This is a genomic window from Croceicoccus hydrothermalis (assembly GCF_022378335.1).
GTDB classification, from domain to species: Bacteria; Pseudomonadota; Alphaproteobacteria; order Sphingomonadales; family Sphingomonadaceae; genus Croceicoccus; species Croceicoccus hydrothermalis.
The window spans coordinates 1-57671 of sequence record NZ_JAIQCI010000032.1 but is presented as its reverse complement, the minus strand read 5'-3'; the positions used below and the strand labels follow the sequence as shown (position 1 = coordinate 57671).

Annotated in this window: 49 protein-coding genes (1 of these 49 running past the window's edge); 22 read left to right on the top strand and 27 right to left on the bottom strand. The window is 65.1% G+C overall.

The features are described 5' to 3' along the window. From K4G67_RS14850 to K4G67_RS14835, 4 genes are all read right to left on the bottom strand, one after another. A protein-coding gene (locus tag K4G67_RS14850; protein WP_239807107.1) for an alpha-N-arabinofuranosidase crosses the window boundary here: on the bottom strand, positions 1–794 show its 5' portion. It extends 775 nt beyond the left edge of the window; only the first 794 of its 1569 coding nucleotides appear in the window; its start codon is at positions 792–794; the stop codon falls past the left edge of the window. A 26-nt stretch (positions 795–820) separates the two neighbouring features. Then, a complete protein-coding gene (locus K4G67_RS14845) occupies positions 821–1747 on the bottom strand; it encodes a Gfo/Idh/MocA family protein (RefSeq protein WP_239807106.1) in 927 nt (308 codons plus the stop codon). A gap of 3 nt (positions 1748–1750) precedes the next feature. Continuing rightward, positions 1751–2746, bottom strand: a complete 996-nt coding sequence (gene araD1, locus K4G67_RS14840; RefSeq protein ID WP_239807105.1) for an AraD1 family protein — start codon at positions 2744–2746, stop codon at positions 1751–1753. A gap of 77 nt (positions 2747–2823) precedes the next feature. Continuing rightward, positions 2824–4347: an aldehyde dehydrogenase (NADP(+)) gene (locus K4G67_RS14835; RefSeq protein WP_239807104.1), complete on the bottom strand. Its 1524-nt coding sequence runs from the start codon at positions 4345–4347 to the stop codon at positions 2824–2826. A gap of 114 nt (positions 4348–4461) precedes the next feature. On the opposite strand from K4G67_RS14835, the gene K4G67_RS14830 reads away from it, so the two are divergent. Beyond that, positions 4462–5220: a FadR/GntR family transcriptional regulator gene (locus K4G67_RS14830; protein ID WP_239807113.1), complete on the top strand. Its 759-nt coding sequence runs from the start codon at positions 4462–4464 to the stop codon at positions 5218–5220. 73 nt (positions 5221–5293) lie between these two features. Here the strand turns inward: K4G67_RS14830 and K4G67_RS14825 are convergent, their stop codons facing one another. Continuing rightward, positions 5294–6613 (bottom strand): sugar MFS transporter, encoded by a 1320-nt coding sequence (locus K4G67_RS14825; RefSeq protein WP_239807103.1) that lies wholly within the window; start codon positions 6611–6613, stop codon positions 5294–5296. Positions 6614–6768: 155 nt separating this feature from the next. Between K4G67_RS14825 and K4G67_RS14820 the strand changes: the two genes are divergently transcribed. The 3 genes from K4G67_RS14820 to K4G67_RS14810 all read left to right on the top strand — a co-directional run bounded on the left by K4G67_RS14820 (position 6769) and on the right by K4G67_RS14810 (position 10864). After that, complete coding sequence (locus tag K4G67_RS14820) at positions 6769–7896, top strand: aldose epimerase family protein (protein ID WP_239807102.1); 1128 nt, start codon at positions 6769–6771, stop codon at positions 7894–7896. A 46-nt stretch (positions 7897–7942) separates the two neighbouring features. Further along, complete coding sequence (locus K4G67_RS14815; RefSeq protein ID WP_239807101.1) at positions 7943–9739, top strand: IlvD/Edd family dehydratase; 1797 nt, start codon at positions 7943–7945, stop codon at positions 9737–9739. 483 nt (positions 9740–10222) lie between these two features. Further along, complete coding sequence (locus K4G67_RS14810) at positions 10223–10864, top strand: exopolysaccharide biosynthesis protein (RefSeq protein WP_239807100.1); 642 nt, start codon at positions 10223–10225, stop codon at positions 10862–10864. A gap of 4 nt (positions 10865–10868) precedes the next feature. On the opposite strand, the gene K4G67_RS14805 is transcribed toward K4G67_RS14810, so the two are convergent. From K4G67_RS14805 to K4G67_RS14790, 4 genes are read right to left on the bottom strand one after another with little or no spacing between them, the layout of a single operon-like run. Further along, positions 10869–11147: a hypothetical protein gene (locus K4G67_RS14805; RefSeq protein ID WP_239807099.1), complete on the bottom strand. Its 279-nt coding sequence runs from the start codon at positions 11145–11147 to the stop codon at positions 10869–10871. A gap of 4 nt (positions 11148–11151) precedes the next feature. Next, complete coding sequence (locus tag K4G67_RS14800; RefSeq protein ID WP_239807098.1) at positions 11152–13740, bottom strand: cbb3-type cytochrome c oxidase subunit I; 2589 nt, start codon at positions 13738–13740, stop codon at positions 11152–11154. Beyond that, positions 13737–14759 (bottom strand): cytochrome c oxidase subunit II, encoded by a 1023-nt coding sequence (locus K4G67_RS14795; RefSeq protein WP_338026443.1) that lies wholly within the window; start codon positions 14757–14759, stop codon positions 13737–13739. The genes K4G67_RS14800 and K4G67_RS14795 overlap by 4 nt, the downstream gene beginning before the upstream one ends. A 4-nt stretch (positions 14760–14763) precedes the next feature. After that, a complete protein-coding gene (locus tag K4G67_RS14790) occupies positions 14764–15147 on the bottom strand; it encodes a c-type cytochrome (RefSeq protein ID WP_239807096.1) in 384 nt (127 codons plus the stop codon). A gap of 57 nt (positions 15148–15204) precedes the next feature. Between K4G67_RS14790 and K4G67_RS14785 the strand changes: the two genes are divergently transcribed. After that, a complete protein-coding gene (locus K4G67_RS14785; RefSeq protein WP_239807095.1) occupies positions 15205–15894 on the top strand; it encodes a c-type cytochrome in 690 nt (229 codons plus the stop codon). Here K4G67_RS14785 and K4G67_RS14780 read toward each other — a convergent pair. Both K4G67_RS14780 and K4G67_RS14775 read right to left on the bottom strand, forming a co-directional pair. Next, a complete protein-coding gene (locus K4G67_RS14780; protein WP_239807094.1) occupies positions 15791–16471 on the bottom strand; it encodes a cytochrome b in 681 nt (226 codons plus the stop codon). The two genes, K4G67_RS14785 and K4G67_RS14780, sit on opposite strands and share 104 nt — an antisense overlap. Further along, positions 16468–17196 (bottom strand): cytochrome c oxidase assembly protein, encoded by a 729-nt coding sequence (locus K4G67_RS14775; RefSeq protein WP_239807093.1) that lies wholly within the window; start codon positions 17194–17196, stop codon positions 16468–16470. Before K4G67_RS14775 ends, K4G67_RS14780 begins: the two co-directional genes overlap by 4 nt. Before the next feature lie 434 nt (positions 17197–17630). Here K4G67_RS14775 and K4G67_RS14770 point away from each other — a divergent pair, with 434 nt between their 5' ends. Further along, positions 17631–18923, top strand: coding sequence for a sugar MFS transporter (locus K4G67_RS14770; RefSeq protein WP_239807092.1), 1293 nt, complete (start codon positions 17631–17633; stop codon positions 18921–18923). Positions 18924–18956: 33 nt separating this feature from the next. On the opposite strand, the gene K4G67_RS14765 is transcribed toward K4G67_RS14770, so the two are convergent. The 3 genes from K4G67_RS14765 to K4G67_RS14755 are packed head-to-tail and all read right to left on the bottom strand — an operon-like array spanning position 18957 to position 23134. Beyond that, positions 18957–20432 (bottom strand): PepSY-associated TM helix domain-containing protein, encoded by a 1476-nt coding sequence (locus K4G67_RS14765; RefSeq protein WP_239807091.1) that lies wholly within the window; start codon positions 20430–20432, stop codon positions 18957–18959. Further along, positions 20429–21001 carry a hypothetical protein gene (locus K4G67_RS14760; RefSeq protein ID WP_239807090.1) on the bottom strand — a complete coding sequence of 191 codons (573 nt, stop codon included), beginning with the start codon at positions 20999–21001 and terminating at the stop codon, positions 20429–20431. The genes K4G67_RS14765 and K4G67_RS14760 overlap by 4 nt, the downstream gene beginning before the upstream one ends. 3 nt (positions 21002–21004) lie before the next feature. Next, positions 21005–23134, bottom strand: a complete 2130-nt coding sequence (locus K4G67_RS14755; RefSeq protein WP_239807089.1) for a TonB-dependent siderophore receptor — start codon at positions 23132–23134, stop codon at positions 21005–21007. A gap of 159 nt (positions 23135–23293) precedes the next feature. On the opposite strand from K4G67_RS14755, the gene K4G67_RS14750 reads away from it, so the two are divergent. From K4G67_RS14750 to K4G67_RS14735, 4 genes are read left to right on the top strand one after another with little or no spacing between them, the layout of a single operon-like run. After that, positions 23294–24382: an efflux RND transporter periplasmic adaptor subunit gene (locus tag K4G67_RS14750; RefSeq protein ID WP_239807088.1), complete on the top strand. Its 1089-nt coding sequence runs from the start codon at positions 23294–23296 to the stop codon at positions 24380–24382. Continuing rightward, complete coding sequence (locus K4G67_RS14745; protein WP_239807087.1) at positions 24372–27473, top strand: efflux RND transporter permease subunit; 3102 nt, start codon at positions 24372–24374, stop codon at positions 27471–27473. The genes K4G67_RS14750 and K4G67_RS14745 overlap by 11 nt, the downstream gene beginning before the upstream one ends. Beyond that, on the top strand, positions 27470–28882 hold the full coding sequence (locus K4G67_RS14740; RefSeq protein WP_239807086.1) for an efflux transporter outer membrane subunit: 1413 nt from the start codon (positions 27470–27472) through the stop codon (positions 28880–28882). The genes K4G67_RS14745 and K4G67_RS14740 overlap by 4 nt, the downstream gene beginning before the upstream one ends. Before the next feature lie 30 nt (positions 28883–28912). Further along, complete coding sequence (locus K4G67_RS14735; RefSeq protein ID WP_239807085.1) at positions 28913–29659, top strand: siderophore-interacting protein; 747 nt, start codon at positions 28913–28915, stop codon at positions 29657–29659. A 10-nt stretch (positions 29660–29669) separates the two neighbouring features. Here K4G67_RS14735 and K4G67_RS14730 read toward each other — a convergent pair whose 3' ends face one another. Continuing rightward, positions 29670–30422 carry an SDR family NAD(P)-dependent oxidoreductase gene (locus K4G67_RS14730; protein WP_239807084.1) on the bottom strand — a complete coding sequence of 251 codons (753 nt, stop codon included), beginning with the start codon at positions 30420–30422 and terminating at the stop codon, positions 29670–29672. Next, positions 30419–31306 carry an aldose 1-epimerase family protein gene (locus tag K4G67_RS14725; protein ID WP_239807083.1) on the bottom strand — a complete coding sequence of 296 codons (888 nt, stop codon included), beginning with the start codon at positions 31304–31306 and terminating at the stop codon, positions 30419–30421. The genes K4G67_RS14730 and K4G67_RS14725 overlap by 4 nt, the downstream gene beginning before the upstream one ends. Positions 31307–31452: 146 nt before the next feature. On the opposite strand from K4G67_RS14725, the gene K4G67_RS14720 reads away from it, so the two are divergent. Further along, positions 31453–32316, top strand: a complete 864-nt coding sequence (locus K4G67_RS14720; protein WP_239807082.1) for a TetR/AcrR family transcriptional regulator — start codon at positions 31453–31455, stop codon at positions 32314–32316. Here the strand turns inward: K4G67_RS14720 and K4G67_RS14715 are convergent. Next, the gene (locus K4G67_RS14715; protein ID WP_239807081.1) at positions 32288–32896 is read right to left on the bottom strand and encodes a TetR/AcrR family transcriptional regulator; all 609 of its coding nucleotides are present in this window, start codon (positions 32894–32896) and stop codon (positions 32288–32290) included. The two genes, K4G67_RS14720 and K4G67_RS14715, sit on opposite strands and share 29 nt — an antisense overlap. A 78-nt stretch (positions 32897–32974) precedes the next feature. Here K4G67_RS14715 and K4G67_RS14710 point away from each other — a divergent pair, with 78 nt between their 5' ends. Beyond that, complete coding sequence (locus K4G67_RS14710) at positions 32975–34183, top strand: amidohydrolase family protein (RefSeq protein WP_239807080.1); 1209 nt, start codon at positions 32975–32977, stop codon at positions 34181–34183. Positions 34184–34262: 79 nt separating this feature from the next. Here K4G67_RS14710 and K4G67_RS14705 read toward each other — a convergent pair whose 3' ends face one another. Genes K4G67_RS14705 through K4G67_RS14695 form a run of 3 tightly spaced genes read right to left on the bottom strand, consistent with a single transcriptional unit; the run spans position 34263 to position 36522 of the window. Then, entirely contained in the window at positions 34263–35261 is a 999-nt protein-coding gene (locus tag K4G67_RS14705; protein ID WP_239807079.1) for an NADPH:quinone oxidoreductase family protein, read from the bottom strand. After that, the gene (locus K4G67_RS14700; RefSeq protein ID WP_239807078.1) at positions 35258–36064 is read right to left on the bottom strand and encodes a tyrosine-protein phosphatase; all 807 of its coding nucleotides are present in this window, start codon (positions 36062–36064) and stop codon (positions 35258–35260) included. The genes K4G67_RS14705 and K4G67_RS14700 overlap by 4 nt, the downstream gene beginning before the upstream one ends. Continuing rightward, the gene (locus tag K4G67_RS14695) at positions 36061–36522 is read right to left on the bottom strand and encodes a MaoC family dehydratase (RefSeq protein ID WP_239807077.1); all 462 of its coding nucleotides are present in this window, start codon (positions 36520–36522) and stop codon (positions 36061–36063) included. Before K4G67_RS14695 ends, K4G67_RS14700 begins: the two co-directional genes overlap by 4 nt. Positions 36523–36771: 249 nt before the next feature. Here K4G67_RS14695 and K4G67_RS14690 point away from each other — a divergent pair, with 249 nt between their 5' ends. From K4G67_RS14690 to K4G67_RS14675, 4 genes are read left to right on the top strand one after another with little or no spacing between them, the layout of a single operon-like run. After that, entirely contained in the window at positions 36772–37851 is a 1080-nt protein-coding gene (locus K4G67_RS14690) for a phosphotransferase family protein (protein ID WP_239807112.1), read from the top strand. Between the two features lie 33 nt (positions 37852–37884). After that, positions 37885–38649, top strand: a complete 765-nt coding sequence (locus K4G67_RS14685; protein ID WP_239807076.1) for an SDR family NAD(P)-dependent oxidoreductase — start codon at positions 37885–37887, stop codon at positions 38647–38649. After that, entirely contained in the window at positions 38646–39461 is an 816-nt protein-coding gene (locus tag K4G67_RS14680) for an SDR family NAD(P)-dependent oxidoreductase (protein ID WP_239807075.1), read from the top strand. Before K4G67_RS14685 ends, K4G67_RS14680 begins: the two co-directional genes overlap by 4 nt. A gap of 33 nt (positions 39462–39494) precedes the next feature. Continuing rightward, on the top strand, positions 39495–40277 hold the full coding sequence (locus K4G67_RS14675) for a thioesterase family protein (RefSeq protein WP_239807074.1): 783 nt from the start codon (positions 39495–39497) through the stop codon (positions 40275–40277). A 25-nt stretch (positions 40278–40302) separates the two neighbouring features. Here K4G67_RS14675 and K4G67_RS14670 read toward each other — a convergent pair whose 3' ends face one another. Beyond that, positions 40303–42051 carry a class I adenylate-forming enzyme family protein gene (locus K4G67_RS14670; RefSeq protein ID WP_239807073.1) on the bottom strand — a complete coding sequence of 583 codons (1749 nt, stop codon included), beginning with the start codon at positions 42049–42051 and terminating at the stop codon, positions 40303–40305. 206 nt (positions 42052–42257) lie between these two features. On the opposite strand from K4G67_RS14670, the gene K4G67_RS14665 reads away from it, so the two are divergent. The 3 genes from K4G67_RS14665 to K4G67_RS14655 are packed head-to-tail and all read left to right on the top strand — an operon-like array spanning position 42258 to position 46629. After that, entirely contained in the window at positions 42258–44309 is a 2052-nt protein-coding gene (locus K4G67_RS14665; RefSeq protein WP_239807072.1) for a 3-hydroxyacyl-CoA dehydrogenase NAD-binding domain-containing protein, read from the top strand. Beyond that, a complete protein-coding gene (locus tag K4G67_RS14660) occupies positions 44302–45489 on the top strand; it encodes an acyl-CoA dehydrogenase family protein (RefSeq protein ID WP_239807071.1) in 1188 nt (395 codons plus the stop codon). The genes K4G67_RS14665 and K4G67_RS14660 overlap by 8 nt, the downstream gene beginning before the upstream one ends. A gap of 3 nt (positions 45490–45492) precedes the next feature. Further along, positions 45493–46629 (top strand): acyl-CoA dehydrogenase family protein, encoded by a 1137-nt coding sequence (locus K4G67_RS14655; protein ID WP_239807070.1) that lies wholly within the window; start codon positions 45493–45495, stop codon positions 46627–46629. A 103-nt stretch (positions 46630–46732) separates the two neighbouring features. On the opposite strand, the gene K4G67_RS14650 is transcribed toward K4G67_RS14655, so the two are convergent. Genes K4G67_RS14650 through K4G67_RS14635 form a run of 4 tightly spaced genes read right to left on the bottom strand, consistent with a single transcriptional unit; the run spans position 46733 to position 51541 of the window. Further along, the gene (locus tag K4G67_RS14650; RefSeq protein WP_239807069.1) at positions 46733–47833 is read right to left on the bottom strand and encodes an acyl-CoA dehydrogenase family protein; all 1101 of its coding nucleotides are present in this window, start codon (positions 47831–47833) and stop codon (positions 46733–46735) included. Between the two features lie 3 nt (positions 47834–47836). Further along, a complete protein-coding gene (locus K4G67_RS14645; protein WP_239807068.1) occupies positions 47837–49033 on the bottom strand; it encodes an acyl-CoA dehydrogenase family protein in 1197 nt (398 codons plus the stop codon). Between the two features lie 20 nt (positions 49034–49053). Then, entirely contained in the window at positions 49054–50256 is a 1203-nt protein-coding gene (locus K4G67_RS14640) for a thiolase family protein (protein ID WP_239807111.1), read from the bottom strand. Between the two features lie 25 nt (positions 50257–50281). Then, positions 50282–51541 carry an acyl-CoA dehydrogenase family protein gene (locus K4G67_RS14635; protein WP_239807067.1) on the bottom strand — a complete coding sequence of 420 codons (1260 nt, stop codon included), beginning with the start codon at positions 51539–51541 and terminating at the stop codon, positions 50282–50284. A 151-nt stretch (positions 51542–51692) separates the two neighbouring features. Between K4G67_RS14635 and K4G67_RS14630 the strand changes: the two genes are divergently transcribed. Together K4G67_RS14630 and K4G67_RS14625 are read left to right on the top strand one after the other, a co-directional pair. Continuing rightward, positions 51693–52775: a Zn-dependent alcohol dehydrogenase gene (locus K4G67_RS14630; RefSeq protein ID WP_239807066.1), complete on the top strand. Its 1083-nt coding sequence runs from the start codon at positions 51693–51695 to the stop codon at positions 52773–52775. 17 nt (positions 52776–52792) lie between these two features. Then, positions 52793–54196, top strand: coding sequence for an aldehyde dehydrogenase family protein (locus K4G67_RS14625; RefSeq protein WP_239807065.1), 1404 nt, complete (start codon positions 52793–52795; stop codon positions 54194–54196). Between the two features lie 18 nt (positions 54197–54214). Here the strand turns inward: K4G67_RS14625 and K4G67_RS14620 are convergent, their stop codons facing one another. Then, positions 54215–55303 carry a glutathione S-transferase family protein gene (locus tag K4G67_RS14620; protein ID WP_239807064.1) on the bottom strand — a complete coding sequence of 363 codons (1089 nt, stop codon included), beginning with the start codon at positions 55301–55303 and terminating at the stop codon, positions 54215–54217. Next, entirely contained in the window at positions 55300–56193 is an 894-nt protein-coding gene (locus K4G67_RS14615; RefSeq protein WP_239807063.1) for an acyl-CoA thioesterase, read from the bottom strand. Before K4G67_RS14615 ends, K4G67_RS14620 begins: the two co-directional genes overlap by 4 nt. A 351-nt stretch (positions 56194–56544) precedes the next feature. Here K4G67_RS14615 and K4G67_RS14610 point away from each other — a divergent pair, with 351 nt between their 5' ends. Next, positions 56545–57621 carry a TonB-dependent receptor plug domain-containing protein gene (locus tag K4G67_RS14610; protein ID WP_239807062.1) on the top strand — a complete coding sequence of 359 codons (1077 nt, stop codon included), beginning with the start codon at positions 56545–56547 and terminating at the stop codon, positions 57619–57621. Positions 57622–57671 lie beyond the last annotated feature (50 nt).

Sequence of the window (57671 nt, the reverse complement as noted above, 5' to 3'; positions counted from 1 at the left end):
GACACGCCGTCGAGCATGGGCGCCGCGACCTTCATCATGGTCTCGGTCCAGTTGTAATCGTCGACATTGGCGCCGGCGGCGATCTTCATCACCTTCGTACCCTCGGGCACCTTGACGAAGGTGGAATAGCGGCGCGTCAGATCCGCCGCATATTCGGGCCGCATGTTCCCGCCGCACCCCCAAAGTTCGTTGCCGACCCCGAAATAGGCCATATCCCAGGGCTCGGGATGGCCGTTCGCGGCGCGCTCTTCCGCCAGCGTTCCGGCGGGCGAGGTGATATATTCGACCCACTCGGCCATTTCCGCAGGCGATCCATTGCCGACATTGCCGGCGACATAGGCCTCCGCCCCGACCTGACGGGTCAGTTCGAAGAATTCGTGCGTCCCGACCGTGTTGGGTTCGGTCACGCCGCCCCAATGGGTATTGATCCGGGTCGGGCGTTCCGATTGCGGTCCGATGCCGTCGCGCCAGTGATATTCGTCGGCAAAGCACCCGCCCGGCCAGCGGATGACCGGCACGGAAAGATCGCGCAGCGCGCCCACGACATCGTTGCGAAAACCGTTGGTGTTGGGAATGGTGCTGTCCGGCCCGACCCAGAGGCCGCCATATATCCCGTTGCCAAGATGTTCGGCAAACTGCGTGAACATCTCCTTGTGATAGACGGGGCCTGGCGTGTCGGCGGCGATGGCGGCGCGCGTGGGTTGCCCGTTGGTGTCGGCAAAGGCGGCGTTCGACAGCATGGTCGCCGCCATCAGGATGGCTACGCCCCCCCGGCGGGCGGTTCGTTTCAGCATTGATACTCTCCCACAATATTCATTCTTCAATCGTAGAAAGGTTCGACCGCGTCCCTCCGGCCCCGCAGGAACGCGTCGGCAACCAGCCGGAGCGGGTCGATATCGACATCGCTGCGGCCGCCGCGGATAAGATTGGCGAAACGCGAATAGAGACCCGGATATTCCAGATCCTCGTTATGCTCAGTGCCGCTGGGCAGGGTGAGCACGGCACCCCCGTTGGTCAGTTTCAGCGTGCCGGCATCGGTTTCCACCGTGATGTCCCAGCTTTGCGGGCCGGTCTGACGCCAGTCGAGGTCCATATGCACCGACGCACCGCCTGTATCGTACATGTCGAGATCGGCCGCGATCGGCGCGGCGCGATTTTCCGGCAAGCTCAGCGTCGCCGTCTTGAGGAAGACCGTTCGCGGGAGGATATGCGTCACGATCGAAAGCGCATTGATGCCCGGATCGAACACGCCAAGCCCGCCCGGTTCCCAGATCCAGGCCTGACCGGGATGCCAAACCCGAACATCCTCGCGCCAGACGATGGAGACCTTTTCGACCTTCCGGTCGGAGAGCCATGCGCGCGCGGGCGCAACCCCGGCGGCAAAGCGCGAATGCCACGCCGCGAACAGGGTGACGCCGACCTTCTGCGCCCGTTCGCGGAGCGCGACGACTTCGCTCAACGTGGCGCCGGGCGGTTTTTCCAGAAAGACATGAACGCCTTTTTTCAGCGCGATGGTCGCCAGCTCGTAACGGACCTGCGGCGGGGTGCACAAGGCCACCGCATCGATCGCCGGCCCGTTTTCAAGCAGCTCCTCGAGCCGGGCGAAATGCGGCAGGTCGCAAGGGCCGGGATCGTCCGGGCTGACCGTGGCGGCGAGGCTGAAAGCCGAATTGCCGTCGATGGCGGGAAGATGCTGATCGCGGGCGATCTTGCCCACGCCCACGACCGCTATGCGAATAGGCTCCACGGTTCAGAGAACCATGACCGTCACCGGCGCGTGCTCCGCACGGGCAAGCGGGTTGGACAAGGGCAGGGAGAACGGCTCGGCGCTGATCTCGAACACATCGCCTTCTTGGGTCGTGACGCCCTCCGCAAAAGATAGCGTCGCCGTGCCGAAGAAATGGACATGCACATCGCCCGGCCGCTGGAACTGCGCATATTTGAAATGATGCTGTTCCAAATTGTGCAGGCTGTGCGACATGTTGTCCTCACCCGACAGGAAGCGCTTTTCCCACAGAACCTCCCCATCGCGCAGGATACGGCTCGTACCCTCGACATGGGAGGGCGGATCACCCAGCAACAGTTCCGCGCCGAGTGCGGCCTGGCGCAGCTTCGAATGGGCGAGCCAGAGATAGTTGTGCCGTTCGGTCACATGGTCGGAAAATTCGTTGGCGATCGCAATGCCGAGCCGATGCGGCGTGCCATCGTCGCCGATGAGATAGATGCCGGCCAATTCCGGCTCCTCGCTGCCGTCCTGCGCGAAATGGGGCATGGTGAAACTGTCGCGCGGGCCGATCAGCTGCGACCCGTCGCCCTTGTAGAACCATTCAGGCTGCTGCCCCGTCTCGCCTTCCTTCGGCTTTCCGCCTTCCAGCCCTTCGAGAAACATGCGCATGGAATCGGTGACGTCTTCCTTCGCCTGCGCGGCGAGGTGCATCTTGTTCCGCCCTTCCGCAGAGCCGAGATGCGTCAAACCCGTACCCGTCAGCAGCAGATGCGCAGGATCGGCATGATCCACAGGGGCCAACAGACGCCCCGCGGCCAGTTCCGCCTGCAAATCGATGTCCCGACCGCGCGTGCAGTTTTTCGCAGCATCCTTCAGCGTCGTGCCCGCCGCTATGGCGGATTTCGCCAGGTCGAGTACGGTCGACGTATTCTCCAGCACGAAAGCCTCGTCGCCCTCGGCCAGGATTACGCGCCGCGCGCCATCGTCGGCGCGATGCTGCAACAGTCGCGATCGGGTCATCAATTCGTTCCTCTCTGGGCGGCGGCCCGGATCCTGCCGGGCCGCCGCATCACGTGTTCAGGGATTGCCGCGCGGAATCAGGCCGGCTCGCCGTCGACCAGGCGCGGGACGCCGTCGCCGGCGTTCGCGTCGCGCAGTTCGGGCGGCAGCAGATCCTGTGGGATGTTCTGATAGCTGACGGGTCGCAGATACCTGTCGATCGCGAGGCTCCCGACCGAGGTCATGCGCGCATCGGTGGTCGACGGATACGGCCCGCCGTGGACCATGGCATGACCGACTTCGACGCCCGTGGGCCAGCCATTGGCGAGGATGCGCCCGACCCGGCGCTCCAGATGGGGGATCATGCGCCCGGCAATGGCCGCATCGGCATCATCCATGTGCAGGGTCGCGGTCAGCTGCCCTTCGAGGCTGTCGATGATGCGCACGAGCTCGTCCTCGTCCTTGCAGCGCACGATGAGCGAGGCGGAGCCGAACATCTCGGCCTGCAGGCTCTTGTCGGACAGGAACTTGTCGCCGGCGGTCTGGAACACGGCGGCGCCGCCGTGGGTCTTGTCGCCTTCGTCGCCCTTGGCGATTTCCTCGACCCCGTCGCATTGCGAAAGCGTATCGACGGCCTTGCCATAGGCATCGCGGATATTAGGCGTCAGCATCGTCTGCGGCGCGGCATCCTTCACAGCCGTCTGCGCGGCATCGATGAATGCGTCGAGGCCCTCGCCTTCGATCGCGAGCACGAGGCCGGGATTGGTACAGAACTGCCCCGCACCCATGGTCAGCGAACCCACGAACGCAGTGCCGAGCGCCGCGCCCTTGTCCTTGAGCGCGTGAGGAAGCAGCAGCACCGGATTGATGCTGGACATTTCGGCGTAGACCGGGATCGGAACCTCGCGCTTCTGCGCGAGCGACTGCAACGCAAGACCGCCAGCGCGCGAACCGGTAAAGCCGACGGCCGCGATGCGCGGATCCTGCACCAGCGCCGCGCCAAGCTCATTGGAAGGTCCGACAAGATGCTGGAACACGCCTTCGGGCAGGCCTGCGTTCCTGACGGCCTTTGCGATCGCGTCGGCCACCAGCGCGCCCGTCTGCGGGTGGGCCGGGTGGCCCTTCACAACCACCGGGCAACCGGCGGCGAGCGCCGATGCGGTATCCCCGCCCGCGGTCGAGAATGCGATGGGGAAATTGGACGCGCCGAACACGGCCACAGGCCCCAGCGGCACCATGCGAAGGCGAAGGTCCGGGCGGGGAAGCGGCGAACGGTCCGGCATGGCCGGATCGATGCGAAGCTGCTGCCATCCGCCGCGGCGTACGACGCCGGCGAACATGCGAAGCTGCCCGCATGTCCGGCCACGCTCACCTTCGATCCGGGCCGTGGGCAATCCGCTTTCGCTGGTCGCGGCGTCGACGAGCGCGTCGCCAATCGCCATGATCTGATCTGCGATATCCTCGAGAAAGGCGGCCCTGTCCTCACGAGTGGTGGCGCGATACACGTCGAATGCGTCCTGCGCCTTCTGACAGGCGACCGCGACATCGGACACGTCGTTGACGGCGATCGGGTCGCCGAAGGTTTCACCGGTTTCCGCCTTTACGGATTGGAACTGGGTCATAATATGTCTCCTTATTTACTCCGACATATTATGACTTCGGCCTAAACGCAACGTCGAATGTCGTCGCGCTTTGCGCAATGGCCTGCCTTGCGTTAAGCACGGTCGGTGACGGAAATGGTGGAAGATACGCAAGCTGTGAACAAATCGACGGTATCGGCAAAGCGGACGAAACGGGCACACGGGCCGGGTCGCCGGCTGCATGGGGCAATTGCGCATCGTCTGGGCACCGATATTCTCGCCGGGAAGTATCAGCCCGGAGATATACTGTCCGGCGAGGTCGCATTTGCCGAGGAACTCCACGTTTCGCGCAGCGCCTATCGCGAGGCCATACAGGTGCTCACGGCGAAGGGGCTTGTCGCCAGCCGTCCCAAGGCGGGCACGCGCGTCCTCCCGCGCGAACGCTGGAACCTGCTCGATCCCGATGTGCTGGGCTGGGCCTTTGCCGGGGAGCCGGATATCGCATTTGTGCGCAGCCTTTTCGAGTTGCGCCTTATCGTGGAGCCTTCGGCCGCGAGACTGGCGGCGGAGCGCCGCGAAAAGACCGAGCTGACCGCGATGAAGCTGGCGCTGACCGGGATGCGCGAACATGGCCTGATGACCGAGGCGGGCCGTTCGGCCGATCGCGATTTCCATACCGCCATCCTGCAAGCGACCCGCAACGACGCATTGATCGTGCTATCGGCAAGCATCGGCGCTGCGGTCAACTGGACCACGCAGTTCAAGCAACGGGCAAGAGCCTTGCCCCGCAATCCGATCCCCGACCACGCGCAGGTTTACGACGCCATCGCGGCGCAGGATGCCGATGGCGCTGCGGCGGCGATGACGGTCCTTGTCGAACTGGCCCTCGAAGATACGCACGGCTCGATGGAATAGGCCCGCCACGCCATACGAAAAAGGGTCGGCGCGCGACGCGGCCGCCCCTTCCCCAAGACAGGACGGAGCGAATTCAGCCGGTCGATTGCGCCAGCGGTTCGTGCGCGACCGCATGGGTCGGCTTGCTGCCCCACAGGGCATAGAACAGCACGTAAAGCTCGCATGCCGCCGTCAGCAGGAACGAGTTCTGCAGGCCGTAGCTGTCGGCGATCCAGCCCTGAACCACCACCAGCGCACCGCCGGCGATCGCCATCACGAGAAGACCGGAACCTTCCTCGGTAAGCGAGCCCAGCCCCTTGATCCCAAGCGTGAAAATCGTCGGGAACATGATGGAGTGGAACAATCCGACCGAAATCAGGGCCCACATCGCCATGGGTCCGGTCAGGAACACCGTCGCGACCATGACGACGAACGCCCCGATCGATGCGACGGCGAGCACATGCGCCGCGTCGAAACGCTGCATGATGGCGGAGCCTGCGAACCGGCCGACCATCATGCCGGCCCACAGGAGCGTGAGATAGCGACCGGCCTGCTCATTGGTGAGATTGGCGATATCGGGGCGGCTGACGAAGTTTACGAAAAGATTGGCGACGCCGATCTCAGCAATGAGATAGATGAAGATCGCCGGCACCCCGAAGACCAGGTTCCGGTGCTTCCAGAGCGAGAGGGATTTGCGTTCATCCTTTGTCGCGCGGCGGTTCGACGATCCCATGTCGGGAAGCGGAAAGCGCCAGATCACGATGGCCAGCACGACGAGCACCGCAGCCACCAGCCCGTAGGGTAGAATGACCGATTGCGCATCCGCAAGCCGTTCGGCCGGCGTCAACACCGTGCCCGCCTCGACCGTTCCGCCCCGCGTGCGGCCCAGGATAAGGAAGGCGCCGAACAGTGGGGCCAGCATGGTACCCGCAGAGTTCATCGCCTGCACGAGATTGAGCCGGGACGACGCCGTTTCGGGCTTGCCCACTACCGCGACATAAGGGTTGGCGGCAACCTGCAGCAAGGTGATGCCGCTGGCGATGACGAAGAGCATGAACAATGTCACACCATAGGAGGGTATGCTGGCCGCGAGCATCATGCCAACCGCACCCGCGGCCATGATGCCGAGGCCGCAGACCAGCGAATTCTTGTAACCGACCTTCTCGATCAGCTTTGCCGAGGGGATGGAAGCGACAAAATAGGCGATGAACCAGACCGATTCGATCAGCGTCGTCTGCGTATAGTTCAGATCGAAAACGCTGCGCAGATGGGGAAGCAGCGTGTTGTTGATGACGGTGATGAAGCCCCACATGAAAAACAGGCTTGCAAGCAACGTAAGCGCCGGGCCGTAGCGCACGACTTTCCCATCGGCCGAAACCGCGGCAGGCGCCGCGTCCGGTTGGTTTGCATTCATCTTATCCATCTCCTCATGCTGTAAAGATCTTGACCGATCTTTCTTGCAATGGCTTTATTTGTCGGACTATATGCAGTTCGCACCGCGCGTCAACGCGTTAGACGCGGCCTGCGTAAGAATGGACCAAGGGAGTGTTGGGTATGGTTGGATACCGGATGGCTGCAAATGTGCTCGCCGTGCTGGCACTGGGCGGCGCCAATCCGGCCCTCGCCGCCGAAGCCGAGCGCGAGATTGCCGCAACGCTGGACGACGGCACGATTGTCGAGGCCGTCACCCTGTCTGGCGACAACGGCGTGTCCGTGACCCTTCTCAGCCTCGGCGCGACATTGTGGAAATTCATGGCGCCCGATCGCGACGGTGTCATGGCCGACATCACGATCGGATCCGACGATATTCAGTCGTACAAGACCCGTCCCAATTACTGGGGCGTGACGGTCGGCCGTTTCGCCAATCGCATCGATGGCGGGCGCTTCACCCTCGACGGCAAAACATATCAGCTTCCCACCAACGATGGCGAAAACACGCTTCATGGCGGCGGCAATGGTTTCGACGTGCAGAACTGGACCGTGTCGAAGGTCACGCAGGGCTCGAAAGCGCAGGCCGTTTTCACGCTCGTGAGCGAGCATGGCGATTCCGGCTATCCCGGCCGGGTCGAGGCCCGGACCACCTATACGCTGGACGATGATGGCGCCCTGACGATCACGTTCGATGCGAGTACGGACAAGCCGACGATCATCAACATGACGAACCACGCATTGTTCAACATGGCGGGACAGGGCGCCCCGCAAGGTGCGATGGACAACATCCTTACCATCCCCGCCGCCCGGTACACGCCCGTCACCGAGAACCTGATCCCGACGGGCGAACTGCGACCGGTCGAGGGGACGCCCTTCGATTTCCGCAAGGCGAAGCCCATCCGGCAAGGCTTGCGCGATGGCGGCAATCAGCAGATCGTCTATGGCCGCGGCTTCGATCATAATTTCGCGCTCGACAAGGGCGTGACGCGCCGCCCCGAACTCGCCGCAAGGCTGGAGGACCCCGTATCGGGCCGCGTTCTCGAAGTGCTTTCGACCGAGCCTGGGGTACAGTTCTATTCCGGCAATTTCCTCGACGGGACTTATGTCGGCAAGAACGACACGCTCTATCGCATGGGCGACGGCATCGCGCTCGAACCGCAGAAGTTTCCGGACGCCCCGAATCAGCCGGATTTCGCGTCGGCGCGCGTCGATCCGGGCAAGCCTTATCGGCACGTGATGGTCTATCGCGTGTCGGTGGCCCGCTGATCCCCCATTTGCACCAACCGTTTCCTAAACGTGAGAGATGTCGATCGTGACTGACAACAAAAAGCCGGCCCTTCGTTCCAGGGCGTGGTTCGACAATTCCGACAACATCGATATGACCTCTCTTTATCTGGAGCGGTATCTTAATTTCGGACTTTCGCTCGAGGAACTGCGCTCCGAGCGTCCGATTATCGGTATTGCGCAAACCGGCAGCGATCTTTCGCCTTGCAACCGTCACCATATCGTGCTGGCGCAGCGTATTCGTGAAGGCATTCGTGAAATGGGCGGCATCGCCATCGAATTTCCCGTCCATCCCATTCAGGAAACGGGAAAACGTCCGACCGCGGGATTGGACCGCAACCTCGCCTATCTCGGGCTGGTCGAGGCGCTTTATGGCTATCCGCTCGACGGCGTCGTGCTCACGACCGGGTGCGACAAGACGACGCCAGCGTTGCTGATGGCGGCGGCGACGGTCAACATCCCGGCCATCGCATTGTCGGTGGGTCCGATGCTGAACGGCTGGTACAAGGGGCAGCGGACCGGTTCGGGCACGATCGTGTGGAAAGGCCGGGAACTGATGGCCAAGGGCGAGCTGGACGAGGACGGCTTTATCAAGCTGGTCGCATCGTCGGCCCCGTCGACCGGATATTGCAACACGATGGGCACGGCAACAACGATGAATTCGCTTGCCGAAGCGCTGGGCATGATGCTTCCCGGCTCGGCCGCGATCCCCGCCCCCTATCGCGACCGGCAGGAATGCGCCTATCACACGGGCAAGCGCATCGTCGAAATGGTGCACGAAGACCTGAAACCATGCGACATCATGACGAAGGAGGCATTCCACAACGCCATCGCGGTCAATTCCGCAATCGGCGGGTCGACCAATGCGCCCATCCATCTTGCCGCCATCGCGCGCCACGCCGGCGTCGATCTCCCCCTGACCGATTGGGAGGATGTCGGGCATGCGATCCCGCTTCTGGTCAATCTGCAGCCGGCGGGCGAATATCTCGGTGAGGATTATTACCACGCGGGCGGGGTGCCCGCCGTCGTTGCGCAGCTGATCGAAAAGGGCCTGATCAACGCCGATGCGATCACCGCGAATGGCAAGACGATCGGCGAAAACTGTCGCGATGCCACGATCGAGGACGATCGCGTCATCAAGCGTTTCGACGACGCCTTGCTCAACAATGCGGGCTTCCGCGTCTTGACGGGCAATCTGTTTGATGCGGCCATCATGAAGACCAGCGTGATTACCGCGGCCTTCCGCAAAAGCTATCTTTCCGATTCCGACGACCCCGACGCGTTCGAAGGCGAGGCGGTCGTATTCGACGGGCCGGAAGATTATCACGCGCGGATCGACGATCCCTCGCTCAACATCACGGAAAACAGCATTCTGTGCATTCGCGGCACCGGACCGGTCGGCTATCCAGGATCGGCGGAGGTCGTCAACATGCGGCCCCCATCCTATCTGATCCGGCGCGGCGTCGACGCATTGCCGTGCATCGGCGACGGACGCCAGTCGGGCACATCGGGAAGCCCGTCGATCCTGAATGCCAGCCCGGAAGCGGCGGTTCTGGGCGGGCTGGCGATCCTGCGGACGGGCGATCGTCTGCGCGTTGATCTGCGTGCCGGACAGGTCAACGTGCTGATCCCGGATCAGGAGATCGAGGAGCGGCGCGAGGCGTTGAAGGCGAAAGGCGGGTACGAATATCCCGCATCCCAGACGCCCTGGCAGGAGTTGCAGCGCAAATTCGTCGGACAGATGGACACTGGCGCCATCCTGGAAGGGGCCGAGCAATATCAGCGCATCGCACAGACGAAAGGCATCCCGCGCGACAGCCATTGATCGGCGCGCCGGAATCGATCCCATCGCGCACGGATCGGGTCGTGAGATAGCGCACCCGTAAGATCTGCCAATGGGATCTGGTCGGAAACGGTCGCGATTCGCGCAGGATAGTTTCGCCATTACCCGGGTGCCAGCGTGGGTTTACCACGATAGCCCCGGCCCGACACGGCGTTTGCATGTGGAAACCATGCGTACGGCCGGCGGGCGTGCCAGCTGACCCCGCCCCCTTTAGGCGCCGCGCGGATCGACGGGCCGCATAATGCCCGTCGCGCCGCAGACTGTGCAGGCCTGCCATGCCATCCCGGCATTTGGGCACCACCTTAAGATGTCGAACGGATAGGCACCGATGCCGATGCCGTCCCTCGCCGCGCGGGTCGCCGCGATCGGACCCTTGACAGGCTTTCGCAAGACCTCGACGCTCGAACTTTCTTGCACGGCCTGTTCCCACGTATAACCATCCGATCGGCAAAGGAGAACGCCGCGATGAACACCGGGAATACGGGAGAAGACACGGGCGAAGAGGTCCATTCGGTCTGTGAAATCCTCGCCGCGCTGCGCAAGCTGGCGGACCGGCAGGACGAGGTTTCCATCGGCAATGTCCTCGATACCATCGGCGACAGGTCCTATGGCCCGGCGATGATGCTCCCCGCAATGATCGAGATCAGCCCGGTCGGCGGGATCCCCGGCGTTCCGACCTTTCTCGCCACGATCGTCGCGCTGGTCGCCGCGCAATTGCTCATCGGCAAGGAGCATCTGTGGCTTCCGCAACTCGTTCAGAAGCGCGCGATTTCGGGCGGCAAGCTCCACAAGGCCGCGGACAAGCTCGACGGGTTGGCGACATGGCTGGACCGGTGGTTCCACGGGCGCATGCCGCGTTTCGTGACCGGCATCTGGCCGCGGATTGCCGCCGCCATCGTGATTCTCCTGTGCCTGACGGTGCCGCCGCTCGAATTCGTGCCGTTTGCCAGCACCGCGCCGATGGCCGCCATCATCGCATTCGGCCTTGCCCTGCTCGTTCGCGACGGCCTGCTCATGCTCATCGCGCTGGGGGTCGGTGTGGTGTCGATCGGCGCCGGGCTCGGCTTTGCAGGAAGTAGCGACCTGTTCGGCGGCAAGTCGCAATAGCGCGCTATCCGAAAAGGGCGGGCAGCACCGTGAACACCACGCCGGTGGCCGCAATCGCGATGCCGAGCCGGGGCACGGCGCGCATCGGCCCCGCCCCGGTCCGCCGCCACAGCCATGCCATCGCGAACAAGGCAGGCAGCGCCAGACCCGCCCCGATCACCCGCGCCGCAGGGTGCCCCGGAAAGATGCTGCTCCCCGCCCATGCGAGCGAGAAATGCGCCGCCCATACGGCGAGTGCGAGCGCCGGGGTCAGCCAGTCGACGTCGTTGCGATAATCCGCCACCCGTTCAGCCCCCCGGAAACAGTCGCACGACCAGCGCGATGACAAGCCCCTGCACCGCGGTATAGCCGATGAAGCGCACCACGATGTCGAGCGTCACACTCGACGGCGCGACGAGCAGCCCCCTGCCGCTGCGATAGCCGAGATAGAGCGCCATGAGGCCCGCAATCCCCACGGCGCAGGCCTGAAACGCGAGCAGCGCGAACACGGTCGCGCCCTGCCCGCTTGCCGCGGGATCGAGCCCGGCACCCCGCCACCCGGTCCAGTCCCACCACCCCGCGCCGCAGAGCAGCGCCGCTGCGACAACCGCCATCAGCCATGGGCCCTGTCCCGGAAATTCGCCGCGCGCCTTCGACGCCAAGATCCGCCGCGACAGCCACGCCGCCACAAAGGCCGCGACCAGAAGCGCCGCGATGCCCGCTGTCTGCAACACATCCGGCGGTGCGATCCAGAATTCGGGATTGATGCCGAAAAGATAGAGATAGCTGAACAGCGCCATGAACACGATCATGCCCATCACCACCATCACGGTATTGAGCGCCCACCACCAGTGGGACGATGGCCCGGTGATGGCGATCGGCACGGTAATACCGCCGCCGATGTCGGCATGGTCCTGTTCGATGGGACGGTCCGTTTCCCACAGCCAGCGCAGGATGCAGGCAACGGCAAGCACGCCGCTCACCGCCGAAAACACATAGGCCTGCACCGTGAGCGCGAGGAAGAAGCCCGCGGTGAACACCGCCGATGCCACCGGCCATGCCGATGGACCGGGCATGAGCTGGATATATTGCGGCTCCGCATTGATGGGCGAAGTGATCAGCGTTTCGCGCAGGCCCGTCGCGCTATTGGGCAGGAAATAGCGGCCCGCGGCCACATCGTCGCCAAGCTCCGGATCGTCCCAGAGCGGCTCCCGGCTTTTTACCAGTGGGATCGAACGGGTCGAATACATCCCGGTCGGCAACCATTCCAGCGTGCCGCCGCCATAGGTATTGCCCGCGTCCTCGTCCGTGGTGAACCGGAACCGGCGCGCAAGATCGTAGAGGAACAGACACACCCCCGCCGCAAGGACGAACGCGCCGATGGTCGATACAAGGTTCAGCCATTCCAGACCCCGCCCCGGCAGATAGGTATAGACCCGGCGCGGCATCCCCATGAACCCGGTAAGATGCATGGGCAGAAACGTGATGTGCAGGCCCGTAAACATAAGCCAGAACACCCATTTCCCGCGCCGTTCCGACAGCGCGTTCTTCGACGTCATTCCGTTCCAGTAATAGAACGCGGCGAACATGGGAAAAACCATCCCGCCCAAAAGCACGTAATGCAGATGCGCCACGATGAAATAGCTGTCGTGCGCCTGCCAGTCGAACGGGACCATGCCGACCATCACGCCCGTGAGCCCGCCCATCACGAAGATGACGATGCTGCCCACGATGAACAGGGCAGGTGTCGACCACCGGATGCGCCCCGCCGCCAACGTCGCGATCCAGCAGAACACCTGTATCCCGGCGGGCAGGCTGACCGCCATGCTGGCCGCGCTGAAATACCCCGTCGATACGCGCGGCATGCCGGTCGCGAACATGTGATGCGCCCACACGCCAAAGCTGATGAACCCCGTCGCCACCAGCGCCAGCACGTTGAGCCGGTAACCCACCAATGGCGTGCGCGCGACCGTCGCGACCATCATGCTCATCAACCCGGCGGCGGGCAGGAAGATGATATAGACCTCCGGATGGCCGAAAAACCAGAACAGGTGTTGCCACAAGAGCGGATCGCCGCCGCGCGTCGGATCGAAGAAGGGCCAGTTGAACGCCCGTTCGAGTTCGAGCAGCAGCGTACCGAGAATGACGCTGGGAAAGGCGACGACGATCATCACGGCAAAGACCAGCATGGCCCACGCGAACATCGGCATCCGGTCGAGCGTCATGCCCGGCGCGCGGGTGCGCAAAACGCCCACGATGATCTCGATCGCGCCGGCAATGGCGCTGATCTCGATGAACCCGATGCCGAGCAGCCAGAAATCGGTGTTGATCTCGGGGCTATAGGCGATGGAGGTGAGCGGCGGATACATGAACCACCCGCCATCGGGCGCAAGGCCGACGAAAATGCTCGCGAAAAAGCACAAGCCCCCTACGCAATACGCCCAGAACGCATAGGCCGACAGCCGCGGAAACGGCAGGTCGCGCGCGGCCAGCATCTGCGGCAGCAGCATCACGCCGATCGCCTCCACCATGGGGACGGCGAACAGGAACATCATCACCGTGCCATGCATGGTGAAGAACTGGTTATAGGTATCCTGCGGCAGGAAATCCTGCATCGGCGCGGCAAGCTGCACCCGCATGCCGAGCGCGAGCACACCGGCCAACAGGAAGAACAGGAACGCCGTCGCGACGTAAAAGAAACCGACGTAATTGTTGTTGACGACGGTCAGCAGACCCCAGCCCTTGGGGTTGTCCCAGATCTTCTCCAGCTCCTCGACCTCCCCGTCGGGGCGCGGCTCGCGGGTCGGGAACCGGGCGTAGAGATCGTGGTCGAAGCCTGTTTCGGACGCGCGCCCGGCCATCGCGTCGCGAGTGCTTGGCCGCGATATATCGCTCATCGCTGCTCTTCCAGCCAGATCGCGATGGCCGTCAATTCATCGGCCGAAAGCATGTCGTAACTCGGCATGCGATTGCCCGGCTTGATCGACTGACTGTCCCCGATCCACCCGATCATCGTGCCGCGATTGTTCGGCAGGATGCCCGCGCCCAGCGTGAGCCTGCTGCCGACATGGGTGAGGTCGGGGCCGGCGATGCCGTTCGCTTCGGTTCCCGCCACCCGGTGGCATGCCGCGCACCCGCTTTCCATGAACAGGGCGCGCCCGCTCGCCGCGATCGGCGCATCGCTCGCCCGTTCGGCGGCGGCAGGGCGAAGCGCGGGAACGGTGCCGGGCACGTCCTGCTCCGCGATGGTGGGGGGCGCCATGCGCCGTCCGCCGGCCCACGCGCGCCAATCCGCAGGGTCGTGCGCCACCGTGACAAAACCCATCAATGCATGCGGCCCGCCGCAGTATTCGGCGCAGACCCCGCCGAAACGCCCGGCGCGGTCCGCCTCGATCACCAGCGCGTTGGTGCGGCCGGGGATCATGTCCTCCTTGCCCGAAAGATTCGGCACCCAGAAGCTGTGGATCACGTCCTGGCTATGAAGCTCGACCACGACAGGCCGGCCCACCGGAATATGCAGCTCGTTCGCGTCGCGCCTGATCACGTCGCCATCGGGGCCGAGATATTCGACGTCGAACCACCACATGTAGCCGGTGACCCGCACCCGCATGGCACCGCCCGGCACCGGCTGCGTCAATGACGACGTCAGCCACAGCCCCCACACCAGCAGGGCGGTCAGCACGACGCCGGGAAAGGCGACCCCGCCGATCCACACCAGCGTTTCGCCGCCAAGCTTCGCCTTCAACCGCGCAGGGCCGCGGATCGCCACGTAAAGCGCGGCGACCACGATGCCGGTGACGACCACCCCCATCGCGAACAGCGCCCAGGCCAGCACGACGATATCGTCGGCATAGGGCCCGGCGGGGTCGAGAACCGGCGGCGGCCAGCCCCACCAGGCATCGAAGACATCTGTCACGCTCTTATTCATCGTCCAGACCATAGAGATAAGCGGCCACATCGCGAGACTCTTCTTCGCTCAATGGCATGGCGGGCATGGTGGAGCCGGGTTTTGCGCGCGGTGCATTGCGCACGAATGCGGCAAGATTGGCGGGCGTATTGGGAAGCGCACCGGCAATGAGGCCGATGTCCCGAAATCCGTAGAGCGAGGGGCCGGTGCGCCCCTGGGGCCAGCCGATGCCGGGAATGGCATGACACGCGCCGCAACCGACCCGTTCGATCGCCGCGCGCCCGCGTGCGACATCCGCATCGTCGGGCACGTATCGCGGGCCGGGCGGCTGCTTGCACCCGGCGAGACAGGCGCAGAACAGGACGCACAGCGCGATGGATGCAGATGCGCGTTTCACGATGATACCCCCATGGCCTTGGGAACCGTCCCCGTCGTGACGCGGTTCCCATGAACGATGCACAAATGGCCCGCCCTGCTCGCTTGCCTGACGATGGTGGCACTCCTCGCCGCCTGCGGCAAGGACATGCCGGCGACGAGCGCGTTTGAAACCACCGGCGAGATCATCGCGCTGAGCGGGGGCGACGCCGGTGCGCGCGGTGCCTGCGCGACGTGTCACGGGTTGAACGGCGAAGGCGACGGAAATCTCGTGCCGCGGCTGGCCGGGCTGGATCCCGGCTATCACCTGCGACAACTCGAATATTTCGCGCAAGGGCAGCGGCGTCATCCGCAGATGGTGTGGATCGCCGATCAGCTCGATTGGCCGGCGCGGGAAAAGGTCGCCAATTACTATGCCGCGCTCCCCGTTCCCGATCCGGCGGGGAATGATGTCGCGGATGCCGATTGCGCGGCTGCCACCCTTTACCAGCGCGGCGATCCTGCACGCGGCCTGCCGGCCTGTGCGACATGCCATGGCGCGGATGGCGCGGGCGTGGGTGCGGGCAATCCCCCGCTCGGCCAGCAACCCGCCCCCTATATCGAGGCGCAGCTGCACGCATGGGCGAATGGCGAACGCTATGGCGCGAGCGATGCGATGACCGCGATCAGCCGTCTTCTGACGGAGCGGGAGATGGCGCATCTTGCCGGCTATAGTTCGGCCCTGCCGGGTGCCAGTGGGTATCGGGCACCTCCGGCATCATGCCCTTGAGCACGTCGTCCCGGTCCCAGTAATGATGCTTTATCGCCGCGAGCGCATGCGCGGGGATAAGCAGGGCAAGCGCGATGACGCAGGCGACGTGAATGTCCTGCGCGAAATCGAGGATGAAGAATTGCCATGCCGGGGCCATGTCCTGAAACGGCATGGGCGGAACCGGCAGGATACCGGCCAGCCGAAGCGGGCGCGCCGGTTGGATCGCGGACCACATCGCCCACCCCGAAAGCGGCAGGAGGACGAAGAACAGATAGAACGCGGCATGGATCGCATGCGCCACGGTCGTCTTCCATCCCATCCGGTCCGCATCATTGATCGGGCCGGGCACGATGAGCCGCCACAACAGCCGCAGCGCGCCGAGCGCCAGCAGCGTCAGCCCGATCGACGAATGCCGCTCATACGCGTCGAGCTTTGCCGCCCCGACGAGATAGCGCTGCATCCACCACCCGGTCGCAAGCTGCCAGGTGACGACCGCCGCCATGGTCCAGTGAAACGCGACCCCCACCGGCGTATACCGGCCCCGCTCGCGATAGGAGAGCGACCATTCGCGCCATTGCTGCACCCATGGTTTCATCGGGCATAAGCCGGCGGCAGCGCGCGATAGAGCATGGACAGCGCGATCAGCAGATAGGCCGCCGACGCCGGCGCCCACATGATCAGCCCTGCGATCTGCTGATCCTCCAGCGGGGTCCAGCCCCACGCCTGCGTCGTGAAATAATGCGGGGCATAGAACGCACGCCCCGCAAAGGTCAGCAACGCGCCGAGTGCGCCCATCTGCACCATGGTCGCAAGCGTCGTGGCGATGGCGGCGGGTGCCGGCGCCCGGCGCATCGCCGCCCACCACAACGCCGCCGTCCCGATAAGCGTGACCTGCATGATCCAGAACACCGCATCGTTCGACAGCGCCGCAGCATAGACGGGCGGCGCGTGCCAGAACCAGAACACGAGCGCCTGCACCCCCGTCATCACCGACAGCGAGAGGCGCGCCGCATGACGCCCGAGATCGAACGAGCGCGCCAGCAACGGGGCAAGCACCAGCGCGAGCGCGACATGGTGGATCGCACGCATGGTGAACAATGCCGAGGCCAGGGCGCAAAGCGGGCTGATGAAAAGCACCAGCATGGCAAGAACCGCCGCCACATGGGTGCCGCGCTGCGCCGGAGCGCGCCGCCATCCCACCATCAATCCCGCACCAAGCACGCACAGCAGAACCGGATCCGCATTCCACGCGTGCAGCAATCCCGTCGGGTCGGGCGCAGCGCCGCAATAGGGCGTCCAGATTGGCGGTGATGCAGTCATGGATGCAAGGCTTATCGCAACAATGAGACGGTGTCACGAGGGTCGCCGTGGTGCGATCCGTGCAAGTGTTCGGATCTGGGCCGGCTTACGCAGGGGCCACGACCAGCGCCGGCAAAGGACCGCTGTGCAATCTGTTCAGAAGCAAGGGCGGCATCACCGGGCAGGCGCGACCGGGATGCGTGAGGACGATGCCCGCAAAATCCGCTTTGCCCTGCGGCTCGCGCATCGTGCCCGAACAAACGGCGGGGGCGGACGAGTGTCGCATCCCTTCCCCGCCGCGACGCGCAAATGATGCGTGCGTCATGCGGATGTTCCGTGTGCAGAGAGGCGAAATCGCCACCGACACCGCTTGCAGTTTGCAACGTTATGGCGCAGCCCGGCATTGTCCGGGCTCTCTCCGCCCCGAGCCGAACAGCATGACAAGGAACGCGTTGATGGCACTCGCCCCCGATGTATCGAGCAGCACCGACCCGCAACCGATCGAGGATGCCGGCCGCCCGATGGATGCAGGGGGGCTGCAATATTTCGTGTTCGGCCTGTTCCTGATCTTCGGCGGGATCACCTCGCTCAACGACGTGCTCATCCCCAAGCTCAAGGAGCTGTTCACGCTCAACTACACGCAGGCGATGCTGGTGCAGTTCTGCTTCTTCGCCGCCTATGCCATCATCGGCATTCCCGGATCGAAGCTGGTCAAGCGCATCGGCTACATGCGCGGGGCGACCTTCGGCCTGGTCACCATGATGGCGGGGTGCCTGCTGTTCATCCCCGCGAGCCAGAGCGCGACCTTCGGCCTGTTCCTGCTCGCGCTGTTCGTGCTGGCGAGCGGGGTGGTGATCGTGCAGGTCGTGGCCAACCCGCTCATCAGCCTGCTCGGCCCGCAGAAAACCGCGCATAGCCGGCTGACCTTCGCGCAGGCGTTCAATTCGCTGGGGACCACGGTTTTCCCGCTCGTCGGTGCGGCCGTGCTCCTCGGCAGTCTGGCGCAAGTCGATCCGGCGACGCTTTCGGGCGAGGCTCTTCGCGCCTATCGCCAGGCGGAGGGCGAGGCGATCTGGCGCGGCTATCTCGCGCTTGCGGTGATGATCGGCATCGTCGCGGCGGCCGTGTGGCTGTTCCGCAACCGGCTGAAGGGGGAACGGCACGAAGCGTCTTCGGGGCTTGCCGGACTCGACCTGTTGAAGCGTGCGCGCTTCGGCTTTGGCGCGTTGTGCATCTTCCTCTATGTCGGGGCGGAAGTGTCGATCGGCTCGGTCATCATCAACTATCTCGCGCTCGACCGCGTGCTGGGTCAGCCTGAAAGCGTCGTGGGCTGGATGATCGGGCTTTACTGGGGCGGGGCGATGACGGGCCGCTTCATCGGCTCGTGGGCGCTGCGCATGTTCAGCCCGGGCAAGATCCTCGCCGTGAATGCAACAGGGGCGATCCTGCTCATCGCGCTGTCGGTGTCGTCGACAGGGTCGCTGGCCGGTTATGCCCTGCTTGCCGTGGGTCTGATGAATTCGATCATGTTCCCGACGATCTTCTCGCTCGCCTGCGAAAAACTCGGCCCGCGCGCGGCGGACGGGTCCGGCATCATCAACGTGGCGATCTGCGGCGGGGCGATCGTCCCGCTGGCGACCGGCGCGCTGGCCGATCTCACCGGGGGGTTGTCCTATGCGCTGGTGCTGCCGGCGCTGTGTTATGCAGTCATCGGCAGCTTCGGCATATTCGCGCGCCGCCCTGCGTAATGCGGGCAAAGCCGCTCGACGGTCCGCTTTCGATCAGGCGGTTTCGGGCCGGCCCGTTCGCGGCGCCATCACGCCCGCCAGGCGCACGCCCGGGCGCCAGATGACCGCCCCCGCGACCAGGATCGCAAGGTTCATCGCCACAACGCCGGGCGCGCCGCCGCCGAACCACACGAGATGGAGCAGCGCGCCCGCGATCATCGCAATACCGAGCGCGCGCCGCATGGCCGCATCCGAGAACAGTGCCGGCCACGCCGCGGCCCCGATCAACCCGGCACCGAGCAGGCCCCAGAACGCCGCGACCACCGGCATGTCCGGCCCGCCCGCAAAGCGCAGCGCCGCCACCAGCACGAGCACCAAAGGAATGCCCCACACGGTCATGGCCCATGCCGCCGCCATGCGCGCGATGTCGTGCCCCTTGCGCCGCCGTTTGCGCAGCCACATCGTCGTGCCCGTCGCGGTGATGACGCAAAGCGCGATGCCAAAGGCGATATAGGCAAGCTGTACCGGCAGCCCGGCATAATTGCCGAAATGCAGGTTATAGGTCGACGCCGCCGCCTGCCGGCCAAGCGCGCCATCCGACAGGCCGACCTTTCCGAGATAGGTTCCCGCACCGTCGAAGCTGTACACCTCGCCATAGATGAGGCGGCGCGGCTGCTCCGCGATGATCTGCACGAACTGCCCCCTGGTCATGGGGTCGTGCACCACGACATAGGTCGGCTCCGCCTCCGGAAAGCGGGCGGCGACGGTGTCCATTGCGCGGGCAATGTTCGCCATGGGCGCGGGCGCGGGATCGTGTTCCGGTTCCGCCCCGAATATCGTCGCGTAGACAGGGTCCATCGCCCCGCCGGTATAGCTTTGCGCCAGCGTGCCGACACTCGTATAGCTCAGCCCGATGAACGCGCCGGTAAGCGTGACGGCTAGCGTAAACGGCAGCGTCCACACGCCGAGCCGGTTGTGCCAGTCGGCCCGCGCCAGTTGCGGTTCGCCGCGGGCACGCAGGCGGAACGCATCCTTGAAGATCTTGGGATGGGAAACGACCCCGGTGATCAGCAATGCGGCCAGTGCCACGCCCAGCACGCCGACCAGGATCATGCCCCAGATGACCGGCAGGGTGAGATTGTAGTGCAGCGCGGCGACCATCTCGGTCCAGCTATGCCCCTCGCGCCCGGCGACGCGTCCCTCTCCGTCGATATACCACGCCTTGTTGTCGGTGGTGACGACGGGCCGGGGCAGCGCCGCGTTCGGCATGCGGATATAGAGATGCGCGGTCGGCGTCATGTCCGCCTCGCGCGCGAGGACATTGGGGATCGACGCCTGCGCCGCCTGCGGGGTGAGGTGAGCACTCTCCGCAATATCGGGCTGTTCCCAGCGCTGCCATTGTTCGAGCACGACGACCAGCGTGCCGGTCACCGCGATGAGATAGATCAGCGCCCCTGCGATCAGGCCGAGCGCGGCATGCCCCGACAGGGCACGTTGAACGAGGCTTTTGTCACCGGCGGCAGTGGTCATGCAAACATCCATAAGAGTGCGCCAAGCCCTGCGATCAGCAGCGGCGGGCGGATCATGTCCGCCGGGCCGCGCTGACACAATTGCCAGCTCATCAATCCGGCCCAGACGAGCGGCACCGCCATGAACATGGTCGCAACCGAATTCGCCTCGAGCGGAGCATCCCCCTTCATAGCGGCATTACATGCAAATGCGAACCATTGCGCGGCGAGGAACGACACCGGCACGGTCAGGACGAATACGGCGAGCCGCCTGCGCAGCGCAAGATCGTCGGCGCGGACGCCGGACCGTGCGGTGGCCACGGCGATTTTTTCAGGCCGCGACGCGCCTGTTCGCCCCGCGCTCCTCCGCACAGGGGCGGTCGCCGCGATAAATAGCATCAACGCCATCGCCGCCGCCACGCCGAGCGTCGCGCCCACGGCCACGGCCCACGCCCCGTCGAGCAGCGCAAGCCATAGCAGCGCCCCTGCGCCCAGCGCCCAGCCGCCATGCGACAACCGGCGATCCCCGCCCCACCCCGCGCGCACCAGCGCCACGGCCATGAGGATCAGGAGCAGAGGCGCCGCGATCATGGCTCAGAACCCGAAGCTGATCGTGCCGAGCACGGAGCGCGGCGCCCCGTAATAGCTTTGATCGAACGTCAGCGAGGACAGATATTTCGCGTTCGTCACGTTCCGGACATTGACGGCCAAACCGATATTCTCGGTCAGCGCATAGGACCCCATCAGATCCACCAGCGCATAGCCGCCCTGCGTGATCCGCACCTCCTCGCCCGTGGTGACCGACTGCCGCCCCGGTTCGTAGTAGAAATCGCTCTGATACTGCACCGATGCGCCGAGTTTGAGCGCGTCGAGCATGCCCGGCGTCCACACCGCGTTCAGCCGGACCGTGTTGCGCGGCACGAAAGTGCGGACAGGCTCGCCATCGTCGCCGCGCACGCGCATTACATTGATGCCACCGGTGAGTTGGAGGCCTTCGACAGGCGAACCGGCGATTTCCGCCTCAATCCCTTCGGATTTCGCATCGACGCCCTTGTAGATCTGCCGGCCGAGCGCCTCGTCAAAGCCGGCGGCTTCGGCGACATTGTTCTGATTCGCGCGGTAGATCGCGGCGCTCGCGAACAGGCGACCGCCCATCCATTCGCCTTTCAGCCCAGCCTCGATATTGTCTCCGGTGATCGGGTCGAGCCGGCGATTGTCGATGTCGAAATACTCGATCTGCGGATTGAAGATCGTCGTATAGCTCGCATAGACGGAGATCGTCGGCGTCAGGTCGAAGGTCGCCCCGACGAAGGGCAGCAGCTTGCTTTCGTCGAAATTCTGCGGCGTGCCATAGGAGACGCCTTCGCTCTCGGCGTGGGAGTAGCTGCCGCCGACCATGACCTTGAACGCGTCGGCGGGGTTGAGCCGGACGAGACCGTAAAGGCTTTCCCGCTTCGATTCGACATTCAGGCTTTCTTCCAGCTCCGGAAAGTCGGGATAGGGGAACGTGCCGTCGAACAGTTGATCGACCGGAATGGAAACGCCGATGGCGGGATTGTCATAGGCCGACGACTGCACGTAATCCTGCGTGCCGCGCACACCGCCGAACATGACCTCGTGCTCACGCCCGGCGATGGAAAGCTTGCCACCGACATGCGCGTCGACGGTGATGTTGCGCGTCTCCCCGCCGAACTTGCCCGGATAGCTGAAAATGCCGAGCCCGGTTTCGTGATCCGGCGTGCCATAGACGTAGAAGATTTCGTCCGCCTCGCTCGCCGCGCGGCGCATGATCGTGCCGCGCACGAACCAGTCCTCGTTGAAATCATGGGTGATGTCGCCGAAAATCTGCCGGTCGATCACGCCCCAGCCGGACCATTCGGGCCCGGTATTGGCCGACCGGTCGAACGCGATGCGCGTGCCGTCGGTATAGGTGAGCGGGATCGCACCCCATTGCGCGCCCTGGCTTTGATGATCCTGATACGCGTAGCCGCCGCTCACCACCGTATCGGGGCCGAGATCGGCCTCCACGATGCCATATCCGGTCCAGCGTTCGAGTTCGTAACGGTCGAGGTGGCTCCCGGTATCGAGCCAGGCGCCCACACCGCGGAACCGCACGCTGCCGTCACTGGTAAGCGGAACGCTGACATCCGCATCGATACGCTTGTGATCGAAGGAGCCGTATTGCCCGCTCACCCCGGCCTGAAAATCGCGATAGGGCCGCTTGCGCACGAAATTGATCAGCGCGGAGGGATTGCCCGTCGGCGACAAAAGCCCGGTCGCGCCCCGCACGACCTCGACCCGGTCGTAGATCGCCGTGTCGATCGAGCCCGTCTGAATGCCGAAAGCGAAGGGCAAGCCGACGCCGTCGATCTGAAATGTCTGAATATCGAACCCGCGGGCGGAGTAGTAGACGCGGTCCGTCTCGGCGGCGAGCACGCTGACGCCCGGCACGGTAGTCAGCAATTGGTTGACGTCGTTAAGCTGAAAATCCTCGATCTGGGCGCGGGTGACGACGCTCACCGACTGCGGCGTTTCCTTCTGGCTCAGCGGGAGGCGGGTCGCGGTGCGCTGTTCCTTGACCGCGTAGTCGTCGCTGCCTTCGGAGCGCACGCCGGTCACCACGATCTCGTCGCGCGGCTGAAACTCATCGGCGGCCACGGTGGCGGCACCAGTGGCAGCAGTCGCCGCGGCGGTGGCGAGAAGGAACGGGGTCACGGCGGTCATTTGCAAAAGTCTCCGGTGCTTGGGCGTGTGGCGGCGTCCTTATCATTCGCCGCGCTTCTTGCAAGTGATTTGCATTACACTTTGATACCTTTGCAAACGGGCAGGCCACCCCGACACAATCGCTTTGCCCTATCGGCGCAAGGCGTTAGGGCTATGCGCATGGTCCCATCGCACTTCCGGCTTTTCTGCATCGCATGGCTCGTCATGCTGTCCGCCTGTTCCAGCGACGAACCCGCGCAGGAGCCGGCACCCGTGGCCGTCGTTGCACAGGCGATTCGCACCCTTCCCCAAACGCTGGAGATCGAGGCGATCGGATCCGCCCGCGCGGCGACATCCGCCGAAATCTTCCCCGAAACGCAGGGCCGCGTGACCGAGGTGCTGTTTTCCGCCGGCGATTACGTGCGCGAGGGCGCGCCGCTCCTCCGCCTCGATTCGCGCGCGGAGCGGCTCGCGGTGGAGGCCGCGCGCATCGATGTACGGGAGGCGGATCAGCTGCTCGCCCGCTATCGCCGGATCGAGGATACGGGCGCCCTGTCCGAAAGCCAGATCGAGACCGGGGAAACCGCCCTCGCCTCGGCCCGCGTCGCACTCGATCAGGCGCAGACCGCGCTCTATGACCGGACGGTGCGGGCGCCGTTTTCGGGCCATGTCGGCCTTACCGAAGTGGACCGCGGCGACCGGGTCAACGATTCCACGCCCATCACGCGCATCGACCGGCGCGGCACACTCTATGTCGATTTCCCCGCGCCCGAGGCGATCTTCAGCGCGCTGCAACCCGGACAGGTTATTCAGGTCACCCCCTTTTCCGACCCCGACCGGACGATCGACGCGCGCGTCATCGCCACCGACAGCCGCATTTCCGCCGACAGCCGCGATTTCATCGTCCGCGCCGCGATCCCCAACGATAACGACCGCCTGCGTCCGGGGATGAGTTTCCGCGTCAAATTCACCCGCAATGGCGAGGCGCGCCCGGCGGTGCCCGAACAGGCCATCGTCTGGGGCGGAGAGGGATCGCATCTTTTCGTGGTGCGCGAGGGCAAGGCGGTGCGCGTGCCCGTCACCATCACCGCGCGGCGCGACGGCATGGTCTTTGTCGATGCGCCGCTGTCCGCCGGCGACCGGGTGATCGTCGAAGGGGTACAGAAGATCCGCGACGGTCAGGATATCCGCCTCGTGCAGCCGCGCGGCCCCGCCCGGCAGGATGTGACGCTATCGAACCGGGACGGCGCCGACCGCGATGGAGAATAAGTCCGGCCTTCCCATGCTCGCGGTCCGGCGGCCGCTGCTCATCGGGGTGCTCAACCTCCTCATCGTGATCGCGGGGATTGCGGCCCTGCTCGGCGTGGAGGTGCGCGAGCTTCCCGATGTCGACCGGCCCATCGTGTCGGTGAGCGCCACCCTGCCCGGCGGCGCGCCCGAAACCATGGATGCGGAGGTGACGAGCGTCCTTGAGGATGCGGTCGCCCGCGTATCCGGCGTGCGGCAGATCAGCGCATCGAGCGAGGAGAACAATTCCCGCATCCGGGCCGAGTTCAACCCCGGCGTCGATCTCGACACCGCGGCGAGCGACGTGCGCGAGGCGGTCGCCCGCGTCACCCGCGAATTGCCCGAACGCGTCGAACAGGTCCGCATCGTGAAGGCGGACCAGGACGCGCAGCCGATCATGACGCTCGCCGTGCAATCCACCCGCTACGATCGGGCGGCGCTCACGCAGATCGTCGAGAACGACATCGTGCCCGAACTGCTCACCGCCGATGGCGTGGCCAGTATCGAGGAATTCGGCACCCGCCAGCGGCAGATGCGCGTATCGGTCGATCCGGCGCGGCTTAACCGGTTCGGCCTGACCATCGCCGACGTCGCCGATGCGCTGCGCACCGCGCCCTATGACGTGCCGGTCGGCTCGTTCCGTTCCGATGCGCAGGAGCTGATCGTGCGGGCGGAGGCCAGCGCCACCTCGCCCGCGCGGATCGAGAATGTCGTGATATTGGGCAATATCCGGATCGGCGACGTGGCCGATGCGGGCTTCGCACCTGCGAATGCGACGAATTTCGTGCGGATGGACGGGCGGCCGATCATCGGGCTGGGCGTGGTGCGACAGGCCAGTTCTAACACGATCCAGATTTCGGACGCGATCCGCGACGGGGTCGACACGCTCAACGAACGGTTCGACGACATCCGGATCGAGGTGGTGTCCGACGATGCCGAATTCATCCGCATCTCGGTGCGCGAGGTGCTGATCACGCTGGCCTTCACCATTGCGGTGGTGATCGGCACGATGCTGCTGTTCTTTCGCGCATGGCGGCCCACCATCGTGCCGAGCGCGACCATCCCCGTCGCGCTGGTGGGCGTGATCGCAGGCATCTGGATGATGGGGTTCTCGGTCAACCTGCTGACGCTCCTGGCGCTGGTGCTGGCGACCGGGCTCATCGTGGACGATGCGATCGTGGTCCTCGAAAATGCGCAGCGGTTGCAGAACGCGGGCATGGGCCGGCGCGCCGCCGCGGTCGTCGGCACGCGGCAGGTGTTCTTTGCCGTGATCGCCACCACCGCCGTGCTGGTATCGGTGTTCGTGCCGATCAGCTTCCTGCCCTCGGAAGCCGGGCGGCTGTTTCGCGAATTCGGCTTCGTGCTGGCGGTCGCGGTCATCATATCGAGCTTCGTCGCGTTGAGCCTCGTGCCCGCGCTCGCCTCCCGCTTCGATCTGACGAGCGGGGACGAGGCGCCCGGGCGGCTGTCGCGATGGGGCAGCGCCGTAACGCATCGGTACGAAAGCGGGCTAAAACATTGCCTCGACCGGCCCCGGCTCGTCGGGATCGTGTCGGTCGTGCTCGCCGCCGCGGCGGGGCTGCTTTACACGCAGCTTGAAAACGAGCTGGTCCCCGACGAGGATCGCGGCGTCATCACCGTCGATGCCAGCGGGCCGGACGGGGTCGGCATCGATTTCATGGACCGCGAGATGGACGAGATCGAGCAGGTGCTCGCCCCCTATCTCGAAAGCGGCGAGATCAGGAGCACGTTTTCCGTCGTCGGCCAGTGGGACCCCAACCGCATCCGCGTCACGGCACAGCTCGCCGACTGGGACGCGCGGGACCGCAGCCAGACCGCAATCGTCGAGGCGCTCAACGAACCACTGGAGGATATTCCCGGTTCGCGGGCCAGCGCGCGGGGGCGCGGCACGTTGAGCTTCGGCGGCGGGGACGACGGGATCGAGGTCGCGCTGACCGGTGCGGAATATGCCGACATCTACGAATCGGCGCAGGCGCTCGCCACCGCGATCGACACGCAGTCGTCCATCCTGTCCAATGCTGACGTTTCCTACCAACCGACGCAGCCGCAATTGTCGATCCGCATCGACCGGCAACGCGCCGCCGATCTCGGCGTGGCGCTCGACGATATATCGCAGGCCCTGCGCGCGATGGTGGGGGGTGACGATCTCGTCGATCTCAACGTCGGGGATCAGGCCGTGCCCGTGTTCCTCACCACCCCGGCGGTCAGCGTGACCGGACCGTCCGACCTTTCCAACATCTACGTGCGCGGCACGGGTGATGCGCTCGTCCCGCTCTCCAGCGTGACGCGGTTCGATGAACAGGGCATCGCGGCGGAGCTCGACCGGACGGAACAGCGCCGCGCGATCGAGATCGGCGCCGACATCGCACCGGGCACCCCGCTGCGCGACGCGGTGGACGAGATTGAGCGGCTGGCCGACGAAACGGTCGCGCCGGGCATCGACATGCTGCTGCATGGGGAGGCGGAGAGCCTCGACGAAACGTCGAACGATCTGTTGCTGACCTATGGCTTCGCGCTCGTCATCGTGTTCCTCGTGCTCATCGCGCAGTTCGAAAGCCTGACGAGCGCGCTGGTCGTCGTGCTGACCGTGCCGTTTGCGCTGGCGGCGGCGGTGTTCGCGCTGTTCCTGTCGGGCATATCGCTCAATATCTATTCGCAGATCGGGCTGGTCATGCTCATCGGACTCATGGCGAAGAACGGCATCCTGATCGTCGAATTCGCCGATCAGCTGCGGCAGGAGGGCCGCGACGTGCGCGAAGCGGTGGAGGAAGCCGCCGCGATCCGCCTGCGCCCGATTGCCATGACGCTGATCTCCACCGTGCTGGGCGCGGTTCCGCTCATCCTCGCCAGCGGCGCGGGCGCGGAGGCGCGGCAGTCCATCGGCTGGGTCATTTTCGGCGGGCTGGGGCTGGCGGGGATCTTCACCCTGTTCCTGACGCCGGTGATCTATCTCGCCCTCGCCCGGTTCGAGACGCCGCGCAATGTGGAGGCGAACCGCCTGCGCGAGGAGATCGAGGCCAGCGATACCGATGCGGTGGGCGCGCCGGCATGATATTGCGCCACATCCCGCCCTGCGCCGCGGCGCTCGCGCTGTCTGGCTGTGCCACCGCGCCGGTCGTCGTGCCGCCCCCGGTGGTTTCCGCCCCGCCGGAATATGCGAGCGACCTGCCGCCCTCCGGCCTGGGGGAGGAATGGTGGCACGGGTTCGACGATCCGGTGCTGTCCGCGTTGATCGAACGGGGGCTGACCGCCAATCTCGACATCGACGCGGCGGGCGACAGGCTGGCCGCCGCGGCCGCGCTGCTGCGCGCGGAACGGGCCGATCGCCTGCCCCGTATCGACGGCACGGCGGAGGCGGGCATATTGCTTTCGGGCGACAGCATGGTGGATGGCGCGGCCGGATTGCTGGCGGCGTTCAATCCCGACATCAATGGCAGGCTGGCCGCAGAAATCCGCGCCGCCGCCGCCGATTATGCGGAGGCCGACTATGTCCTGGCCGACCGGCGCCGCCTTGTCGCTGCCGCCATCGCCACCCAATATGTCGAATATCGCCGCACCGGGGCACAGCTCGAACTGCTCGAACAGTCGACCGGGTTGCAGGAGCAGACGCTGCGTATCGTGACGCTGCGGTACGAGGCGGGCCTTGCCGCCAATCTCGACGTGCGCCGCGCCGCCGCCGACCTTGCCCAGACGCAGGCGCGGCGCGGGCTCATCGCGCTATCGCGGGCCGATGCCGCCAACACGCTGGCCGTGCTGCTCGCCGAGGCGCCGGGCGCATTCGCACCGCCGTCGCTCTCCGCCGGGATCCCGGTGTTCGGGCGCGGTCCCGATGCGGGCGTGCCGGCGGACCTGCTGCGCCGGCGGGCCGACCTCCTCGCGGCGGAAGCGCGGCTCGTGCGGGCAGCGGCCGATATCGGGATCGAGCGCGCGGATCTGCGGCCCTCCCTCACCATTCCCGGCAATCTTTTACTGGGCGATGGGACGCTCGGCGGGTTGTTCGGGGATTTCCTTCTCGGCTTGGGCGCCGCGCTCGACGTGCCGATCTTCGATGGAGGACGCCGCCGGGCCGAGGTTGCGGCGGCGGAGGCCGAGGCGGATGCGAGGCTCGCCGAATATCGCGCGACCTTCCTCGATGCGCTGCGCGAGGTGGAAAACGCGCTGGTTGCCATCGACGCCTATGGTCAGAGGATCGACGCGCTAGGCGAGGCGATCGAGCAGAGCGAGACTGCGCTCGGCCAGTCGAACGCGCTTTATCGCGAAGGGCTGACCTCGCTGTTCGACGTGCTCGACGCGCAGAGGCAGCTCATCGCCAGCCGACAGTCGCTCATCGACAGCGAGGCCGCGCTCGCCAACGCGCATGTCGCTTTCCATGCCGCGGTGGGATCGCCGGGCGGCAGGGAGGATGCCGCGCCCCGGCGATACGCCGTGCGGCCTTGCATGATGGCGGCCGCTTCTGAATGAGGGGGCGTGTACGAAGAGAAGGAATTGCCGATGCCCCGCCCCGAACCCCGTCTGCTGACCGTGATGGAAAGCCGCCGCCTTACCCCGAACATGCACCGCGTCACCATTGGCGGCACGGGGATGGAGGGGTTCCCCACCGAACAGGACGGCGGCTATGTCAAGCTGATGATCGAGGATGAGCACGGGCGACGCGTGCGCACCTACACCATCCGGCATCACCATACGGACAGGCTCGACATCGATTTCGCCTTGCATGGCGAGGATGCGGAAAGCGGTCCGGCAACGCGATGGGCCGTGACGGCGGCGGTGGGCGACACGATCCATGTCGGTGGGCCGGGTGCGGCAAAACCGCTTCCCGATACGGCGGGGCCGTTCCTCATCGCCGGGGACATGACCGCGCTGCCCGCGATTGCGGTCAATCTGGAACGGGCGCGCCGCGATGCGACGGGTACGGCGTTCATCGCCATCCGCGACGAGGCCGACCGGCAGCGGATCGCAGCGCCCGACGGTGTCACGATCCACTGGCTGGTGGATCCGAAGCTGGGCGAACATCCCGCCATGCTGATCGACGCGGTGCGCGGCGCGCCGTTCCCCGACGACCTGTCCTATGCCTGGGCCGCGTGCGAGTTCGAGAGCATGAAAGGCCTGCGCGACTATCTGCGCAAGGAACGCGGCCTCGGTCCCGACCGGCTCTATCTCTCCAGCTACTGGAAACGCGGGCTGATCGAGGATGAGCACAAGACGGTGAAGCGCAGCGACACCGAAGCCAACGGCTGATCCTTCGGCTTCAGGCGCCGGGCGCGACCACCTGCGACAGCGCGCCGTCGATGGTGACGGTCGCCCCGGTGATGTAATCCGCCGCGGGCGAGAGCAGGAACACGACCAGCGCGGCCACCTCCTCCGGCGTGCCGGCGCGGCCCCACGGGATGTTCGCCTCGGCCTTGCGGCGGACTTCCTCGTCATCCATCGCCTCCGCGTTCATCGGCGTCAGGATCATGCCGGGCGCGACGCCGTTCACCGCAATGCGCCGCGGCGCGAGTTCGAGCGCGAGCGTCGCTGTCAATTGCGCCAGCCCGCCCTTCGCTGCGTCGTAATCGACCGCGCCGCCGCGCGGCGCATCCTCGTGGATGGAGGAGATATTGACGATGCGACCGCCCGCCTTTGCCATGCGGGCAAAGGCGCGGCAGGTCAGGAACGGGCCGTAAAGATCGGTGCGCACCACCTTGTCGAAATGCGAAAGCTCCATGTCGACAAGGCAGGTTCCGCTCATGTTCAGCCCCGCCGAATTGACCAGCAGGGTCGGCGCGCCGAATTCCTTTTCACACCGGGCAAACAGCGATGCGACCGCATCCTCGTCGGCGACGTCGGTTTGAACCGGGATGGCGCCGGTCTTGCCCGCGATGTCCTGCGCCGTGTCCTCCTCCGAATGGTAGGTGAAGACGACGCGCGCGCCATTTTGGGAAAGCGCCATCACGCAAGCGCGGCCGATGCCCGATGCGCCGCCGGTGACGATGGCGGTGGATTGCGAAAGATCGGTCATGCGGAAACTTTCCTGATGGTCATGGTGAGCGTTCGGGTTTCGTCGGGTGCGATGGACATGATGCCGGGTTTTTCAAAGATGTCGCCATCGAACCCACCAGGGTCGGCGATACCCCGCCACGGCTCGATACACAGGAACGGCGCCCCCGGTTTCGTCCAGATGCCGAGCGTGGAAAAATCGTCGAAGCCAATCTCCAGCCGTGTCCGCCCCGGCACGCCGAACCGGACGCGCCGGCTCCGCAATGCATCGAAGATCAGCGCATCGTCCGCAAACATCGTATCGCGCGGGATCAACGTGTCGCCGTCGACCGGCGTCGCAAAGCGCTCGGCCAGAAGCAGGCCATCGGCATTCACCCGGCGGATCGGTGCAGGTTCCGCCTGTGTGAACACCACGGCATGATCCTCCCGCGCGCCGCCATAGGGCAGCGGCCAGCGCAGGGCGGGATGAAAGCCGAAACTGGCCGGCATGGGACGGTCGCCGCGATTGGCGACGCGCGCCGTCATGGCAAGCCCGTCCTCGTTCAGAATATAGGTGATGGAAAGCGCAAAATCGAACGGATATTCGGCGCCCGCCCGCGCATTGCGGACAAGCGTGAAACAGGCCCGGTCTGCCTCGACCGCGGCGAGGGCAAAGCGATTGTCGCGCGCGAACCCGTGCTTCGTCATCGGATATTCGCGCCCGTCGAGCCGATAGGCATCCCCTGTCATGCAGCCGATGACGGGAAAGAGAATGGGCGACCGCCCGGTCCAGAATTGCGGATCGCCATCCCAGAGCAGCGGCCCCGCCACATCGTCGGCGAGCGCCATGAGCTGTGCGCCATCGGCATCGATCCGCGCGGACATCCCCCCGCCCCGGATGGTTGCGCTGCGGCTCGGTTCGTTCATGATGCTCTCTCGGACTTGCATGGGCGAAGGCGGACGGAAAAGGCGGGCGAGACGAAACCATAACGGGACAGCCCCGCGAAAGCTCCCGTCAAAACGGATGATCCGATTTGGCAAAGGCGGCGAACGCGCGCATAATCAGGACCGCCATGAGCGCAGACCGAAATACCGACGCGAAACCCACCGCCGCCCGCCCCTCGCGGGAGGAACTCTATCGCCTGGCATGGTCGGCGCCGCTTGCGCAGGCGGCGGCGCGGATCGGGATGTCGCCCACCGGTTTCGCCCGGCTTTGCGACCGGATGGACGTGCCGCGCCCGCCGCGCGCGTTCTGGTCCGCGAAGGGGCGGGAAACGGTGGAGAGGCCCCCGCTCCCCGTATCCGATACAGGCGGCGCGAACGCCGCGCCGAAACGCACGCGCATGCCGATCGCACGCCGGCGCGAACAATTTGTCGACATCGCGGCCCGGATCGCTCTGACACGCGGGCCGCGTGACATCTCACTGCGCCAGGTGGCCCGCGATGCGGGGATCAGCGAGGCACAGGCGCATAATTGCTACGCCGGGCGGCGCGAATTGCTGATGGCGCTGGCCTATCGGGAATTGCGGCGCGGCGGTCCGGGGCGCCCCTCGCGCCAGCCGCGCGGCCATGATCCGCGCGAACGGCTCGTCCTGTCGATTACCGGCTACCTTCACGAGGCGGCCTTGCGCGGGCCGTTGCTGAAATCCTTGATGCAATTGCCGGAGGTGCGCGAAGGGCTGCGCGACGAACGCGCCGTCGCCAGCGCCCGCGCACGCAGCCAGATTCTCGCCGCGATCCATGCGAACGGCACACCGCCCGATACGCGGACGCAGGCGACCAATGCAGCATTGACGCAGGTGTGCATGCGCGCGGGCGGCATGGTCGCGGCGAACCGGCACGATTCCTGGGATGTGGTGCGGCTTTGTCTTGCAACCGTCATGGCGCGCACGCGCGCGGTCGCGGCTCTCACCCGCCCGGACGTGACGCCGCCATAGGGCGAACCGCGTCGATCGCCGCGCCGATCAGCGTGTCGCAAATCTCGCCCGCCATGGCAGGGGCAAGGGCATCGGAGCCGACCATGCTGCCCAGCTCCTCCGGAATGGCGACGAGCATTTCGATCCATGCGAGGCCTTCGCGTACCGAAAGGCTGAAATCCCGGCACAGCGCGCGCAGCAATTGGCGTATGTCGGCCTGCAATCGGCCCGGACCATCGCTGTCCAGATCGACCGGCAAGTCCCCTTGCACGAAATAGGTCAGCGGCACGCCGCCGCCGGACAGGAATTGCAGGTAGATCCGCGCGCAACGCATCAGCCGATCGCCGGCATCGCCATTTCGCGCCGCATGAGCGAGGCCGGCGGCGCGCAATTCGTCGATCAACTCATCCAACACCGTCGCCACCAGCGCATCGCCATTGGCGAAATAGGTCCAGAACAGCGACGTGCTGATCCCCAGCGATTCGGTCAGCAAAGCGATGCCGAGTTGCGGCGTGCCGCTCTGCGCGATCTGTTCGCGGGCGGCGGCGACGATCTGCGCACGCCGGTCGGCCTGGCTTGCGGAACTTTCGTACTCGGCCAATCCTCGTGTCCTTTTGTCCTTCGCAGCCGCATCGGCGCAGCCCCCCCTCTTTAGCCTGCGGATGGCGCGGAACCGGCGATGGAACGGCAGGCAGGATGCAAGGAGAGCGATGCGATGAATTACGAATACGGGCGCGTCATCAACGACGCCGACAGCCACACGATGGAAACCGCCGACTGGATCTACGAATTTCTCGACGAGGATCTGCGCGACAAATACGGCGATCTCTACAAGGCGGACACATCGGGCCGCGTCGTCGGCCTGATCGAGAAGGCGAAAAGCCGCGCCCACGATGCCGAGGCGGACGCCGCCGCCGACCCCATCGGCGGGGACAAGGGCTGGCTCGCCTTCGGCGCGTTCGACACGTCCGAACGCACGCGAATGCTCGACAAATATGGCTTCGTCAGCCAGCTCGTCTTTACCACCGCCAACCTCGCCGCGATGGGGCGCGCCGAAACCTTGCGCGACAAATATGCGCTGGTGAAGGCCGCCAACATGGCGCAGCAGAAATTCTGCGACGGGGATACGCGGCTCGTGAACGTGGCCTATGTCCCACTCGACGATGCCGACATGGCCTTTGCAGAGGCGGAGCGCGCGATCGATGCCGGTGCGGGCGCGGTGGGCGTGGCGCCGATGCCCTGCGGCGACAAATCGCCCGGCCATCCCGACCACGATGCATTCTGGCAGATGCTGTCGGATCGCAGAATCCCGTTCATGGTGCATATCGGCACCGGCACCGGCACCATCACGCAGCCCAAGGGCTATCACAACAATGGCCGCGAACGCTCGCCCGACATTCACGGCGGGGGCGAAAACCTGCGCTTTGCGGATTTCACGTCATTGTGCTTCGCGCCGCAGGAATTCCTGTCCGCGATGGTGTATGACGGGGTGTTCGACCGGTTTCCCGCCCTTCGCGGCGGCGTCATCGAAAGCGGGGCGGGATGGGTGCCCGATTTCCTGCGCCGGCTCGATTCCGCCTATCGCGCGTTCGGCAAGACGGATCAGTATCTGAAAGCGCTCGCCATGAAGCCGTCGGATTATATCCGCCGCGCGGCGAAAATCACCCCCTTCCCCAAGGAAGACGTAGGCGCCATGATCCGCGATGCCGGGCCGGAACTCTTCATGTTTTCCAGCGATTTTCCCCATCCCGAAGGGACGAAGGATCCCGTCGGCCTGTTCGAGGCCACGATGGACGATCTGGACGAAGCGGTGAAGGACATGTTCTACTGCACCAATTACGATGCGATGATGCACTATTCCTCTCAGCCGTTGCAGGCCGTCGCCTGACCCCATCCAAACGTTGCAATCGAAAATGGCGGTCCCGGTCGGGGCCGCCATTTTTCTGCGCCGCGATGTGACGCCGTGTTCACCCCGGCGTGACGATCACCTTGCCCACCGCCTTGCGATCGGACAGCCAGCGAATCGCATCGCCGCCGTCTTTCAACGGCCAGGTCCGGTCGATCCGCGGCGAGATCCTGCCCTCCTCCCACCATGTAAAAAGCTGCTCCACATGGGCGCGGTTACGGTCCGGCGCGCGCTGCGCGAAGGCGCCCCAGAACACGCCGCGCACATCACAGCTTTTAAGCAGCGTGAGGTTGAGCGGCAGTTTCGGAATGCCCGCCGGAAAGCCGACCACGAGATAACGCCCCTCCCACGCGATGGAGCGTAGCGCCGGCTCGCAATAATCGCCGCCCACAGGATCGTAGATCACATTGGCGCCGCCCTTGCCCACCGCGTCCTTGAAACTGTCGGCGAGCGCCTTCGATTGCGCCTTGTCGAACGGGGCGCGGCCATAGAGCACGACATCGTCGGCGCCCGCATCGCGCGCGGCCTGCGCCTTCTCCTCGGTCGATACGGCGGCCACGACCCGCGCGCCCAGAGCCTTGCCGATTTCCACCGCGGCCAGCCCGACCCCGCCTGCCGCGCCGAGCACGAGAAGCGTTTCCCCCTCCTGCAACTGTCCCCGGTCGATCAGCGCATGGATCGTCGTCGCATAGGTCATGAGCAGGGCCGCGCCTTCCGCCGGATCGCGCTCGCCGGGCAGGCGAAACGCCTTTGCCGTATCGACGACCATCTGCTCCGCCAATCCGCCATGCCCGGTCACCGAAATCAGCCGGTCGCCGACATTCCACCCCTCGACCCCGGCGCCGATGGCCGTCACCTCGCCGCAAATCTCGCTCCCCGGTGCGAAGGGGCGTTCGGGCTTGAACTGATATTTGTCCTCGATGATGAGCACGTCGGGATAGTTGATCGCGCAGGCCAGCACCCTGACCGCAAGCTGCCCCTCGCCCGGTTCGGGCGCGGCAATGTCCTTCAGCTCCAACGTTTCGGGCCCGCCCACCGCGGTCGACAGTAATGCTTTCATGGCGTGTCCTCTCCTTGTATCAGCAGGGCGGCACGCAGCCGGTCCCGCATGTTTTCATCGATGGCGAGATGGTCGAGGTACCCCGCGACCGAACCGTGTCTTTCCGTGATCGCGTCGAAGGCCGCACCGATGTAATCGGGATGCGCGTCCATCATGACCGACACCGCATCGGCTCCGAATCTTTCGTAGAAGGCGGATCGCGATCCATCCCCCTGAACCGCGCGGGCCTGATCCGACACGTCCTGCCGCGCCAGCGCGGTGAGCGTGTAATCCGCCACTATATCGTCCCGCGAAACGCCCAGCGCCGCGAGGATCAGCGCCGCCGCCATGCCGGTCCGATCCTTTCCCGCCGAACAATGGATCACGCACGGCACCGCGCCATCGGCAATGCGGGAAAGTATCTCGCCGAAGACATGCGCCATGGTAAAGGGCAACTCGGCATAGAAATCGTGCATCAGCGCCGCCGCACCCTCGCGCGAGGCGGGATAATCCATCGCCATGTCGATCAGCCGCCGCTTGTGTCCGGGGCGAAAATGATGCGTCTCGACGCCTTGCGACGTCCATAGGGTTACGTCGGCCTCTCGCTCCCGCCGGGCGCGCAGGTCGAAAACGGCTTTTATGCCCAGCGTGTCGAGCATCGCGATGTCGCCGGGCGTAAGCTTCGACAAGCGGTTCGCGCGATAAAGCATGCCGCGCCGCACGCGCCGCCCGCCCGCGCCGACATAACCGCCAAAATCACGGAAATTGCGCGCGCCTTCCAATGGCACGCGCCGGTCGCGCAACATGTGTGCGGCGCCGATCACCCCCTCACCACGAATTGCCCGAGCCAGCGCGCGATCATGGCCGGGCCATCCTGCCCGCGGGTGTGGAGTTCGACATCGATGGTCTGCTGAAACCGGTCGGGCGCCTTTTGCGTGACCGCGGCGATGTGGAAGGCGGCACGAACGTCGCTTCCCGAACGCACCGGGTGCACGAAACGGATGCGGTCGGTGCCGTAATTGATCCCCATGGCAAGCCCCGGAATCTCCGGCCGGTCCGCCATCCCCTGCAACCGGGGCAGCAGCGACAGAAGCAGGAATCCGTGCGCGATGGTCCCGCCGAACGGTGTTTTCGCGGCGCGTTGCGGATCGACATGGATGAATTGATGATCGCCGGTCGCGTCGGCGAACCGGTCGATCATCGGCTGGTCCACGGTGAGCCAGCCGGACAGGTAGCGTTGCCCCGCCAGATCGGCGATGATCGTGTTCGCGTCGATGGCCATAGAGCGCTCCCCGGTGATTCCGTGCACAGGGATAAGGGAGTATGCCCCGCGCCGACAACCCCTTTTCGAATATTCGGTACAAACCGAAGGATATCGGCGCCCCGGAACCCGACGTCCAGCTTGCGCAAGCTCTGTGCGTGCACAGATGCCGCCTCAAATTGCAAATGCCGGGTTGCGCCTCCCTCTGATTTGAACATAGAGTATCCTCAAACAAAATGACGCGGGATAAAGGATGGGACGGTTTTGACCATGACGGACGACGGGCCGAACACAGAAGCAAATGCGGACGCAGACGCGGCCCGCGGTGCCGAACTCGACCAGGCGCGGCTGCAAGACTGGTTGCAGGCGCATGTCGATGGATTTTCGCAGCTTTCGTCGATCACGAAATTCGCAGGGGGGCAATCGAACCCCACCTATCGCCTCGACACGCCCGAACGCCGCTACGTGCTGCGCCGCAAGCCGTTCGGCCCGCTCCTCCCCTCCGCCCATGCGGTGGAGCGGGAATACCGGTTGATCGGCGCGCTGTATCCAACCGAGGTGCCGGTCGCGAAACCCTATGCGCTGTGCGAGGACGATGACGTCATCGGTTCGGCGTTCTATGTCATGGACATGGTGGAGGGGCGCACGTTCTGGCGCGGCGATCTGCCCGATTGCACGCCAAAGGAACGAGGGCCGATCTATCGCAACATGATCGAGGCTCTCGCCAGCCTGCACAATGTCGATCCGGGCGCGGTGGGGCTGGACGATTACGGGGCGCCCGGCAATTACTTCGAACGGCAGGTGCGCCGCTGGACCCGGCAATATCGCGCGTCCCAGACCGAAGATATTGCGGAGGTCGAGCGGCTGATCGAATGGTTGCCGGCCACGCTCCCGCCGCAGCGGCGCACCGCCATCATCCACGGCGATTATCGCATCGACAACCTGATCTATGCGCCCGATAGCGCCGAAATCCGCGCCATGCTCGATTGGGAATTGTCGACACTGGGCGATCCGCTGGCCGATTTTGCCTATCTCGCCATGAACTGGGCGATGCCGCACGGGGATCGCGGGGCGCAGCTCGGCGGGCTGGATCTCGATGCGCTGGGTATTCCCTCGCTCGATACGGCGACGCGGATCTATTGCGAGCGGACGGGCATGACCGACGTGCCCGATCTCAACTGGTATTTCGCGTATAATCTGTTCCGCCTCGTCGGCATCGTGCAGGGTATCAAGAAGCGGATGATCGACGGCAACGCCTCCAGCGCCGAGGCCGAGCGGACCGTCGCCCGGCTCCTCCCGCTCGCGCAGCAGGCATGGCGTTTCGCGCAGGCTGCCGGCGCCCACGGCTGACGCCCTTTCCCATATTTGCCAGGAGTTTACCCCATGTCCCTTTTCGACCTCACCGGAAAGATCGCCGTCATCACCGGATCCTCACGCGGGATCGGTCGCGCCATTGCCGAGGAGATGGCCGCCCATGGCGCGAAGGTCGTCATCAGCAGCCGCAAGCAAAACGCGTGCGAGGATGTCGCCCGCGAAATCGACGACCGCCACGGCAAGGGCACCGCCCTTCCCATCGCGGCGAGCATCTCGTCCAAGGATGCACTGAAAGCGATGATGGACAAGGTGCGCAGCGATCGCGGCCCGGTCGACATCATGGTCTGCAACGCAGCGAGCAATCCCTATTACGGGTCGATGGACGGGATCGAGGATGATCAGTTCCGCAAGATCCTCGACAATAACGTGCTGTCGAACCACTGGCTGTGCCAGATGGCGCTCCCCGACATGCGCGCGAAGAAGGACGGGGCCATTGTCATCGTGTCGAGCATTGGCGGCCTTCGCGGGTCGGATACCATCGGCGCGTATAACGTATCGAAAGCCGCGGATTTCCAGCTCGTCCGCAATTACGCGGTGGAAAACGGCAAGCACAACATCCGGATCAACGCCATCGCGCCCGGCGTGGTGAAGACCGATTTCGCCCGCGCTTTGTGGGAGGATGAAAAGGTGCACGACGCCACCGCGGCCCGCACGCCGATGCGCCGGCTCGGCGAACCGCGCGATATTGCGGGCGCGGCAATCTACCTGTCGTCACAGGCGGGCGCGTGGATGACCGGGCAGATGATGGTCGTCGACGGCGGCATCACGATATGAGCGCACGTCTCTCCGGCAAGGTCGCCATCGTCACCGGCGCCGCATCGGGCATCGGCAGTGCCAGCGCGATCCTGTTCGCGCGCGCGGGCGCATCCGTCGTCGCCTTCGACCGGGCCGGGGATGTCGCCGCGACCGCCGACACGATCCGCAGCGATGGCGGACGCGCCGTGGCCGTAACGGGCGACGCGGCGTCGGAGGACGACATCGGTGCCGCCATCGCGCGGGCAAAGGACGATTTCGGCGGGCTGGACATATTCTTCGCCAATGCGGGGATTACCGGGGGGCCGCGCGGCGGGTTCTTCGATGCCAGTGCCGAAGACTGGATGGAGGTGCTGCGCGTCAATGTGATCGGGCCGTTTTTGGCGGTGAAGCTTGGCGGTCCGGTAATTGCGGAGCGTGGCGGCGGGGCAATCGTGTGCACCGCCAGCGTCGCCGGCCTGCGATCGGGTGCGGGACCGGCACAATATTCGGCATCGAAGGCGGGCGTCATCAATCTGGTGCAGACCGCGGCGCAGCAGCTCGCTGGGACGGGGGTGCGGATCAATGCGATCTGTCCCGGCCTCATCGAAACGGGCATGACGCGCGATGCATATGCAAAGGCGCGCGCGGCGGGCAAGGCAGACCGGATCGGCCAGCTCAACCCCTTGCTGCGCGGCGGCGAGCCGGAGGAAATCGCGCACACTGCACTTTTCCTCGCCTCCGACGAGGCAAGCTATATCCACGGGCAGGCGATTGCGGTTGACGGCGGGCTGTCCACCTCGCATCCCACCGCGCGGCGACCGGGCGGAAACAGGGATGCGGCCGCCTGGTAACCGGCCTGTGGTGCGAAGGAAAGTGACGCGACGATGCAAACCCAGAACGTGGCCCGATTGCTCGATAATGCCGTCGAAGATGCAGGCTCGCTGGCGATGGCGGTGCCCGATGGCTGGCTACAGGGGCGCACGGCCTATGGCGGGTTGAGCACGGCGGCGGCCTATTGGGCGGCCCGGTCCGCCGCGCCCGACCTGCCCCCGTTGCGAAGCGCGCAGATCGCCTTTGCCGGGCCGATCTCCGAAAGCTTGCGCGCGAAGGCCACGATGCTGCGGCGCGGCCGGTCGAGCGCGTTCGTCACCGCGGATCTGCACAGCGGCGATAAGGCCGCGTGGCATGGCACGTTCCTGTTCACCGCGACGCGCGATTCGTCGGTTTCCCTGAAGGCCGCATCCGCGCCGACCGTGCTCCCATGCGAAGAAGCGCCAGAGATGAAGCGGCGACACGCGCCGGCCTTCACGCAGCATTTCGACTATGCCTACTCCTCGCCCGACAGGGACCGGACGGAGCCGATGCTGCGCCGATGGGTGCGGCTGCGGGATCGCGACGGGCTCGATCCGTTCGCCGAATTGCTTCTAGTGGGCGATGCCTTGCCGCCGGCCGCCGTGACGTTGATGACGAAGCCGGGGCCGGTTTCCTCCGCGCTGTGGACCATCGATCTCCTTGTGGCGGAGCCGCGCACGCGGGATGGCTGGTGGCTGCTCGAAACCCGTGCTCAGCAGGCACACGGGGGCATCTCCGCGCAATCCATGGCGATCTGGAACGCGGATGGCGAGGCGATCGCCCTCGGCTCCCAGACGGTCAGCATCTTCGCCTGAGCCCCGCGCTCCGGCATGCCGGCGTTCAGGCAAACAGCCGTTTCAGTTCCGCCTTCAAGATTTTGCCATTGGCGTTGCGCGGCAGCGGTTCGCTCCGGAACAGCACGCGCACCGGCACCTTGAACCCGGCGAGCCGTTCGCGCACCCATTGCTGCAACTCCGCCTCGCTTGCGGTGCGGCCGGGCGCGCAATGCACGACGGCGGCCGGCTCTTCGCCCAGCACCTTGTCCGGAATGCCGACCAGCGCGGCATCGGTAACGGCGGGATGTTCGTAGAGGACGTTTTCCACCTCCGAGGAATAGATGTTCTCGCCCCCGCGGATGACGATGTCCTTCGCCCGGTCGACGATGGTCAGAAAGCCTTCCTCGTCCAGCCGGGCGATGTCGCCGGTGCGGACCCAGCCATCGACGAAAGTCTGCGCCGTGTCCTCCGGCCGGTTCCAGTATCCCTTCACCACCTGCGGCCCCCGCACCCACAATTCGCCGACCGCGCCCGCCTCCAAGGGCGTCGCCGTGTCCGCATCCATGACCTTAAGGTCGGTGACGGGCATCGGAGGGCCGCAGCTTTCGGGCCGGTTCACGTAATCCTCCGCCCCGTGAAAGGTCACGGTCGCCGACGTCTCGGTCATGCCATATCCATTGCCGGGCAGCGATTTCAGATCGCCGCCAATGCGCCGCACCAGTTCCGGCGCGGAGGGCGCCCCGCCATAGGATATGAATTCGAGCGAGGAGAGATCGTATCTGTCCCTGTCAGGATGCTCGATAAGCTGCCAAGCGATGGCGGGAACGCCGCCGGTCGTGTTGACCTTCTCCCGCTCGATCAGCGCGAGCGCCTTGCCCGCGTCCCACTTGCGCATCATCACGAGCCGATTGCCCGCCATCAGCGTCCCCATGAGCGAGGAATTGCACGCCGTGACGTGAAACAGCGGGATGACGAGCAACCCCGTGCGCGCGGGCTTTTCCGCCGGAACCTCGCCCCGGCGCAGCGCCGAACGCTGCGACGCGAACGCGCCGGTCAATGTGCAGGTCAATATGTTGCGATGCGTGCCGAGCGCCCCCTTGGGCTTTCCCGTCGTGCCGCTGGTATAAAAAATCGTCGCGCCATCGTCGGGATCGGCATTTTCGTCCGGAAGATCGCGTTCGGGCAGGTCGCCATAGCCGGAGGCCGGCCCGATCCGCGATTCCAGCGGCGTCGCACCATCGGTCAGGGCGCGGCCCTGCGCGCGCGCCACCCACACCTGCCGCAATGCCGAAAGCTGGCCACGAAACGGCGCAATATCGCACGACCGCCGATAGTCGCAGATAAGCAGCTTCGCCCCCGAATCGGCAAGCCCATAGGCAAGCTCACCCCCCGTCCACCATGCATTCAGCGGGACGGCAATGGCCCCGATCGCCGTTGCGGCAAAGAACGCGACCGGCCATTCGGGCAGGTTGCGCATGGCGATGGCCACGCGGTCGCCCTTGCCCACACCCGCCCCTCGCAACGCGAGCGCGAGGGCGCACACGGCGCGGAACCACCCGTCATAGGTGACACGGTCGTCTTCGTAGATGATGAATTCACGCGTCCCGAACATATCGCGCGCCCGCCGGGCCAGCGCGGCGAGCGTGCGCGGCTGATTCTTCCACGTGCGCAGCGTCCTGCCGCCTATCTCCACCTCCTCCATTTCGAAAAGAGCGCCCGGCGCGGTCAGCGCCGCGGTCGCCTCCGCAATGGTCATGACGGGCCAGCCTGCCGCGCCACCCGTCGCTTCGATCCGTGCCGATTGCGCATCCATGTCCCGATCCTTCTTGCAGGATTTCATAGTTCGGGTTTGCTGTTTTATCCCGAACTTCGTTGCACAGGCTATGGCCGCATCCGCGTTGTTTCAAGTCCATTCTGCAATCGACACTTGATTTGCGGACGCAGGTGTTAGAATAACAGGTATGCGCCGCAGCAGCCACGCGCCAACGATAGATCCATATGCATTCCCAAGGAGAGCCCATGTCCGCTGTATCCACCCGTACCGACGGCAATGTCCTCATCGTCACGACCGATAATCCGCCGGTCAACGCACTGGGCGCCGCGGTCCGCCAGGGCCTGTCCGCCGCCATGGAACAGGCGCGCAATGACGACGCGGTCGAGGCGGTCGTCATCCGGTGCGACGGGCGTACGTTCCATGCGGGCGCAGACATCACCGAATTCGGCAAGCCGCCTGTCGAACCCGGCCTGCCGACCGTCGTCGACACGATCGAGAGCTGCACGAAACCGGTCGTGGCGGCGATCCATGGCACCGCGCTCGGCGGGGGGCTGGAGGTGGCGCTGGGCTGCCATTACCGGATCGCGGCGAAATCGGCGAAGCTGGGCCTGCCGGAGGTGAAGCTCGGCCTGCTGCCCGGTGCCGGCGGGACGCAGCGTCTGCCCCGCGTGGTCGGGGTGGAGGCCGCGCTCGACATGATCGTGACGGGCAATCCGGTTTCCGCCACGAAAGCCGAAACGCTCGGCCTTGTCGACAGGCTGACCGAGGCGGACGCGCTGGAGGCGGACGCCATCGCCTTTGCCCGCGACATCGCCGGGCGCGACAGCCACCCGGTATCCAGCCGCCGCGACGACCGCATCCATGCCGCACCCGACGACGTGTTCGCAAAGTTCCGCCAGAAGAATGCCCGCAAGCTCAAAGGCTTCGACGCGCCCGAAGCGTGCATCCAGACGATCGAGGCCGCGGTCGCGAAGCCATACGAGGAAGGCGTCAAGGTCGAGCGTGAATTGTTCATGGCCCTGATGAACGGCACGCAATCGGCGGCGCTTCGTCATGTGTTCTTCGCCGAACGCGCGGCGCAGAAGATCGACGATCTGCCCAGGGATACCGAGATCCTGCCGATCCGGAAGGTCGGCATCATCGGCGCGGGCACCATGGGCGGCGGCATCGCGATGAATTTCCTGTCCGCGGACATCCCCGTCACCATCGTCGAGATGAAGCAGGAGGCGCTCGACCGCGGGACCGGCATCATCCGCAAAAATTACGAGAACACGGCGAAGAAGGGCCGCATCACCGACGCGCAGGTCGAACAGGCGATGGGCCACCTGACCCCCTCGCTCAGCTATGACGATCTGGCCGATTGCGATCTCATCATCGAGGCGGTCTTCGAGCTGATGGAGATCAAGAAGGAGGTCTTCACCAAGCTCGATGCCATCGCGAAACCCGGTGCCATCCTGGCGAGCAACACCAGCTATCTCGACGTGAACGAGATCGCGGCATGCACCAGCCGCCCGGAATGGGTGATCGGCCTGCATTTCTTCTCGCCCGCGAACGTGATGAAACTGCTCGAAATCGTGCGGGGGGACAAGACCGCGGCAAACGTGCTCGCCACCTCGATGAAGCTGGCCAAGACCATCGGCAAGGTCGCGGTCATTTCGGGCGTGTGCCACGGCTTCATCGGAAATCGCATGCTATCCGCGCGGCAGGAACAGGCGAATGCCCTGCTTATGGAAGGGGCGCTGCCCGATCAGATCGACCGGGTGCTGCTCGATTTCGGGTTCCCGATGGGCCCGTTTCAGATGGGCGACCTTGCCGGGCTGGACCTGGGCTGGAAAAAGGAGACGTCGAGCAGTTCGACCGTGCGCGAAGTGCTGTGCGAACGGGGTCGCTGGGGACAGAAGACCGGCAAGGGCTTCTACGATTACGACGACAAGCGCCAGCGCACCCCTTCGGAGGAGGTCAACGCAATCGTCCGCGATTTCGCCCGCAAATCGGGCAAGGAACAGCGCGAGATTTCGGATGATGAAATCCGCGAGCGCCTGCTCTACCCCATGGTGAACGAAGGTGCGCTCATCCTCGAGGAAGGCATCGCGCAGCGCGCCTCCGACATCGATATGGTGTGGCTCTATGGCTATGGCTGGCCGTCCTATACCGGCGGGCCGATGTTCTGGGCCGATACGATCGGGCTGGATACCGTGGTCGCCGGCCTTGAAAAACACGGGGCTCGCATGCCGGGCCTCAAGCTGTCCGCGATGATGAAGGACAAGGCCGAAAAGGGGGGGCGTTTCAATGGCTGAGGCCGCGCTCGACGAGTTCCGCCGTGAAACGCGCGAATGGCTGATGGCGAATTGCCCGCCGGAAATGCGCACGCCGCCAAAAAGCGCGGACGATGTCGCATGGGGCGGGCGCCGGTTCGAACCCTCCTCTCAGGCGCAGGCGGACTGGTTGCGCATCATGGGCGAGCGCGGGTGGACCGTGCCCGACTGGCCGACCGAATATGGCGGCGGCGGCCTTGCGCCTGCTGAGGCCAAGGTGCTGAAACAGGAGATGGCCGCGCTCGGTTGCCGCACCCCGCTCTACAGCTTCGGGATTTCGATGCTTGGCCCCGCCCTGCTGAAATACGGAACCGAAGCGCAGAAGAAGGAGCATCTGCCGAAAATCGCGCGCGGGGAAATCCGCTGGTGCCAGGGGTATAGCGAGCCGAACGCCGGCTCCGACCTCGCCAGCCTCGCCACGCGGGCGGAGGACAAGGGCGACCATTTCCTTGTCAACGGGCAGAAGGTGTGGACCAGCTACGCGGACAAGGCAGACATGATCTTCTGCCTCGTGCGGACAGACAATTCGTCGAAACAGGGGGGCATTTCCTTCCTCCTGTTCGACATGGAATCGCCGGGCGTCTCGACGAAGCCGATCCTGCTGATCTCCGGCAATTCGCCGTTTTGCGAAACATTCTTTGACGATGTGAAAGTGCCGAAGGAGAACGTCGTCGGCGCGATCAACAAGGGCTGGGACGTGGCGAAATATCTGCTCGGCCACGAACGGGAAATGATCTCCGGCATGGGGCTTCCGGCGAGCGAACAATCGCTGCCCGAACGGGCGCTCGCCCATCTCGGCGCGGAGGCGGACGGGCGGCTCGACGATCCGATGCTGCGCGCGCGGATCGCAGCATTCGAGGTCCGCGCCGCCGCGTTTCAGGCCATGTCGGAACGGTTCATGGACATGCTGAAGGCCGGCAAGGCGGATCCGGCGCAACCGTCGATGATGAAATATTTTGGCACCGAGCTGAACAAGGACCGTCACGAGCTGATGATGGCGGCGGGCGGCACGGACGCACTCGAATGGGACAGCGCGCGCAGCAATGGCGGCGCGGGCGCGCGAAACTGGCTGCGCACGAAGGCCAATTCGATCGAGGGGGGCACCTCCGAGATTCAGCTGAATATCATTGCCAAGCGCATCTTGAACCTGCCGGGAGCCTGACCCATGCCGATGTACTGGAACGAAGATCAGGACATGCTCGCCGATAGCGCGCGCCCCTTCATCGCCGAGACGGCACCGGTATCGCACATGCGGGCCTTGCGCGATGCAGGCGATCCCCAAGGATTTTCACCCGATGTCTGGCGGAAATTCGCCGAAATGGGCTTTACCGGCATATTGGCGGGTGAGGTCGATGGCGGGCTGGGCCTCGGCCATGTCGAGGCGGGGATCGTGCTGGAGGAAATCGGCCGCAATCTTACGCCCTCGCCTTTTCTTTCGACCGCCGTCGGCGCGGTGACGGCGTTGAACGTGGCGGGCGACCATATCCGCCAACGCTGGATGCCGGGAATCGTCGCGGGCGAAAGCGTGGCGGCACTCGCCTTTGACGAAGGCGCGCGCCACCGCCCGCACCGCGTGGCCACGACCGCGACGAAGAGCGGCAATGGCTTTCGGCTCGACGGGGCCAAGCAATTCGTCGTGCATGGCCATGTCGCGGACCTGCTGCTCATCACGGCGCGAAGTTCGGGCGCGGACGGGGATCGGGACGGGATCACGCTGTTCGCCGTACCGCGCGATGCCGATGGCGTGACGGCGGATGCCGATCGGCTTGCCGATGCGAGCATCGCGGCGCGCGTCGCGCTCGACGGCGTCGAGGTCGATGGCGATGCGGTCGTGGGCGAGGTGGGGCGCGGGGCCGACGTGCTCGACCGCGTGCTGAATGCCGTGCGCACGGGCGCGGCGGCGGAGCTTGTCGGCGTGGCAAGCGGCGCCGCCGACATGACGACCGCCTATCTGCGCGAACGCAAGCAGTTCGGGCAGATCATCGGCAGTTTCCAGGCGCTCCAACACCGTGCCGCGCATCTGTATTGCGAGATGGAGGTGGCGCGCGCCGCCGTGCTTAAGGCGCAGCAGGCGCTCGACGAAAACGATCCGGAGGCGGAGCGCCATGTCCATGTCGCCAAGGCCATGGCCGGCAACAGCGCGGCGCTCGCGGTGCAGGAAGCGGTGCAGATGCATGGCGGCATCGGCATGACGGACGAATATGACGTCGGCTTCTACATGAAAAGGCAGCGCGTGCTGGCCGAAATGTTCGGCGATGCGGACTACCACGCCGACCGGCTCGCGCGGCTCTCGGGTTATTGACGCGATAGGCAGGTAAAATGGCCATGCTGCGGCGTCAGGAGCGCAGCATGGCCGATGAGGGATAATTGCGAAGGGGACGCAGTCGGCCCCCCTCGTCGTTATGTCAGGCCGCTTTCTGGCCCAGTGCGATGAAGCGTTCCAGATGCTCGTCCTCTCCGCCGAGCTCGCTGCCGATCATGATCATGCGTTTTGCATAGTGCGAGAGCGGCAGTTCCCATGTCATGCCGATCCCGCCATGCAGCTGCAGCGCCTCCTCCGCCGCGAGCACGCCGGTCTTGCCGACCGTGTATTTCGCGGCCGATGCGGCGCGGTCGCGCTTTACCGGCTCTTCGTTCAGCATGGCGGCGGCATTGATGGCGGCCGAACGCGCCTGCTCAATCTCCAGCGCGACGGTCGCCATGCGGTGCTGCAGCGCCTGAAACTTGCCGATGGGGATACCGAACTGCTTGCGCGTCTTCATGTAGTCAAGCGTGCTGGCGCGCAGCACGTCCATGACCGCGACTGCCTCCCACGACAGCGCGACCAGCCCTGCGGCAATGGCATCGTCGATGGCGTCCTGCGCCTGTCCCGCCTGGCCGATCAGGCGTGCGGGCGCGTCCTTCATGGTAAGCTCGCCCGCCGATCCGCCATCGACGAGGGGGTAGTCGGTGGCCGTCACGCCGTCGGCGCCCTTCTCGACGAGAAAGGTCGACGCACCGCCCTCGCCCTGCGCCGTGACCAGGATGACATCCGCCCCGGCGAGATAGGGCACGACCCCCTTCGCGCCGGACACGGTCCAGCCGTCGCCCGCGCGGGTCGCGCGCGCCGGATCGGCCATGACGCCATTGCCATCGATCGCGGGTTCGTGCGCGAAGGTCACGATCGTCTGGCCCGAAATCAGCGATTCGATCACATCGGTTTCGCCCGCGGCCTGCAATATGCGGCCCGCCATCAACGTGCCGAGAAACGGGCCCAATGCGATGGCCCGGCCGATTTCGCCGAATACCGCGCCGATGTCGAACGCATCGCCGCCGTAACCGCCGGCATCCTCGGTGAACAATGCACCGATCACGCCCAGCTCGGCGAGACCCGCCCACATGTCACGGGAAAACCCCTCCGCCGAGACGAGCGCCTTTTCGCGGGTCGAGAAATCGAAATTCGCCGACAGATATCGGCCGAGCGAATCGACCAGCATCTGCCGGTCCTGCCCAAGGGAAAAATCCATGGCTCAAAGCTCCAGAATAGATTTGCTGATGATCTCGCGCTGCACCTCGTTGGAGCCGCCGAAGATCGATAGCTTGCGATAGTTGAAATATTGCGCGGACACGGGTGCGGCAAAATCGGGACCGACCGGTTCGCCGTTGAAACCTTCCTCCAGCGCCTCGCCGATGAAGGGCTGCGCATAACGCCCGGCGGCGCGGCGCATGAGGTCGGAAATCTCCTGCCGGATCTCGGTCCCCCGGATTTTCAGCATGGAGCTTTCGGCCATCGGCGCCTTGCCCTGCCCCGCCTCGTAAAGGACGCGCAGGTTCGTCGTCTTCATGTTTTCAAGGTCGATTTCCAGCTTTGCCATGCGCGCGGCGAACATCGGGTTTTCGGCAAGCGGCTTGCCATTGCGGGTCTGGCACTGTGCCACCGCCTTCAACTGTTCGAAGGCGGCCATGCTCATGCCCACGCCCGCGATATTGGTGCGTTCGTAGGTCAGCAGATATTTCGCATAGGTCCAGCCCTTGTTCTCCTCGCCCACGAGATTTTCCGCCGGCACCTTCACATCGGTGAAGAACACCTCGTTCACCTCCGCATCCCCGTCGAGCAGGCGGATCGGGCGCACTTCGATCCCCGGCGTCGCCATGTCGATGAGGAGGAAGGAGATGCCCTCCTGCTTCTTGCCCGAATTGTCGGTCCGCACGAGGCAGAAGATATGGTCCGCAAACTGCCCCAGCGTGGTCCAGGTCTTCTGCCCGTTGACGATATAGTGATCGCCCTCGCGAACGGCCTGCGTCTTGAGGCTGGCAAGGTCGGAACCGGCGCCCGGCTCGCTATAACCCTGGCACCACCAGTCGGTTCCGTCGAGAATGCGCGGCAACCAATGCTGCTTTTGCGCCTCGCTGCCATATTTGATGAGCACCGGGGCCAGCATCGACAGGCCGAAGGGCACGACGCGCGGCGAATGCGCCATCGCCGTTTCCACCTCGAAGATGAAACGCTGCGTCACGCTCCACCCCGTGCCGCCGTATTGTTCCGGCCAATGCGGCGCGAGCCAGCCGCGTTCGTTGAGGATGGCGTGCCATTCCTCCATGTCCTGCTTCGTCAGATGCTTGCCGGTGCGCACCTTGTCGGACAGCCGCGCGGGCAGTTTTTCCTTCAGGAATGCGCGAACCTCCTCGCGGAAGGCTTCGTCTTCGGGGGTAAAGTTCAGATCCATCGCGGATATCCCATTTGGCTTTAGATGATTTCGAAAAGTGCGGCGGCGCCCATGCCGCCCGCCACGCACATCGACACGACGACATGGCGCACGCCGCGCCGCCGCCCTTCGATGAGCGCATGGCCGACGAGCCTGCTCCCCGTCATGCCGAAGGGGTGACCGATGGCGATCGCGCCCCCGTCGACGTTGAGCCGTTCGGGATCGATGCCGAGCCTGTCCCGGCAATAGAGCGCCTGCGATGCGAAAGCCTCGTTGATCTCCCAAAGGCCGATGTCGTCCACCGACAGCCCGGCACGTTCGAGCAGGCGCGGAATGGCAAAGACCGGGCCGATGCCCATTTCCTCCGGCCCGCAACCCGCCGCCTGAAACCCGCGGAAGATGCCGAGTATCTCCTTGCCCTCGGCCTCGGCGGTGGCGCGGTCCATGACAATCTGCGCGCTGGCCCCGTCGGACAGCTGGCTTGCATTGCCGGCGGTGACGTGGCGCCCCTCCGCAATGGTCTCGCCGCCCTTCCACACGGGTTTGAGCGCCGCCAGCGCCTCGACCGTGGTATCGGCGCGGATTCCCTCGTCATGGGTCAGCGTGACATCCTCGTGCCCGGTGACGGTGCCGTCCTTTGCACGGATCACCTTCGTCGCCGTCATGGGCACGATTTCCTGCGCGAATCGCCCCGCCTGGACGGCGGCGGCGGCGCGTTGCTGGCTCGTGGCGGCGAAACGGTCCTGCGCCTCGCGGTCGATGCCATAACGTTCGGCGACGATCTCGGCCGTCTCGATCATCGCCATATAGGCGGCAGGCTCGGCATTGCGCACGGTTTGCGAACGCCATGACGGATCGACCAGCCCGGGCTTCATCGTGGAGGATATCGACTCGCCCCCGCCCGCCAGGATCACATCGGCATCGTTCGCTATGATCGAGCGCGCGGCCAACGCCACGGTGGTCAACCCGCTCCCGCATTTGCGGTCGAGCGTGAAGGCAGGCACGCTTTGCGGAAGGCCGGCGGTGAAAATGCTCATCCGCCCGATATTGTAGAATTGCGGCCCGTATTGATTGCCGGTGCCGTAGAACACGTCATCGAGGCGGGCGGGATCGATGCCCGCACGTTCGACCGCCGCTTTCATGACGTGCGCGGCCAGAATGTCCGGATTGGTATCGTTGAACGCACCGCGATGCGCGCGCCCGATCGGCGTGCGTGCGGTGGCGACGATGGCGGCTTCGCGAATCATGGCTCTTGCTCTCCCTTCGCGCTTAGGGCTGCGGTTTTTTCTTCATGTCGGCGTATTGGCCGAATTCGGCGCGGGCGATCGCGCGGGCGTGCACCTCGTCCGGCCCGTCGGCAAAGCGCAGCGTGCGGATGTTCGCCCACATGGCCGCGAGCGGGAAATCGCCGCTCACCCCTGCGCCGCCATGCGCCTGCACCGCGTCGTCGATGATCGACAGCGCCATCGACGGGGCCTGCACCTTGATCATTGCGATCTCGTTCCGGGCCGCCTTGTTGCCCGCCTTGTCCATCATGTCGGCAGCCTTGAGACAGAGCAGCCGGCTCATCTCGATATCGATGCGGGCGCGCGCGACGCGTTCCTCCCATACCGAATGTTCGGCGATGCGCTTGCCGAACGCGACCCGGTGGGTCAGCCTGCGGCACATCGCCTCCAGCGCGACCTCCGCCGCGCCGATCGTGCGCATGCAATGGTGGATGCGACCGGGGCCGAGCCGACCCTGCGCGATCTCGAACCCGCGTCCTTCGCCCAGCAGCATGTTGGACGCCGGCACCCGCACATCGTTAAGGACAACCTCGCCATGGCCGTGCGGCGCATGGTCGTAGCCATAGACCGACAGCATGCGTTCGATGGTCACACCCTTGGCACCCATCGGCATCAGGATCATCGACTGGCTGCCGTGACGCGACCCGTCGGGGTCGGACTTGCCAATGACGATGGCGAGATCACACCGCGGATCGCCCACGCCCGAGGACCACCACTTGCGCCCGTTGATGACATATTCGTCGCCATCGCGAATGATGGAGGCATGGATGTTCGTCGCATCCGACGACGCCACCTGCGGTTCGGTCATCAGGAAGGCGGAGCGGATCTCGCCATTCATCAGCGGGCCAAGCCAGCGGTCCTTCTGCTCCCGCGTGCCATAGCGCAGCAACACTTCCATGTTGCCCGTGTCGGGGGCGGAGCAGTTGAACACCTCCGACGACCAGGGCAGCCGCCCCATCTCTTCTGCACACAGCGCATATTCGAGATTGGTCAGCTGCTCCCCTTCGAAGGTGAAGCTGTCGTCGACATGGGCACGGCCCGCGCGCGGCGGCATGAACAGGTTCCACAGCCCGGCGGCGCGCGCCTTGGGCTTCAACTCCTCGATCACGGGGATCGTCTTCCACGGATCGCCTTCGTCATGCTGCGCACGATAGTCGGCATTGCGCGGGCGAATCTCGCTCTCGATGAAATCCCGCACCCGGTCGCGAAATTCGCGCTGCCGGTCACTCAGTTCAAAATCCAAGGCATTCCTCCCCGCCCTTTTTGCCTCCCCGCCCTTTTTGGTTGCGGCTTAACATACGCGTTTTTCGATAAATACAAAATCTCACGGATTTTGGCGCTTGGCAAGCGTTCCGGAATCTTTATTTTACGAATCAATGCAAAGGGAGAAGATCATGAAAGCAGCCGTCATGCGCGCCGTGGGCGCCCCGCTCGAAATCGAGGATGTCGCCATTGCCAAACCCGGCCCGCACGAGGTGCTCATCCGCACCCATGCGACGGGCGTGTGCCATTCGGACCTGCATTTCCTGAAAGGGCATTACCCGACGAAACTCCCCACCGTGCTCGGCCATGAAAGCGCCGGCGTGGTCGAACAGATCGGGTCCGAGGTGCGGACGGTAAAACCCGGCGACCATGTCGTGACCTGTCTCTCCGCCTTTTGCGGGCATTGCGAATATTGCGTGACCGGGCATCTTTCGCTGTGCGAGGAACCCGATGTCGTGCGCGGCAAGGGCGAGGAACCGCGCATCGCGAAAGGCGGGGAAAGCCTGGCGCAATTCTTCAACCTGTCGGCCTTTGCGGAACAGATGCTGATCCATGAAAACGCCTGCGTCGCGATCCGGCCCGACATGCCGCTCGACCGCGCCGCGCTCATCGGGTGTGCGGTGGTGACGGGCTATGGTTCGGTCGTGCACACGGCAAAGGTGCGGCCGGGCGAAACGGTGGCCGTCATCGGCTGCGGCGGGATCGGCCTTTCCACCATCAATGCCGCCGCGCTGGCGGGCGCGGGGCGCGTCATCGCGGTCGATCGCGTCGCCGCGAAGGAAAGCATGGCCCGCGCATTCGGCGCGACCGATTTCGTCGATGCGTCCGATGGCGACACGGTGAAAAGGATCCGCGACCTGACGAATGGCGGCGTGGACCACGCGCTGGAAGCCATCGGCCTGTCGGCAACGGCGGAGGATGCGTTCAGGATGCTGCGCCGCGCGGGCACGGCGACGATCATCGGCATGATCCCGGTGGGACAGAAGGTGACGCTCAACGGCTATGAATTCCTGCAGGAGAAGGTGATTCGCGGCTCCAACATGGGGTCGAACGTGTTCCCGGTCGATATTCCGCGGCTCGTCGATTTCTACATGCAGGGGAAGCTGAAGCTGGACGAGCTGATCTCCCGCCGGATCGGGCTTTCCGACATCGATTCCGCCTTCGAGGAGATGGAAACCGGCGCCATTGCGCGATCGGTCATCACGTTCGATTGACGACAGGGGGAACCGGAATGGACGATTTCAAACTCTATATCGGCGGAAAGTTCGTCGAGGGTGCGCGCAGCATCGACGTGATCAACCCCGCGACGGGGCAGGCATTCGCCCGGTGCCCGGTCGCGGACGAGGCGCAGCTCGACGAGGCGGTCGCGGCGGCGCGATCCGCCTTTCCTGCATGGTCCGCCCTGTCGCAGGACGACCGCGCCGCGATGCTGATGCGGATTGCCGATGCGATGCAGGAGCAGGCCGGCGAATTTTCCCGCCTGCTCACGAACGAGCAGGGCAAGCCGCTGGAACAGGCAGGGATGGAGATCATGGGCGCGGCGTTTACGCTAAAGGCGTTTGCCGGAATGCGGACGCAGCCGCGCATCCTCAAGGATGACGGCAAGGCCCGCATTTCCGAGATCCGCAGGCCGTTGGGCGTTGTGGCCGCGATCTGCCCGTGGAATTTCCCGGTGATGATGCTCGCGAACAAGATCGGGCCGGCGCTCGTTACGGGCAATACGGTGGTGCTGAAGCCTGCGCCGACGACGCCGCTCACCGCGCTCAAATTCGCGGAGGTTTGCGCCGGTGTGCTGCCGGCGGGCGTCGTGAATGTCATCTGCGACGACAATGATCTGGGCGCGGCGCTGACGGCGCATCCGGACGTGGACAAGATCGCCTTTACCGGCTCCACCGCCACGGGGCGCAAGGTGATGGAGGCCGCCGCCGCCTCGATCAAGCGGGTGACGCTGGAGCTGGGCGGGAACGATGCGGCGATCGTGCTCGACGATGCGGACCCGGTTGCCACCGCGCGCAAGGTGTTTCAGGGCGCGATGGCGAATGCGGGACAGGTGTGCATCGCGATCAAGCGCGCCTATGTCGCCGATGCGATCTACGATGCGTTCTGCGACGAGCTGGCCCGGCTTGCGAATGCGGCGGTGGTCGACGACGGCACGAAACAGGGCACACAGATGGGCCCGGTGCAGAACAAGGCGCAGTTCGAGAAGCTGAAACGACTGCTCGACGAAAGCCGCGACGAAGGCACGGTGATTGCCGGCGGCGCCGCGATCGAACGCGAGGGATATTTCATCCAGCCTACCGTCATCCGCGATGTCGGCGACGATGCCCGCATCGTGCAGGAGGAACAGTTTGGCCCGGTGCTCCCCGTGCTGCGCTATGCCGATATCGAGGACGTGCTCGCCAGGTCAAACGATACGCGTTTCGGGTTGGGCGGGTCGGTGTGGGGCGGCGATGTCGAACGTGCGGCCAGCATTGCCGAACGCGTGGAATCGGGCACGGTCTGGGTGAATCAGCATCTCGCGCTCAATCCCAAGGTGCCGTTCCGCGGCGCCAAGGAATCGGGCCTCGGCACCGAGCTTGGCGAGGAAGGGCTCAACGAATATACGCAGGCGAAGATCATCAACGTCGCGCTTTGACGCGAGTGTGGGGCAGGTTCAGCCGATCCGGCCCCACACCTCGATATTGCCGCGCCGTTCCACCCGCGCCGCGCGAGGTGTGTCGAGCAGCGGCAGCAGGCCATGCTCCGCGAACAGCGCCCGCACCGCATCGTCGGTGGCGCCTTCATCGGCAAGCCATTGCCACACCAGGAACTGATACGGCTGCAACCCGGCCTCGAACGGGACGCCGCGGAAACGGGTCGCAACGGCGGCAATCGTGCGGTGGTGCGGCCGATCCGCGACGGGCGCCCCTTCGGCAGGATCGTGCGCCGCGACATGGTCGGCGAGCGCGGCGGCCTTGTCGATCAGCTCGCCCACCATTTCCTGCGCAATCAGGTCGAGCAGCGGGAGCAGTGTGTCCGGCACCGCGTCATCCGCCGCGAAGCCCGCCGGATAATCGCCGAATTCCGCCATGTCCGGCCCCGGCGCATTCATGCGCTCGGTCCAGCGGAAGACGTTTGGCGCGGTATTCTGCATGATGGCGAGCGGCACCGGATCGCGCCCCAGATGCGCGAACATCGGACCCAGAAGCCCGTAATCGCCCTGCGACGCCTGCCCGCCAAGGAGATACGGATGCTGCGCAAAATGCCTGTCCAGACTGCGCAGCAGATCGGCAAGGCTTCGTTCGATTTCCGTGATCGTCGCCTCTGTCACGCCCAGCATCGGGAGGTAGGACTGCATGCGTGCCATCACCTGTGTATCACCGGCAAACGCATGGGTGAGAAAGCGACGCTGCGAACCGAGATAGCTCCACCTGTAATGCATCGCATGCCGCACCAGCGTCACCACGGCGTAGAGATCGACGAGATGCGCGACCGCCCTTTGCCGGGGACCGGGGGGCGAGGCCGAATGCCGGACCCCCGCCGATTCGAAATGGTCGATGATGTCGGCCGTATCCTGAATCACCTTGCCATCGGCGGTTTCAAGCACCGGGATGATGACGCGCCCGATTTTCGGCACGATGTCGTTGCGGAACCGCGCGTCGGCGGGGCTGCGCTCGACAAAGGGAATGCCGTTCTTGCGCAGATAGGAGCGCGCCTTGCCCGAATAGAGCGAGTGCGGCAGGCCGTAGAGGACATGGGTCATCGTGTGCTTTCCTCAGCCATTCGCGCATCGTTAGGCCCGCGCGGACGCATCAGGCTTTCCTGCATCACGGTGGCGATCATGCGCCCGGATGCGTCGAAGATATGCCCCTGGTTCAATCCGCGCGCATGGCCTGCCCACGGGCTGTCGGTGAGGAACACGAGCCAGTCGTTCATATCGGGCGTGTCATGGAACCAGATTGTGTGGTCGAGGCTCGCCAACTGGAACGCCCCGCTGCCCGCACGCACGCCATGCGGCAGCAATGCGGTACGCAGGAACATCAGATCCGATGCGTAGGCGAGCAGTGCGCGCTGCATGACCGGGGAATGATCGCCGCGCTTGCGCAGGCGCATCCACCATCCGCCGCGCGGTGCCGCGCGGACATTGCCGAACGTGGCGTCCGGGTCGAGCGGGACGAGTTCGATCGGCCTCTCCGTCAGGCGGGAGACCCAGCGTGCCGCATCGCCCGTATCCCCCGCGATCCAGGCGGAGAGGCGGCGCCGTGCCTGCTCGAGCCCGGCATGCGCGCGCGGCGGGGCGGCGTGCGCCGGGCCATGCTCGGCCGCGTGGAACGACACGATCGCGGTGAAGATCGCACCCGATGACTGCCGCGCCGTCACCTGCCGCGTGGCAAAGCTGCGCCCGGTGGACAGATTGCTCACCGCATAGGTGATGGGCTCGCCAAGATCCCCCGCACGCAGAAAATGCGCATGGACCGAATGGATCGCTCGCCCATCGCGGGTCGGCTGCCCGCCGTCCGACATCGCGGCGGCCAGCATCGCCTGCGCCACGATATGTCCGCCAAAGACGCGCGGGGCAAGGCTTTGCCCCGGTCGGCCGGTGACGACCCCGTCTTCGCCACGCGACACGCGCAATATCTCGATAAGATCCAAGTCGTCCGCCCCCAGATCGCACCGCCTACCCCTACCGGTCTAAAGCCAGGGTATGGCCGAAAGGTCCGTTTTCGATATGTCCATAATGTAACACCCATTATTCAAACACAAGCGGTGCTTGGTATTTTAGAAACGGATGCAGGGCCAAAACGGCCATACCCGATCTTTGATAAACCGGTTGGCAGCCGCGGCGAGTTGGAGTACGCTGATGGCACGAAATGATGTTCGCGGTATGGTGGAATACGCAAGATGGCGGCGGCTTGGCCCCGTCCCTCGCCAATCCCCTGTGACGCAGTCGTTTCGGCACAAGATCACGACCGGTCGAACCGGCGGACAATGGGAAGGACGATCATGAAGGCGAAGAAACGGATTCTGATTTCCGCGATGCTGGGCGTTTCGATCAGCACGATGATGACGGCAACGGCCATCGCACAGGATGCCGATCCCTCGGTCATTGATCCGGCCCCCGCGCCCGACCCCGCCGATACGACGTTCGAGCCGCAGACCACCATTGTCGTCACCGGCAGCTATATCCGCGGACAGGTCGAGGACGGCCCCCTTCCCGTCGACGTGTTCGGTGCGGAGGAGCTGGAGACGCGCGGCATCGACAGCCCGCTCGAATTCATCAAGACGCTGCCATCTGTCGGTCCGGTGCTGGGCGATACGAACCAGTATGCCGCCGGACAGTCGCAGGGCGTCGGCTCGATCAACCTGCGCAGCCTGGGGCCGGAACGCACGCTGGTCCTGTTCAACGGGCGCCGATTCGCGCCGCAACCGGGCGAAGGGCTGTCGGATACCAATCTCGTCCCGCTGTTCGCGCTTTCGCAGATCGAAATATTGAAGGATGGCGCGGCATCGACCTATGGCTCGGATGCGATCGCGGGCGTCGCGAACTTCGTGACGAAACGCAATTTCACGGGACTCGAACTCGACGCCGATTATCAGTTCATCGACGGATCGGACGGTAATTACCGGCTGAGCGCGCTGGCCGGGTTCGATTTCGGCGCCGCCAACATCATGATCGGCGCCGGGTGGCAGCACCGCAGCGAACTCGCCACCACCGAACGCGATTTCACGCAGGTGCCCTATGCCGTCAACCCGACGGGCTATTCCTTCCTGTCCAACCCGGCGACCTATATCCCGAAACTCGGCCCGATCGGCCAGGGCGTCGCGGGACAGAACCTGGGCCTTGGCGTCGATGGGCAATTGCTGAATGCGTGCTCCGCGCTCGGCGGGATCGAGGGGGGGTTCCCCACCGGCACCGCCGTGCTTCCGGTGTGCCGTTACAATTACGTCCCCTTCGCCAATCTGGTGGAGGAGGAAAACCGGTACCAGGTCTATGCCCAGATGGACGTGGATCTGTCGGACGATCTCGCCTTCTTCGCGTCGGCGCTATGTATCCATCCGGTGAGGACCGCGGCGCGATAGCTACACGCCCTATTTTGTGATGATGCGCTTTGCGGCGGCGTTGCGTTTGG

Excerpts from the sequence above, each read along its gene's own strand:
- K4G67_RS14785 (WP_239807095.1), top strand. The coding sequence starts at position 15,205 with ATGCACAAATGGCCCGCCCTGCTCGCTTGCCTGACGATGGTGGCACTC.
- K4G67_RS14650 (WP_239807069.1), bottom strand. The coding sequence starts at position 47,833 with ATGGATTTTTCCCTTGGGCAGGACCGGCAGATGCTGGTCGATTCGCTC.
- K4G67_RS14670 (WP_239807073.1), bottom strand. The coding sequence starts at position 42,051 with ATGGATGCGCAATCGGCACGGATCGAAGCGACGGGTGGCGCGGCAGGC.
- K4G67_RS14810 (WP_239807100.1), top strand. The coding sequence starts at position 10,223 with ATGAACACCGGGAATACGGGAGAAGACACGGGCGAAGAGGTCCATTCG.
- K4G67_RS14630 (WP_239807066.1), top strand. The coding sequence starts at position 51,693 with ATGAAAGCAGCCGTCATGCGCGCCGTGGGCGCCCCGCTCGAAATCGAG.
- K4G67_RS14835 (WP_239807104.1), bottom strand. The coding sequence starts at position 4,347 with ATGACCCAGTTCCAATCCGTAAAGGCGGAAACCGGTGAAACCTTCGGC.
- K4G67_RS14680 (WP_239807075.1), top strand. The coding sequence starts at position 38,646 with ATGAGCGCACGTCTCTCCGGCAAGGTCGCCATCGTCACCGGCGCCGCA.
- K4G67_RS14765 (WP_239807091.1), bottom strand. The coding sequence starts at position 20,432 with ATGACCACTGCCGCCGGTGACAAAAGCCTCGTTCAACGTGCCCTGTCG.
- K4G67_RS14645 (WP_239807068.1), bottom strand. The coding sequence starts at position 49,033 with ATGGATCTGAACTTTACCCCCGAAGACGAAGCCTTCCGCGAGGAGGTT.
- K4G67_RS14660 (WP_239807071.1), top strand. The coding sequence starts at position 44,302 with ATGGCTGAGGCCGCGCTCGACGAGTTCCGCCGTGAAACGCGCGAATGG.
- K4G67_RS14695 (WP_239807077.1), bottom strand. The coding sequence starts at position 36,522 with ATGGCCATCGACGCGAACACGATCATCGCCGATCTGGCGGGGCAACGC.
- K4G67_RS14780 (WP_239807094.1), bottom strand. The coding sequence starts at position 16,471 with ATGAAACCATGGGTGCAGCAATGGCGCGAATGGTCGCTCTCCTATCGC.
- K4G67_RS14825 (WP_239807103.1), bottom strand. The coding sequence starts at position 6,613 with ATGAATGCAAACCAACCGGACGCGGCGCCTGCCGCGGTTTCGGCCGAT.
- K4G67_RS14730 (WP_239807084.1), bottom strand. The coding sequence starts at position 30,422 with ATGACCGATCTTTCGCAATCCACCGCCATCGTCACCGGCGGCGCATCG.
- K4G67_RS14710 (WP_239807080.1), top strand. The coding sequence starts at position 32,975 with ATGGAACGGCAGGCAGGATGCAAGGAGAGCGATGCGATGAATTACGAA.
- K4G67_RS14620 (WP_239807064.1), bottom strand. The coding sequence starts at position 55,303 with ATGACCCATGTCCTCTACGGCCTGCCGCACTCGCTCTATTCGGGCAAG.
- K4G67_RS14610 (WP_239807062.1), top strand. The coding sequence starts at position 56,545 with ATGAAGGCGAAGAAACGGATTCTGATTTCCGCGATGCTGGGCGTTTCG.
- K4G67_RS14830 (WP_239807113.1), top strand. The coding sequence starts at position 4,462 with ATGGTGGAAGATACGCAAGCTGTGAACAAATCGACGGTATCGGCAAAG.
- K4G67_RS14740 (WP_239807086.1), top strand. The coding sequence starts at position 27,470 with ATGATATTGCGCCACATCCCGCCCTGCGCCGCGGCGCTCGCGCTGTCT.
- K4G67_RS14705 (WP_239807079.1), bottom strand. The coding sequence starts at position 35,261 with ATGAAAGCATTACTGTCGACCGCGGTGGGCGGGCCCGAAACGTTGGAG.
- K4G67_RS14690 (WP_239807112.1), top strand. The coding sequence starts at position 36,772 with ATGACGGACGACGGGCCGAACACAGAAGCAAATGCGGACGCAGACGCG.
- K4G67_RS14800 (WP_239807098.1), bottom strand. The coding sequence starts at position 13,740 with ATGAGCGATATATCGCGGCCAAGCACTCGCGACGCGATGGCCGGGCGC.
- K4G67_RS14760 (WP_239807090.1), bottom strand. The coding sequence starts at position 21,001 with ATGATCGCGGCGCCTCTGCTCCTGATCCTCATGGCCGTGGCGCTGGTG.
- K4G67_RS14775 (WP_239807093.1), bottom strand. The coding sequence starts at position 17,196 with ATGACTGCATCACCGCCAATCTGGACGCCCTATTGCGGCGCTGCGCCC.
- K4G67_RS14675 (WP_239807074.1), top strand. The coding sequence starts at position 39,495 with ATGCAAACCCAGAACGTGGCCCGATTGCTCGATAATGCCGTCGAAGAT.
- K4G67_RS14820 (WP_239807102.1), top strand. The coding sequence starts at position 6,769 with ATGGCTGCAAATGTGCTCGCCGTGCTGGCACTGGGCGGCGCCAATCCG.
- K4G67_RS14735 (WP_239807085.1), top strand. The coding sequence starts at position 28,913 with ATGCCCCGCCCCGAACCCCGTCTGCTGACCGTGATGGAAAGCCGCCGC.
- K4G67_RS14755 (WP_239807089.1), bottom strand. The coding sequence starts at position 23,134 with ATGACCGCCGTGACCCCGTTCCTTCTCGCCACCGCCGCGGCGACTGCT.
- K4G67_RS14725 (WP_239807083.1), bottom strand. The coding sequence starts at position 31,306 with ATGAACGAACCGAGCCGCAGCGCAACCATCCGGGGCGGGGGGATGTCC.
- K4G67_RS14685 (WP_239807076.1), top strand. The coding sequence starts at position 37,885 with ATGTCCCTTTTCGACCTCACCGGAAAGATCGCCGTCATCACCGGATCC.
- K4G67_RS14720 (WP_239807082.1), top strand. The coding sequence starts at position 31,453 with ATGAGCGCAGACCGAAATACCGACGCGAAACCCACCGCCGCCCGCCCC.
- K4G67_RS14655 (WP_239807070.1), top strand. The coding sequence starts at position 45,493 with ATGCCGATGTACTGGAACGAAGATCAGGACATGCTCGCCGATAGCGCG.
- K4G67_RS14665 (WP_239807072.1), top strand. The coding sequence starts at position 42,258 with ATGTCCGCTGTATCCACCCGTACCGACGGCAATGTCCTCATCGTCACG.
- K4G67_RS14770 (WP_239807092.1), top strand. The coding sequence starts at position 17,631 with ATGGCACTCGCCCCCGATGTATCGAGCAGCACCGACCCGCAACCGATC.
- K4G67_RS14745 (WP_239807087.1), top strand. The coding sequence starts at position 24,372 with ATGGAGAATAAGTCCGGCCTTCCCATGCTCGCGGTCCGGCGGCCGCTG.
- araD1 (WP_239807105.1), bottom strand. The coding sequence starts at position 2,746 with ATGACCCGATCGCGACTGTTGCAGCATCGCGCCGACGATGGCGCGCGG.
- K4G67_RS14750 (WP_239807088.1), top strand. The coding sequence starts at position 23,294 with ATGGTCCCATCGCACTTCCGGCTTTTCTGCATCGCATGGCTCGTCATG.
- K4G67_RS14625 (WP_239807065.1), top strand. The coding sequence starts at position 52,793 with ATGGACGATTTCAAACTCTATATCGGCGGAAAGTTCGTCGAGGGTGCG.